52 protein-coding genes (1 of these 52 running past the window's edge) are annotated in these 55,403 nt (G+C 71.7%); 38 read left to right on the top strand and 14 right to left on the bottom strand.

What is annotated here, in order from left to right; all coding sequences use genetic code 11:
* Position 1: a 1-nt sliver of an alpha/beta hydrolase gene (locus tag KBC94_RS26915; protein ID WP_294377953.1), read on the top strand. It extends 977 nt beyond the left edge of the window; just 1 of its 978 coding nucleotides falls inside the window; its start codon lies beyond the left edge, outside the window; its stop codon straddles the left edge of the window (only 1 of its three bases is visible, at position 1).
* 24 nt (positions 2-25) lie between these two features.
* On the opposite strand, the gene KBC94_RS26910 is transcribed toward KBC94_RS26915, so the two are convergent.
* Positions 26-910, bottom strand: coding sequence for a LysR family transcriptional regulator (locus tag KBC94_RS26910; protein WP_294377951.1), 885 nt, complete (start codon positions 908-910; stop codon positions 26-28).
* A 123-nt stretch (positions 911-1,033) separates the two neighbouring features.
* Here KBC94_RS26910 and KBC94_RS26905 point away from each other — a divergent pair, with 123 nt between their 5' ends.
* The 6 genes from KBC94_RS26905 to KBC94_RS26880 all read left to right on the top strand — a co-directional run bounded on the left by KBC94_RS26905 (position 1,034) and on the right by KBC94_RS26880 (position 7,783).
* Positions 1,034-2,758 (top strand): acyl-CoA dehydrogenase family protein, encoded by a 1,725-nt coding sequence (locus tag KBC94_RS26905; RefSeq protein ID WP_294377945.1) that lies wholly within the window; start codon positions 1,034-1,036, stop codon positions 2,756-2,758.
* A 36-nt stretch (positions 2,759-2,794) separates the two neighbouring features.
* On the top strand, positions 2,795-3,781 hold the full coding sequence (locus KBC94_RS26900; RefSeq protein WP_294377942.1) for a tripartite tricarboxylate transporter substrate binding protein: 987 nt from the start codon (positions 2,795-2,797) through the stop codon (positions 3,779-3,781).
* 16 nt (positions 3,782-3,797) lie between these two features.
* Entirely contained in the window at positions 3,798-4,928 is a 1,131-nt protein-coding gene (locus tag KBC94_RS26895) for a CoA transferase (RefSeq protein ID WP_294377937.1), read from the top strand.
* Between the two features lie 132 nt (positions 4,929-5,060).
* Entirely contained in the window at positions 5,061-6,176 is a 1,116-nt protein-coding gene (locus tag KBC94_RS26890; RefSeq protein WP_294377934.1) for a DUF2855 family protein, read from the top strand.
* A 144-nt stretch (positions 6,177-6,320) separates the two neighbouring features.
* Positions 6,321-7,340, top strand: coding sequence for a serine/threonine protein kinase (locus KBC94_RS26885; RefSeq protein ID WP_294377930.1), 1,020 nt, complete (start codon positions 6,321-6,323; stop codon positions 7,338-7,340).
* Positions 7,341-7,537: 197 nt separating this feature from the next.
* Complete coding sequence (locus tag KBC94_RS26880) at positions 7,538-7,783, top strand: cysteine-rich CWC family protein (protein ID WP_294377927.1); 246 nt, start codon at positions 7,538-7,540, stop codon at positions 7,781-7,783.
* Here the strand turns inward: KBC94_RS26880 and KBC94_RS26875 are convergent.
* On the bottom strand, positions 7,764-8,390 hold the full coding sequence (locus KBC94_RS26875; protein ID WP_294377925.1) for a hypothetical protein: 627 nt from the start codon (positions 8,388-8,390) through the stop codon (positions 7,764-7,766). The genes KBC94_RS26880 and KBC94_RS26875 overlap by 20 nt on opposite strands.
* A 480-nt stretch (positions 8,391-8,870) precedes the next feature.
* Here KBC94_RS26875 and KBC94_RS26870 point away from each other — a divergent pair, with 480 nt between their 5' ends.
* From KBC94_RS26870 to KBC94_RS26830, 9 genes are all read left to right on the top strand, one after another.
* The gene (locus KBC94_RS26870; RefSeq protein ID WP_017757875.1) at positions 8,871-9,239 is read left to right on the top strand and encodes a hypothetical protein; all 369 of its coding nucleotides are present in this window, start codon (positions 8,871-8,873) and stop codon (positions 9,237-9,239) included.
* 75 nt (positions 9,240-9,314) lie between these two features.
* Positions 9,315-12,473 (top strand): hypothetical protein, encoded by a 3,159-nt coding sequence (locus tag KBC94_RS26865; RefSeq protein ID WP_294377919.1) that lies wholly within the window; start codon positions 9,315-9,317, stop codon positions 12,471-12,473.
* Positions 12,470-12,934, top strand: a complete 465-nt coding sequence (locus KBC94_RS26860) for a hypothetical protein (RefSeq protein ID WP_294377915.1) — start codon at positions 12,470-12,472, stop codon at positions 12,932-12,934. Before KBC94_RS26865 ends, KBC94_RS26860 begins: the two co-directional genes overlap by 4 nt.
* Positions 12,935-13,003: 69 nt before the next feature.
* The gene (locus KBC94_RS26855; protein WP_294377912.1) at positions 13,004-14,197 is read left to right on the top strand and encodes a hypothetical protein; all 1,194 of its coding nucleotides are present in this window, start codon (positions 13,004-13,006) and stop codon (positions 14,195-14,197) included.
* A gap of 104 nt (positions 14,198-14,301) precedes the next feature.
* Complete coding sequence (locus tag KBC94_RS26850) at positions 14,302-15,231, top strand: sel1 repeat family protein (RefSeq protein WP_294377910.1); 930 nt, start codon at positions 14,302-14,304, stop codon at positions 15,229-15,231.
* A gap of 194 nt (positions 15,232-15,425) precedes the next feature.
* A complete protein-coding gene (locus tag KBC94_RS26845) occupies positions 15,426-15,686 on the top strand; it encodes a hypothetical protein (RefSeq protein WP_294377907.1) in 261 nt (86 codons plus the stop codon).
* On the top strand, positions 15,683-16,291 hold the full coding sequence (locus KBC94_RS26840; protein WP_294377905.1) for a hypothetical protein: 609 nt from the start codon (positions 15,683-15,685) through the stop codon (positions 16,289-16,291). Before KBC94_RS26845 ends, KBC94_RS26840 begins: the two co-directional genes overlap by 4 nt.
* On the top strand, positions 16,288-17,043 hold the full coding sequence (locus KBC94_RS26835) for an OmpA family protein (protein ID WP_294377903.1): 756 nt from the start codon (positions 16,288-16,290) through the stop codon (positions 17,041-17,043). Before KBC94_RS26840 ends, KBC94_RS26835 begins: the two co-directional genes overlap by 4 nt.
* Positions 17,034-17,279, top strand: a complete 246-nt coding sequence (locus tag KBC94_RS26830) for a zinc-ribbon domain-containing protein (protein WP_294377900.1) — start codon at positions 17,034-17,036, stop codon at positions 17,277-17,279. Before KBC94_RS26835 ends, KBC94_RS26830 begins: the two co-directional genes overlap by 10 nt.
* A gap of 17 nt (positions 17,280-17,296) precedes the next feature.
* On the opposite strand, the gene KBC94_RS26825 is transcribed toward KBC94_RS26830, so the two are convergent.
* Positions 17,297-18,697, bottom strand: a complete 1,401-nt coding sequence (locus KBC94_RS26825) for a putative zinc-binding metallopeptidase (RefSeq protein WP_294377898.1) — start codon at positions 18,695-18,697, stop codon at positions 17,297-17,299.
* Positions 18,698-18,911: 214 nt separating this feature from the next.
* Here KBC94_RS26825 and KBC94_RS26820 point away from each other — a divergent pair, with 214 nt between their 5' ends.
* From KBC94_RS26820 to KBC94_RS26805, 4 genes are all read left to right on the top strand, one after another.
* Positions 18,912-20,396, top strand: a complete 1,485-nt coding sequence (locus tag KBC94_RS26820; protein ID WP_294377896.1) for a DHA2 family efflux MFS transporter permease subunit — start codon at positions 18,912-18,914, stop codon at positions 20,394-20,396.
* A gap of 105 nt (positions 20,397-20,501) precedes the next feature.
* Entirely contained in the window at positions 20,502-20,897 is a 396-nt protein-coding gene (locus KBC94_RS26815; protein ID WP_294377894.1) for a VOC family protein, read from the top strand.
* Positions 20,898-20,930: 33 nt separating this feature from the next.
* Positions 20,931-21,695 carry a class II glutamine amidotransferase gene (locus KBC94_RS26810; RefSeq protein ID WP_294377890.1) on the top strand — a complete coding sequence of 255 codons (765 nt, stop codon included), beginning with the start codon at positions 20,931-20,933 and terminating at the stop codon, positions 21,693-21,695.
* Positions 21,696-21,827: 132 nt separating this feature from the next.
* Positions 21,828-24,077 (top strand): TonB-dependent receptor, encoded by a 2,250-nt coding sequence (locus tag KBC94_RS26805; RefSeq protein WP_294377889.1) that lies wholly within the window; start codon positions 21,828-21,830, stop codon positions 24,075-24,077.
* 13 nt (positions 24,078-24,090) lie between these two features.
* On the opposite strand, the gene KBC94_RS26800 is transcribed toward KBC94_RS26805, so the two are convergent.
* The gene (locus KBC94_RS26800) at positions 24,091-25,017 is read right to left on the bottom strand and encodes a LysR substrate-binding domain-containing protein (protein WP_294377886.1); all 927 of its coding nucleotides are present in this window, start codon (positions 25,015-25,017) and stop codon (positions 24,091-24,093) included.
* Between the two features lie 231 nt (positions 25,018-25,248).
* Here KBC94_RS26800 and KBC94_RS26795 point away from each other — a divergent pair, with 231 nt between their 5' ends.
* Positions 25,249-26,106: a MaoC family dehydratase N-terminal domain-containing protein gene (locus tag KBC94_RS26795; protein WP_294377883.1), complete on the top strand. Its 858-nt coding sequence runs from the start codon at positions 25,249-25,251 to the stop codon at positions 26,104-26,106.
* Between the two features lie 70 nt (positions 26,107-26,176).
* Here the strand turns inward: KBC94_RS26795 and KBC94_RS26790 are convergent, their stop codons facing one another.
* The gene (locus tag KBC94_RS26790; RefSeq protein WP_294377881.1) at positions 26,177-27,544 is read right to left on the bottom strand and encodes an MmgE/PrpD family protein; all 1,368 of its coding nucleotides are present in this window, start codon (positions 27,542-27,544) and stop codon (positions 26,177-26,179) included.
* A gap of 14 nt (positions 27,545-27,558) precedes the next feature.
* Positions 27,559-28,725, bottom strand: a complete 1,167-nt coding sequence (locus KBC94_RS26785) for an acyl-CoA dehydrogenase family protein (RefSeq protein ID WP_294377876.1) — start codon at positions 28,723-28,725, stop codon at positions 27,559-27,561.
* Positions 28,726-28,981: 256 nt separating this feature from the next.
* On the opposite strand from KBC94_RS26785, the gene KBC94_RS26780 reads away from it, so the two are divergent.
* From KBC94_RS26780 to KBC94_RS26735, 10 genes are read left to right on the top strand one after another with little or no spacing between them, the layout of a single operon-like run.
* Positions 28,982-29,887 carry an SDR family NAD(P)-dependent oxidoreductase gene (locus KBC94_RS26780; protein WP_294378000.1) on the top strand — a complete coding sequence of 302 codons (906 nt, stop codon included), beginning with the start codon at positions 28,982-28,984 and terminating at the stop codon, positions 29,885-29,887.
* A 10-nt stretch (positions 29,888-29,897) separates the two neighbouring features.
* The gene (locus tag KBC94_RS26775) at positions 29,898-30,698 is read left to right on the top strand and encodes an enoyl-CoA hydratase/isomerase family protein (protein ID WP_294377873.1); all 801 of its coding nucleotides are present in this window, start codon (positions 29,898-29,900) and stop codon (positions 30,696-30,698) included.
* Positions 30,695-31,981 (top strand): acetyl-CoA hydrolase/transferase C-terminal domain-containing protein, encoded by a 1,287-nt coding sequence (locus tag KBC94_RS26770; RefSeq protein WP_294377870.1) that lies wholly within the window; start codon positions 30,695-30,697, stop codon positions 31,979-31,981. Before KBC94_RS26775 ends, KBC94_RS26770 begins: the two co-directional genes overlap by 4 nt.
* 32 nt (positions 31,982-32,013) lie before the next feature.
* Positions 32,014-33,222, top strand: a complete 1,209-nt coding sequence (locus KBC94_RS26765; protein ID WP_294377867.1) for an acetyl-CoA C-acetyltransferase — start codon at positions 32,014-32,016, stop codon at positions 33,220-33,222.
* Positions 33,223-33,274: 52 nt separating this feature from the next.
* The gene (locus KBC94_RS26760; RefSeq protein ID WP_294377864.1) at positions 33,275-34,267 is read left to right on the top strand and encodes a tripartite tricarboxylate transporter substrate binding protein; all 993 of its coding nucleotides are present in this window, start codon (positions 33,275-33,277) and stop codon (positions 34,265-34,267) included.
* Position 34,268: 1 nt separating this feature from the next.
* The gene (locus tag KBC94_RS26755; RefSeq protein WP_294377861.1) at positions 34,269-35,792 is read left to right on the top strand and encodes a class I adenylate-forming enzyme family protein; all 1,524 of its coding nucleotides are present in this window, start codon (positions 34,269-34,271) and stop codon (positions 35,790-35,792) included.
* A gap of 19 nt (positions 35,793-35,811) precedes the next feature.
* Complete coding sequence (locus KBC94_RS26750) at positions 35,812-36,804, top strand: tripartite tricarboxylate transporter substrate binding protein (RefSeq protein ID WP_294377859.1); 993 nt, start codon at positions 35,812-35,814, stop codon at positions 36,802-36,804.
* Positions 36,805-36,831: 27 nt separating this feature from the next.
* On the top strand, positions 36,832-37,212 hold the full coding sequence (locus KBC94_RS26745) for an OB-fold domain-containing protein (protein WP_294377998.1): 381 nt from the start codon (positions 36,832-36,834) through the stop codon (positions 37,210-37,212).
* Entirely contained in the window at positions 37,209-38,426 is a 1,218-nt protein-coding gene (locus tag KBC94_RS26740; RefSeq protein ID WP_294377856.1) for a thiolase, read from the top strand. The genes KBC94_RS26745 and KBC94_RS26740 overlap by 4 nt, the downstream gene beginning before the upstream one ends.
* 8 nt (positions 38,427-38,434) lie before the next feature.
* On the top strand, positions 38,435-39,592 hold the full coding sequence (locus tag KBC94_RS26735) for an acyl-CoA dehydrogenase family protein (protein ID WP_294377853.1): 1,158 nt from the start codon (positions 38,435-38,437) through the stop codon (positions 39,590-39,592).
* Between the two features lie 18 nt (positions 39,593-39,610).
* On the opposite strand, the gene KBC94_RS26730 is transcribed toward KBC94_RS26735, so the two are convergent.
* Entirely contained in the window at positions 39,611-40,525 is a 915-nt protein-coding gene (locus KBC94_RS26730; RefSeq protein ID WP_017757553.1) for a LysR substrate-binding domain-containing protein, read from the bottom strand.
* 147 nt (positions 40,526-40,672) lie between these two features.
* Between KBC94_RS26730 and KBC94_RS26725 the strand changes: the two genes are divergently transcribed.
* Positions 40,673-41,953, top strand: a complete 1,281-nt coding sequence (locus tag KBC94_RS26725) for a CaiB/BaiF CoA-transferase family protein (protein ID WP_294377843.1) — start codon at positions 40,673-40,675, stop codon at positions 41,951-41,953.
* A gap of 19 nt (positions 41,954-41,972) precedes the next feature.
* Here the strand turns inward: KBC94_RS26725 and gshB are convergent, their stop codons facing one another.
* Both gshB and KBC94_RS26715 read right to left on the bottom strand, forming a co-directional pair.
* A complete protein-coding gene (gene gshB / locus KBC94_RS26720) occupies positions 41,973-42,923 on the bottom strand; it encodes a glutathione synthase (protein WP_294377839.1) in 951 nt (316 codons plus the stop codon).
* A complete protein-coding gene (locus tag KBC94_RS26715) occupies positions 42,920-44,176 on the bottom strand; it encodes a benzoate/H(+) symporter BenE family transporter (protein ID WP_294377834.1) in 1,257 nt (418 codons plus the stop codon). The genes gshB and KBC94_RS26715 overlap by 4 nt, the downstream gene beginning before the upstream one ends.
* A gap of 142 nt (positions 44,177-44,318) precedes the next feature.
* On the opposite strand from KBC94_RS26715, the gene KBC94_RS26710 reads away from it, so the two are divergent.
* Both KBC94_RS26710 and KBC94_RS26705 read left to right on the top strand, forming a co-directional pair.
* Positions 44,319-44,735 (top strand): nuclear transport factor 2 family protein, encoded by a 417-nt coding sequence (locus tag KBC94_RS26710; protein ID WP_114801576.1) that lies wholly within the window; start codon positions 44,319-44,321, stop codon positions 44,733-44,735.
* Positions 44,736-44,746: 11 nt separating this feature from the next.
* On the top strand, positions 44,747-45,694 hold the full coding sequence (locus KBC94_RS26705; protein ID WP_294377830.1) for a polysaccharide deacetylase family protein: 948 nt from the start codon (positions 44,747-44,749) through the stop codon (positions 45,692-45,694).
* Positions 45,695-45,718: 24 nt separating this feature from the next.
* Here KBC94_RS26705 and KBC94_RS26700 read toward each other — a convergent pair whose 3' ends face one another.
* Positions 45,719-47,242: an amidase gene (locus KBC94_RS26700; RefSeq protein ID WP_294377827.1), complete on the bottom strand. Its 1,524-nt coding sequence runs from the start codon at positions 47,240-47,242 to the stop codon at positions 45,719-45,721.
* Positions 47,242-48,153: a tripartite tricarboxylate transporter substrate binding protein gene (locus tag KBC94_RS26695; protein WP_294377997.1), complete on the bottom strand. Its 912-nt coding sequence runs from the start codon at positions 48,151-48,153 to the stop codon at positions 47,242-47,244. Before KBC94_RS26695 ends, KBC94_RS26700 begins: the two co-directional genes overlap by 1 nt.
* Positions 48,154-48,374: 221 nt before the next feature.
* On the opposite strand from KBC94_RS26695, the gene KBC94_RS26690 reads away from it, so the two are divergent.
* From KBC94_RS26690 to KBC94_RS26680, 3 genes are all read left to right on the top strand, one after another.
* Positions 48,375-49,331, top strand: a complete 957-nt coding sequence (locus KBC94_RS26690) for a LysR family transcriptional regulator (protein WP_294377825.1) — start codon at positions 48,375-48,377, stop codon at positions 49,329-49,331.
* A 356-nt stretch (positions 49,332-49,687) separates the two neighbouring features.
* A complete protein-coding gene (locus KBC94_RS26685; protein ID WP_294377822.1) occupies positions 49,688-50,041 on the top strand; it encodes a RidA family protein in 354 nt (117 codons plus the stop codon).
* Between the two features lie 5 nt (positions 50,042-50,046).
* Positions 50,047-51,285 (top strand): FAD-dependent oxidoreductase, encoded by a 1,239-nt coding sequence (locus KBC94_RS26680; protein ID WP_294377820.1) that lies wholly within the window; start codon positions 50,047-50,049, stop codon positions 51,283-51,285.
* Between the two features lie 35 nt (positions 51,286-51,320).
* Here the strand turns inward: KBC94_RS26680 and KBC94_RS26675 are convergent, their stop codons facing one another.
* Genes KBC94_RS26675 through speD form a run of 3 tightly spaced genes read right to left on the bottom strand, consistent with a single transcriptional unit; the run spans position 51,321 to position 53,838 of the window.
* Positions 51,321-52,712 carry an aminopeptidase P N-terminal domain-containing protein gene (locus KBC94_RS26675; RefSeq protein WP_294377819.1) on the bottom strand — a complete coding sequence of 464 codons (1,392 nt, stop codon included), beginning with the start codon at positions 52,710-52,712 and terminating at the stop codon, positions 51,321-51,323.
* Entirely contained in the window at positions 52,709-53,434 is a 726-nt protein-coding gene (locus KBC94_RS26670) for a nucleotidyltransferase family protein (protein ID WP_294377816.1), read from the bottom strand. The genes KBC94_RS26675 and KBC94_RS26670 overlap by 4 nt, the downstream gene beginning before the upstream one ends.
* A gap of 14 nt (positions 53,435-53,448) precedes the next feature.
* Positions 53,449-53,838 (bottom strand): adenosylmethionine decarboxylase, encoded by a 390-nt coding sequence (gene speD / locus KBC94_RS26665; RefSeq protein WP_017759350.1) that lies wholly within the window; start codon positions 53,836-53,838, stop codon positions 53,449-53,451.
* 199 nt (positions 53,839-54,037) lie between these two features.
* On the opposite strand from speD, the gene KBC94_RS26660 reads away from it, so the two are divergent.
* On the top strand, positions 54,038-55,403 hold a 1,366-nt coding region (locus KBC94_RS26660), incomplete at its 3' end, for a transketolase (protein WP_294377814.1).

Raw genomic sequence — 55,403 nt, 5'->3', positions numbered from 1 at the left:
ATCGTCTCGGCGGTCCAGCAACCCTTCAACCCGGCGCTCCGTCCTCCATCAGCGCCAGCAGGCGCTGCGCATGCACATGCGGTGAGCCACGGCGCCAGATGGCGTGGGCCTCGGACTGGCCCGAGGCCTCGGCCAGCGGGCGGAACACCACGCCACGCAGCCCGGCGCGCTGCATGGCCGCCGGCACCAGCCCCACGCCCAGGCCTTCGGCGACCAGCGCCAGCACGGCCAGCCAGTGGCGCACCTCGTGCCGCACCTGGGGCACAAAGCCGGCGGCCACGCACAGGTCCAGGATGCGCCCGTGGTAGTCGGGCGAGGCTTCGCGCGAGAAGAGCACCAGCGTCTGCTCGCGCAGGGCCGACAGCGCCACCTCGCGCCGGCGTGCCAGCGCATGGCCGCTGGGCAGGCAGCAGACGAAGGGCTCGCGCACCAAGAGCCGCTGCGCCAGCTCGTCGGGGATGCGGCTGGTGTGGATGAAGCCCAGGTCCAGCTGGTCGTGCTGCAGGCGCGCCGTCTGCTCGGCCGAGTTGAGTTCGGTCAGGCTGAGCTTCACGCGCGGATGCGCCGCCTGGAAGCGCCGCAGCGCCTGCGGCAGCCCGCGGTAGAGCATGGCGCCGACGAAGCCCACCCGCAGCCGGCCCGCCGAGCCCTCGGCCACGTCGCGCACCTCCTGCGCGGCCTCGGCGGCCTGGGCCAGCAGCCGGGCGGCCGAGGCCTGCAGCGCCAGCCCCGCCGGGGTCAGGCGCACGGCCTTGCTGGTGCGCTCGAACAAGCGCGCGCCCAGGCGCGCCTCCAGCTGGCGGATGGCTACGGACAGTGGGGGCTGCGAGATGGCCAGCCGCTGCGCGGCACGGCCGAAGTGCAGTTCTTCGGCCAGCACGGCGAAATAGCGCAGTTGTCGCAGGTCCATCGATAGCTCCTTCGAATGGAACATGTGTCAAACGATATTAGACCTGCATGGATCGGCTCCGAACAATGTGGGGAAAGGCTGGTCGCGGTCGCCCCGCGACGGCCCCCTCAGGAGACACGCGCCATGCCCGACACCCGCCCACCCGCGGCCGCCGCCGCCATTCCCGACCGCCACGGCCAGAACCTCTACACCGCCGATGTCGAGCTGCAGCGCCTGCTGGCGCTGTACCTGCCCGCGCCCTTGCTCGCGCACCTGCAGCCGCACCTTCACCGGCTGGGCGCCCTGGCCGGTGGCCCGCTGGACACCCTGGCCGCCACCGCCGACCAGAACCCGCCCACGCTGAGCCTGCGCAGCCGCACCGGCCAGGACGAGCAGCGCATCGTCAAGCATCCGGCCTATGTGGAGATGGAACGCCTGGCGCTGGCCGAATTCGGCCTGGGCGCCATGTCGCACCGTGAGGAGACGCTGGGCTGGCGCGGCAAGATGCCGCCCGCGGTCAAGTACGCGCTGACCTTCCTCTTCGTGCAGGCCGAGTTCGGGCTGTGCTGCCCGGTCTCGATGACCGACTCGCTCACCCGCACGCTGCGCAAGTTCGGCAGCCCCGAGCTGGTGGCGCGCTTCCTGCCGCGGCTCACCTCGCTGGACTTCGACGAACTGGCCCAAGGCGCCATGTTCATGACCGAACAGGCCGCCGGCTCCGACATCGCCGCCACCGAAACGCGCGCCTGGCAGGACGAGGCCGGCCAATGGCGCTTGTCGGGCGACAAGTGGTTCTGCTCCAACCCCGACGCCGACTTCGCCATGGTGCTGGCCCGCGCCGACGGCGCGCCCGCGGGCATGAAGGGCGTCTCGCTCTTTCTGCTGCCGCGGCGGCTGCCGGACGGCGCGCTCAACCACTACCGCATCGTGCGGCTCAAGAACAAGCTGGGCACGCGCTCCATGGCCAGCGGCGAGATCCGGCTCGACGGCGCCATCGCGCACCTGGTGGGCGAGGCCGGCCGCGGCTTCGTGCAGATGGCCGACATGGTCAACAACTCGCGCCTGTCCAACGGCGTGCGCGCCGCCGGCCTGATGCGCCGCGCGGTGGCCGAGGCCGAGTTCATCGCCCGCGAGCGCCGCGCCTTCGGCCGCACGCTGGCGCAGATGCCGCTGATGCAGCGCCAGCTCGACAAGCTGCGCGTGCCGGCCGAGCAGGCCCGCACGATGGTGTTCCAGACCGCGCGCACGCTCGAGCGCTCGGACGGCGGCGATGCGCAGGCCTACGCGTTGCTGCGCATCCTCACGCCGCTCATCAAGTTCCGCGCCTGCCGCGACGCGCGCAAGGTCACCGGCGACGCCATGGAGGTGCGCGGTGGCTGCGGCTACATCGAGGAATGGAGCGATCCGCGCCTGGTGCGCGACGCGCACCTGGGCTCGATCTGGGAAGGCACGAGCAACATCGTGGCGCTGGACGTGCTGCGCGCCATCCGCCGCGAAGGCTCGCTGCCGGTGCTGCGCGCGCATGTCGCCGGATTGCTGGCCGAGGCCGGGCACGCGCTTGCGCCCGCCTTCGTGCAGGCGCTGCGCCAGGCCATGGACCGCGCCTGCGCGCTCGCCGAGACCGCCACCCAGGACGGTGGCGACGTGCTGGCACGGCAGGCGGCCTCGGCCCTCTACCACTGCACCAGTGCCACCGCCATGGCCTGGGAGTCGGTGCGCACCGGCTCGGCAGACCGGCTGCGCTGGGCGCAGCTGGCGCTGCTGCACCGCGTGCTGCCGCGCGACCCGCTGGCTGCCGATGCACTGCCTGCCCACTGGCAGACGACGCCGGCCACGGCGCCCGCCGCGGACCTGCAGATACCCGCCTGACGTGCAACCGACACCCACAACGACACGGAGACACCCATGACCGCAACCCTTGTTCGCCGCCGCCACTTCGCGCTGGCTGCCACCGCCGCCGCCTTCCTGCCACGCGCCTTCGCGCAGGCGCCCTTTCCGTCCAAGCCCGTGATGCTCGTCGTGCCTTTTCCGCCCGGCGGCCCGACCGACGCCATGGCCCGCACGCTGGCTGCCGAGATGAGCACCCGCCTGGGCCAGCCCATGGTGGTGGAGAACCGCGCCGGCGCCGGCGGCAACATCGGCGCCGAATATGTGGCGCGGGCCGAGGCCGATGGCCACACGCTGATGTTCGGCACCTCGGGCCCGCTGGCCATCAACGTGAGCCTGTACCGGAAAATCGGCTACGACCCCACCAAGAGCTTCGCGCCCGTCATCCAAGTGGGGCACCTGCCCAACATCCTGGTGGTCAACCCCGCACTGCCCGCCAAGGACGTGAAGGAGCTGGTCGCCTATGCCAAGGCCAACCCCAACAAGCTGAGCTATGCCTCGTCGGGCAACGGCGCCTCGTCGCACCTGGCGGGCGTGCTGTTCAACAGCATGGCGGGCACCGAGATCCTGCATGTGCCCTACAAGGGCACCGGTCCGGCCCTCAACGACCTGCTGGGCGGGCAGGTGAGCATGACCTTCACCGACATCCTCACCGCCCTGCCCTACATCAAGGCCGGCAAGCTGCGCGCGCTGGGTGTGGCCACGGCCAGCCGCTCGCGGGCGCTGCCCGAGGTGCCGACCATCGCCGAGCAGGGCTACAAGGGCTACGACGTCAGCGTGTTCTTCGGCATCGTGGCGCCGGCCGGCACGCCGGCCGATCGCATCGCGCTGCTCAACCGGCAGTTCGCGGAGGTGCTGGCCTCGCCCAAGGTCAAGCAGTCCTTCGACACGCAGGGCCTGGAGCCCGCGCCCGATACCTCGCCGCAGCAACTGGCCCGCTTCATCGCCACGGAGACGGCCAAGTGGAAGGGCGTGGTCGCGCAGTCCGGCGCGCAACTCGACTGAGGCATCGCGCGCTCCTATGCATCTGCCTTCCCAAGCCGGCGCGCTGGCCGGCATCCGCGTGCTCGACCTGTCGCGCATCCTGGGCGGCCCCTACTGCGGCCAGATCCTGGGCGACCATGGCGCCGATGTGCTCAAGGTCGAGCCGCCCGGCGGCGACGACACCCGCACCTGGGGCCCGCCCTTTCGCGACGGCGTGGCCTCGTACTACCACGGCCTCAACCGCAACAAGCGCATCCAGCACCTGGACCTGACCACGGCCGAGGATCGGGAGCGGATGCTGGCCCTGGTCGCCGAGGCCGACGTGCTGATCGAGAACTTCAAGACCGGCACCATGGAGCGCTGGGGCATCGGCCAGGCCGAACTGTCTCAGCGCTTTCCACGCCTGGTGTGGTGCCGCGTCACCGGCTTCGGCAGCGACGGCCCGCTGGGCGCGCTGCCCGGCTACGACGCCGCGGTGCAGGCCATGACCGGCATCATGAGCATCAACGGCGAGGCCGACGGCGGCCCGCTGCGCGTGGGCCTGCCGGTGGTGGACATGGTGACCGGCATGAATGCCGCGCTGGGCGTGCTGATGGCCTTGCAGGAGCGCGAACGCAGCGGCCGCGGCCAGTTGGTGGAGGCGGCGCTGTACGACAGCGGCCTGGCACTGCTGCACCCGCATGCGGCCAACTGGTTCATGGACGGGCGCGCGCCCAAACGCACCGGCAATGCGCATCCCAACATCTACCCCTACGACGCGCTGCGCACGGGCACCGACCCGGTGTTCGTGGCCGTGGGCAACGACCGGCAGTTCGCCGCCTTCTGCCGCGTGATCGGGATGCCCGACCTTGCCACCCACGCCGACTACGCCACCGCCGGCGCCCGCTCGGCGAACCGCGATGCGCTCAAGGCGGCGCTGGAGGCGCAGATGGCCGCCCTGGACGGCCGTGCGTTGGTCGAGGACCTGATGGCCGCCGGCGTGCCCGCCGCCCCGGTGCTGGATGTCGAAGCCGCACTTCGGCATCCGCACACGGCGCACCGCGGCATGGTGGTGGAGATGGAAGGCGGCTGGCGCGGGCTGGGCTCGCCCATCAAGCTGGACCGCACACCGGCGAGCTACCGGCATGTGCCGCTGACACCGGGCGCCCGGTTCGCACCGCGGGACTGAACCCATCGCGCCGCCACCGGCGGCGCGCACCCGCTCACCGCCGTCACCCAGGCGACGGCCTTCGCGCTAGCCCGGTCGCGGGCCGGTCGCACAGCCGCTAAGGTGCGCAGTTCATCGCCACGGACCTGCCCCATGCCCACCACCGACTTCCTCGTCCACCCCACCGACCTCGGCCAGACGCACCTGCGCGAGCGCGAGGACACCCCGCTCGAACCCGGCCAGGTGCGCCTGGGCATCGACCGCTTCGCGCTGACGGCCAACAACGTCACCTATGCCGCCTTCGGCGACGGGATGGGCTACTGGCGCTTCTTTCCCACCGGCGACGAGGCCTGGCGCTTCGTGCCGGTCTGGGGCTTTGCGCGGGTGCTGCAGTCCACGCATCCCGGCGTGGCGGTGGGCGAGCGGGTGTACGGCTTCTTTCCCACCTCATCCAAGGTCGTGCTGACGCCCGGACGGCTGTCGCCGGAGCGCTTCACCGACACGGCGGCGCACCGGGCCGAGCTGCCGGCGGTCTACAACCAGTACTTCCGCTGCGCCAGCGATCCGCTCTACACCGCCGACACGGAGGACATCCAGGCCCTGCTGCGGCCGCTGTTCATCACCTCGTGGCTGATCGACGACTTCCTGGGAGACAACGCCTTCTTCGGCGCCGCCGAGGGCGGGCGGGCCACGGTGCTGCTCTCGAGCGCATCAAGCAAGACCGCCTACGGCACCGCCTTCCAGCTTGCGCAGCGGCCCGACGTGCGCGTGGTCGGCCTCACCTCCGACGGCAACCGCGCCTTCTGCGAGGGCCTGGGCTGCTACGACGAGGTGCTGGCCTACGGCGAGCTGGACCGCATCGCCGCCGACGTGCCCTGCGTCTACGTGGACTTTGCCGGCAACGGCGAGCTGCGCCGTGCCATCCACGAACGCTTCGGGCAGCTGCGCTACAGCATGGTGATCGGCAACACGCATGTGGACCAGCGCGCGCCCGAGGGCAGTGCCAAGACGCTGCCCGGGCCCCGCGCCACCTTCTTCTTCGCGCCGACACAGATCAAGAAGCGCACCGGCGAGTGGGGGGCCGAGGCCTTCGGTCAGAAGCTGGCGCAGGGCTGGCAGGCCTTCACCGCCCGCGCCACTCGGGCCGATGCGCCCTGGCTGCGGGTCGAGCAGCACCGTGGCAGCGCGGCGCTGCAGGCGCTCTGGCCCACGGTGATGCACGGCCGCGGCGATCCGCATGCGGCGCATGTGGTGTCGCTCGCGCCCTGAGCATCACCGAACGAAGCGGGCCGCAGCCGGTCACACGCGGAGTTCGCGCCGCAAGGGCCTGGGCGGCGCGCCCACGCTGCCTGCTTCGCGGCTCGGCCGGCACAAGGCTGATGCAGCCGCTTCCACGGCGCCGACAATGCCCCGATGTCTGACATCTCGGCCGCGGCCCATCCCTACGAATCCCTCACGCCCGACGCGGTGCTCGATGCGCTGGCCAGCGTCGGCCTGTATGGCGACGGCCGGCTGCTGACGCTCAACTCCTACGAGAACCGCGTCTACCAGGTGGGCCTGGAAGACCGCTCGAACGTGGTCGTCAAGTTCTACCGGCCCGGCCGCTGGAGCGATGCGCAGATCCAGGAGGAGCACGACTTCGCCACCGAGCTGGCCGCGGACGACATTCCCGTCGTCGCGCCGCTGGCGCTGGAAGGCCGCACGCTGCATCACCACGGCGGCTTCGCCTTCGCAGTGAGTCCCTCGCGCGGCGGACGCGCGCCCGAGCTGGACGACTTCGAGGTGCTGGAATGGGTGGGCCGCTTCCTGGCGCGCATCCACGCTGTCGGCAGCAAGAAGCCCTTTGCCGAGCGTCCAGCACTCGACCTGGCGAGCTTCGGCACCGCCTCGCGCGACTGGCTGCTGGCGCACGAGATGATTCCGCTGGACGTGCAGAAGGAATGGGAAGCCGCCTGCAACGAGGCGCTGGCGATGATCGGCGCCACCGCCCTGGACACGACGAAGCCGGCGGGCGAGCTGCGCTGGCTGCGCGTGCATGGCGACTGCCACCCCGGCAACATCCTCTGGACGCCCACGGACCGGCCCGGCGGCGGCCCGCACTTCGTCGACCTGGACGATGCCCGCACCGGCCTGGCCGTGCAGGACCTGTGGATGCTGCTCTCGGGCGACCGCGCGCAGCGCACGGCGCAGCTGTCGGGCCTGCTCGACGGCTACGAGCAGATGCGCGAGTTCGACCGCCGCGAGCTGGCGCTGATCGAGCCGCTGCGCACGCTGCGCCTGCTGCACTACAGCGCCTGGCTGGCCCGCCGCTGGCAGGACCCGATCTTTCCGATCAACTTCCCCTGGTTCGGCAGCAGCGACTACTGGAAGGGCCAGATCCAGATGCTGCAGGACCAGTGCGAGGCCATGGCCGAGGAGCCGCTGTATGCGTGAAGTGAAGAAGCACCCCCCATGCCGCTTCGCGGCTCCCCCCTCACTTGCGCCTTCGGCTTGGAGGGGGGCGCACCCAGCGGCCTGGCCGAGCCAGTTCCGCGGGTGCCCTGGCGTGGCCTGCTCCGCGGCCCTTCGATCTTTGCTGTCGCACCTATGTCATCCGATGCGGGCGGCGCGCAGCGTGGTCGAGAGCTGACGTGCCGCACGCCGCGACGCCCCCCGACCTCTGCCCCTTGTGCGGCCAGCCCAATGCCTGCGGTGCCGAGGCGGCCCGTTGCAACGGCGAGCCATGCACCGACTGCTGGTGCATGACGGTGGCCATCCCGGCTGCGCTGCGGGCCCAGGTGCCGGCCGAGGCGCAGGGGCTGGCCTGCATCTGCAGGAACTGCGTGGCTCAGGCGTGCCCGGCGCCAAGCGCGACAGTCAAAGCGGCAGGCACTTGAGCTGCACGCCGGGCGCCTGCAGGCGTTCCGCATACAGGCCTTCGCGCGCGGGCGACAGCAGCGCATGCAGGCCTTCCATCAGCGGCACGGTGTCACCCGCCTTGGCCTGGCGGTAACAGCGGCCCAGGTTCTCCAGGCTGGCCTTGAGCGCCTGGCCTTGGGCGGCATCGCTGCGCGCCAGCGCGTCGGCCTGGGCGTTGAGCCAGTCCTGCTGCGCCTTGAGGCTCTGGTCGGGCAGCCTGGCGGCTTCCTCCTTGGGGATCATGGTGGCGTACAGGCGCTGCAGGCTCTGCTCACCACCCTGGGCCATGCGCAGGCTGGCGTCGTAATGCACCTCGAAGCTGCCCTGGCGCCAGATTACGCGACGTACCTTGTAGTCGAGCTGGCCTTCTGCACCGCCCAGGGTCTGGATCAGTTCGCGGGCCTTGGCGTTGTCCGGGTCCTCGCCGAAGTTCTGGCGCAGAGCCTGGGCGATGGCGGCGTCGTCGGGGTAGCGGATGTCGCCGCCGGCCGCATTGCGCTCGCATCCTTGGAGCAGCACTGCGCCGGCCAACGCGGCGGCCAGCGCCACCGGCAGGCGCCGGGGCCTCGTTCTTCTGAATTGCATCGTCTGAAGGTCAATGGAACACGGCCGCAGTGTGCGGGCCGGATCGACCGGCGCACGCCAGAGAAGGCCGACGGACGGTTACGGCCATGCCGGGTTTGTGAACGCCTGTTTCCAAACTGCGTCCAGCCTGACCTCGAATTCGTTTCAGCGGCACGACTTCGGGTTTGACAACACCCTTCAGCTTCTGTTAAGGCTCGCCACCCCTTCGCCGGCCCCGAAAACTGACCACTTTGGTGCACAACCTGACCCGGAGGGAGCTGAGGACGACCCCTCCCATGCGTCTTGGCCTACGGGGTCCAGACCGCGAAATTCTTCACACTTCGGCGCGGGATTTGGAAGCAAACGCAAAAAAATGTGAGCAACACAGCGACTTACATCTATGTCAAAGCGACATCCGGGACGCCGATAGATTGCGGTCCGTGGTCCCCAGCGGACCGCGCTTCAACCCATCTCTCATCGCATCCAACAGGAGTCCTTTCCATGAAGAAATTCGTTGCAGCCGGTGCCGTCGCCCTCATGGCCGGTCTGTGCGCCCCCGCCTTTGCGCAGAGCGGCGCCGTCACCATCCCGGGCGTGGGCAAGGCCAGCGGATCGACCGGTTCCGAGATCACCAACAGCCGCATCACCGTCAGCGGCAACAAGGCGCGCGACGTGCTGGCCGGCGGCGGCGAGGCCGGCGTGATGAAGGTCGGCGCCAACGTCAGCATGACCGGCATGGCCAACGTCAACTCCGTGAACATCACCGGCTCCAAGGTGCGCAACAGCGAGATCACGGTGAGCGGCAACGAGGCCGACACCATCAAGGCCATCGGCGGCACCGCCAACGTCAACTCCGTCAACATCAACTGAGCGGACGCCCTCGCTCGGTGTGCCGGGACGGCCGCCGGGCGGGAGGGCTGATCCGCCCGCCGTCCCGGACACCGGATGGAGACCGTGCCCGTGCCCCAGGCCCCCAGAAAGAAGAACACCGCCCTCGTCCATGCCCTCGCCCTCATGTGCGGCGGCCTGGCCGGCCTGGCGACGACCGGCGTGCAGGCGCAGGAGAGCGTGCTGCATGGCCTCGGCTGGATCACCGAGCGCCCCGGCTCCACGCTGGAAGGCGGCAGCAGCGCCCGCAACACGGGCAACCGCGCCAGCGGCGAAGTGATGGCCGGCGGTGGCAAGGCCACGGCGGGCGCCGGCATCGCCGGCTCGGCCGAGCTCATTGCCACCTCGCAGGCCAACATGATCGGCCTGTCGGCGCTCGACACACGCAATACGCAGGTGTCGGTGCTGCAGAACCAGGTCAGCGGCTTTGTGCGTGCCATCGGCGGCGCGGCCTCGGCCAACAGCGTGCTGCTCTCGGGCGGCCAGGGTCGCCGACCGCTGGCCGACAGCCGCATCCAAATCCAGAACAACCAGGCGAGCCGCATCGAGGCCCACGGCGCCAAGGCGTCGGTGGCGCTCGGTGCGGGCTCGCTGCAATTGCCCGGGCGCGCCATCGCCAACGGCCTGCTGGCCGACGAAAGCGACCTGCGCCGCCTGCGCGCAGACATGACGGGCAACCGCGCCGAAGGCGTGGCCTCGCTCGGCGGCGCGGCCATTGCCAACGGCAGCACGCTGGCGCGCACGCACGTGGACGACCTGCAGATCACCCAGACGGACAACCGCGCCCGCGACGTGCGCGCCGGTGGCGGCAGCGCCAGCGTGGGCTGGGGCGCGATCGCCTCGGCGCAACTCAGCGGCGTGGCCGCGGCCAACGCGCTGACGGCCGCCAACAGCCGCCTCGAAGGCGCGCGCGTGCTGCAGCAAGGCAACCAGGCCGAATCGATCACGGCCACCGGCGGCAGCGCCCTGGCCAACAGCCTGAACCTGGCCGACTACCAGGGCGCCGCGCTGCGTCAGTACAGCGCGCAGATCGCCAACAACCGAGCGAGCCGCGTCGATGCCGACGGCGGCAGTGGCTCGGTGCTGGGCGGCGCGCTGGCCGATGTGCAGATGGCCGCGGTGGCGCTGGCCAACAGCATCTCGGTGCAGGGCGGCAGCGTCGAAGGCAGCACCCGGCACACGGTCAGCGGCAACGTGGCCGACGGCGTGCGCGCCAATGGCGGCGCGGCCGTGGCCAACAGCGTGTGGCTGGACAAGGCCACGACGCGCTCGACCAGCGTGGTCATCCAGGACAACAAGGCCGACAACGTCGCCACCACCGGCTTCCAGGGCAGCGCGGCCGGCGGCCTGATCGCCTCGGGCGAGCAGAACGCCATGGCGCTGGTCAACAGTCTGGGCGTGCTGGGCTCCGAAGTGGACGCGGGTCGCGTCGACATCCTGGGCAACCAGGCCTCGGGCCTCACGGCACGCGGCGGCAAGCTGGTGGCCAATGCCGTGAGCCTGGAAAGGGGCGAGGGCGGCGCATCGCGCCTGTCGGCCCGCACCACGGTGCAGGACAACAGTGCCCGCCAGATCGCCACCGGCGCCGCCTCGGGCGGCGTTGCGGGCGGGCTGGCCTCGACCGACCAGAACGCACGCGCGGCCGTCAACGCCGTGGTGCTGCACCAGAACGCGCGCGCCGACGGCGGCTCCACCCTGCAGGTGACGGGCAACCGCGCGTCCAACGTGAGGGCGTCGGGCGGCACGGCGCTGGTCAACGCCCTGGGCGTGTACCGGGACTCGCAGCTCTCGGGCAGCCCGGTGACGCTGGCCGACAACCAGGCCAGCGACGTGACGGCGGGCGGCGGCTCGGGCCAGGCCATGGGCGCCGGCTCGGCGAAGAACGGCATCCTGGTCGCCAACGGCCTGTACCTCGAAGGCGAGGGCGGCGCACGGCTGGCCTCGTCGCCGCTGACGGTGCGCGGCAACACGGCCCGCCAATTGCAGGCCGATGGCGGCCGGGTGAATGCCAACGCGCTGGCCGTCAACGGCCAGGGCGACGTGCAGGCCAGCCCGGTCACGCTGACCGGCAACCAGGCCAGCGACGTGCGCAGCAGCGGCGAGCAAGGCACGCTCTTCGGCAAGGCCGTCAGCGGCGGCGTGGGCCAGGCCTATGCCAACGCGGTACAGGTGCTGGGCCAGTTGCGCGGCAGCAGCCTGGCGTTGGCCGACAACCTGGCCGGCCAGGTGCGCGGCGACCAGGCCGTGGCGCTGGCCAACAGCGTGCTGCTGGACGGGAACTCGACACTGCAAGGCAGCAGCGTCAGCCTACGGGGCAACCAGGCGCAGGGCGTGCAGGCCAAGGATGGCCATGTGGCCGCCGCCAACAGCCTGGTCAACGAAGGCCGCATCAGCGGTGCGCAGATCGGCATCGACGGCAACCGCGCCACCGTGCAGGCCGATGGCGGGGACGCCATCGCCAACACGGTGCGCAACCGCGGCAGCATGGCCGGCAGCCGCGTGACGATCAGCGGCAACCAGGGCCAGGTGGCGCGCAAGGGCACGGCCAACAGCGTGGACAACAGCGGCACGCTGGCCGGCGGACAGATCACCATCCTGGGCAACCAGGGCAGCGCGCAGGACGGCGGCACCGTCAATTCCTTCGTCAACAGCGGCCGTGCGACGGGCAATGTGCACATCGCCGGCAACACGGGCAGCGCGCGCGGCAACGGCAGCCTGGCCAACAGCGTGCGCAACACCGGCAACTTGGCCGCCAACATCACCATCCTCGGCAACCAGGGCACGGCCAGTGGCGGCGGCGTGGTCAACAGCGTGGTCAACCGCGGCAACCTGAGCGGCGCGGTGGCCATCGTGGGCAACCGCGGCACGGCGTCCAACGGCGGCACGGTCAACTCGCTGGTCAACACGGGCACCATGTCCGGCAAGGTGACCATCGCGGGCAACCAGGGCTCGGCGGGCATGGGCGGCACGGCCAACTCGGTCATCAACCGCGGCAGCATCACCGGCAGCGTGACCATCGTGGGCAACAACGCCCGGGCCGGCATGGGCACCACCACCGCCAGCGTGCGCAACTACGGCGCGCTGGCGGGCGCGGCCGGCGTGACCGGCGGCGCCCCCTGGGCGGCCAGCGTCGGCAAGACGATCACCCTGCCCTCCACCGGCGTGGTCAACCGCAGCGTGACCGTCGGCCCCGCGGTGACGGTGCTCAACATGTGATTCAACCCACTCTGGAGACCTTCTTCATCATGCACGCACGCACACCACAGTGGCCCCTTGTCGCCGCCGCCACCGCCCTTCTGTTGGCCGGCGGGGCGCAGGCCCAGCTCGTCAACTACAGCGAGCAACTGGGCAACTACAGGGACAACAAGGACGCGGGCGTGAAGCTGATCGACGGCGTCACGCCCGGCGTCACGGCCCGCGCCCGGGTGGCCAGGGCGCTCGAGCAGAACAAGGTGGTGGACCAGCAGGCGCTGGTGCAGCCCGACGGCACGCTCAAGCTGCCGGCCAACCAGACCAACCTGGTGATCCGCACCGACTACAGCAACGTCCAGCAAGGGGCCGACGGCCAGCTGCGCATCGCGAGCCCGACGATCCAGGGCAACGTGAGCGGCAACGTGACGCTGTTCGTCGACGGCAAGGGGGTGGAGAACATCACCGTGCTCAACAACGGCCGCTGACGCAGCACCACCGCCCCGGCCCGCGCGGGCCGTACACCGCGTACCGATAACAACAACGCCTCTGCTCACATGACCTTCGCACTCGCCCGCGGCGCCCGGATCAGCGCCCGCCTAGCCACCCTCGCCGCCGCCGCTGCCCTGGTAGCCGGCTGCGCCACCACGGAGAACGCCCTCAAGGACGCCGACCAGCTGCTCGCCGAGCGCGAGGCCGCCAAGTCCCTGCCTACCGCCAACCTGAGCCAGTACGCCGCCGCGCTCACGCGCTTCGGCACCATGCTCGACGTCTACAAGGACGGCGACCCGGTCGTCTACATGCAGACGCGCAACATCCTCGATGCGACCAACCTCTCCAACCCGCTGGTGGGCTCGGAGATCCCGGGCGACATCACCGAGATGGTCCGCACCGCCGTCAACCGCATCGGCGCGCGCATCGTCTACGTGCCCTACCACCCCGACTACCTGATCTCGCAGGCCCAGCTGGGCGCGCGCTTCGGCGTGACCATGCCGGACTTCCTGATCACCGGCGCGTTGACCGAATTCGACCGCGCGCTCTCGGGCGCCGGCCGCTCCAACTCGGCCAGCGTGGACTTCGGCAAGGGCAAGGGCGAGACCAACATCGGCGCCGACTTCAAGCGCACCGCCATCCTCTCGGCCCTGGCGCTGGACCTGAACCTGGTGAGCTTCAGCACCCAGCAGATGGTGCCGCGCGTGCAGGCCTCGAACGTGATCAAGGTGCTGAACTTCAGCTCGGAGGACAACGCCAGCCTGGGCTTCTACGGCGATGCCTTCGGCTTCAAGCTCGAGGGCAAGTACCTGCAGGGTCGGCACTCGGCCATCCGCACGCTGGTGGACCTCAGCGTGCTGGAGCTGATGGGCAAGGCCACCAACACGCCCTACTGGCGCTGCATTCCCGGCGGCACGCCCGACCCGGTGGTGGTGGACAACATGCGCAAGTCCTTCGAGGCGCTCACGCCGCAAGTCAAGATCGGCCTGATCCAGGTGACGCTGCGCAAGTACGGCGAGAACGTGGCCATCAACCAGCAGCTGGACGCGCCCACGCAGGAGGCGCTGCGGCGCGTGTATTCGAGCCGCTATCCACAGCTGGGCGACACGGTGGACGTGCTGAGCTGGCAGGGCTTCGAGCCGCTGTTCTTCGGCGTGCCCATGCCGTGGGACGGCCAGCTGGCCGCGCCCGCCACGGCGGTGCCGGCCGCCGGCACGGTGCCGCCCGCGGCGGCCGCGCCAGCGAGGACGGGCGCATGAGGCTGCGCCGGGCTTCTTCTTGCGGCGTTGGCCGCGGTGCCACCCCGGCGCCGGCGCCATCTGCCAGGGCGAGTGCGCTGGCGGCCCCACTGCTGCTGGCGGCCATGGCCACGACGGCCGCGCTCGGCGCGCCTGCCGTGCGCGCGCAGACCGTGATCGGCAACCCGGGCGCCAACGTGAGCAATGGCGCAGCCGTGAGCAGCGGTGCCGCAGGCGCGGTCGTCAGCGGCTCGGCGGCGGCCACGCCAGTCACGCCCGCAGGCGCCAATACGACGCCCTCTGCCGCCGCCGAGGCAGGCGCGCGTTTCGTCGAATCGTGCCAGCAGGCCATCGAGCGCGGCATGGTCAACCCTGGCTGTCAGGGCCCGCTCTACGGCAGCGAGATCTCGCGCCTCAAGGAAGACGCGCTGCGCACCCAGAACCCTGCCCTGCTCACCCTGCTGGGCGATGCCTACCAGAGCAACCGCAGCGGCATCTCCGACATCGGCCAGGCCTACCGCTGGTACCTGCTGGGCGCGGTGCGCGGCGACCCGCGGGCCATGCAGCGACTGTCCGACCTCTACCGCAACGGCCAGGGCGTGCCCAAGGACAACATCAAGGCCCTGGGCTACGCCCGCCTGGCGCAACGCCTGGCGCTGCCCGGCAGCCAGAACGCCCAGGGCGCCGCCGAGACCATCAACAGCCTGGGCCAGGAGATGGCGGCGGAGGAGACGGCGCTGGCCGACCGCTTCGCCAGTGAACTGGAAGCACAGATGCGGCAGGCGCCTGGCGCGGCTGCATCCGGCGCGCCTGCCGTGCCGGGCATGGCAGCGCCGCCGACGGCGGCGGCCCTGGGGCCGGCGGGGCCCAAGCTCTCCGGCCCGCCCGGCCTGGGCGCCCTGCGGGCCGCCGAGGCCACCGCGCAGCCGCCGTCGCCCGCGCCAGCGCCCGCCCCTGCACGTTCGCCGCTCGGCGGCTTTCCTGGACAGGAGGCGCTGCAGGCGACGCCATCGCCATCGCCATCGCCATCGCCATCGCCATCGCCATCGCGCTGAGCGTCGGGCCCCGGCCGCCCCTCCGCATCCACCGTGACGAGACCTTCGCCATGACCCAGAGACCTTCCACCCCTCCCGCAGCGCCAGCCCGCAGCCCCTTGCGAGCGCCCCGTGTCGCGGCCGCGCTCGCCGCCGGCCTGGTGGCAGGCGCCGGCTGGGCCGCTGGCCTTTCTCCCGACCGAAGCACGACCACCATGATCGAACGTCCCGGCACCGGCACCAACCGCATCGAAGTCACTGGCAACAGCGCCAGCAACGTGCAGGTGCGCTGCGCCGACGGCACCGCCACCACGGCCGGCGCCAACGTCAACAGCGTCGACATCGACAGCCGCGCCCTGCAGGGCCGCACCGTCGTCGTCACCGGCCGCAACACGCGCGACGTGAAGGCTGGCGTCGACTGCGCCCAAGGGGGTGCCGGGGCCGCAGCCAACGTCAACAGCGTCAACATCCGATGAAGCCCACGCACGCCTTCCCAATCGCCACCCTCGCGCTGGCAGCGGGGCTGCTGGCCGCCTGCTCCGACCGCGACAGCACACCGGCGGCATCCACCCCCACGCCGGCACCGGCCGCGGCGCCGATGGCAAGCCCAGCGCCCGCAGTGGCACCGACGGCGGCGCCCGCCGAGGGCAGCGCTTCCGCGCCCGCTCCGGCGCCGACCGCCGCCACCCCCACCAGCGCACGCCAGTTGCCCCTGTCCGTGCAGGGCGTGGCCAGCGCCGGCCTCACCGTTCGCGTGAAGGGCGTGGAGCTGGGGCCCGATGCGACCGTGCTGGACGTCAGCGCCTCCTTCGCCAGCCCGCTCACCAACTGGACGCAGATGGCGTCCGGCGACACCTACCTGCAGGATGAGGCCGGCAACAAGCTCATGCTCAAGCGGCCCGAGGACAACCGCTACCTCAAGATCAAGACCGGCGACACCATGGAGGGCCGACTCGTCTTCCTGGGCGCCGTGCCGGCCGATGCGCGGCAGGTCAAGCTCGTCATCAACGAAGGCAGTCCGCCGGACGACACCAACAGCCCCGGCCTGGAGATGGTGCTGCCGCTCAAGGCCGGCGGATGAAGCGCGCGGCAGCCGTGGTCGGCGCGGCCGGGCTGCTCGTCGCCTGCGCCGCGATGGCACAAGCGACCCCGGCGTCGGCCGCAGGGGGTGGCGGCTATCAGGTGCGGCGCAGCGCCCAGTCGCTGGCCGGAGAGCCCACGCGCTGGCAGCCGGCGGTGGGCGCACCCGTCAGCGAATGGCGCCCGGCCGGCACCGGCAGCAGCTGGCAGCGCGCCGCGGCCGAATCCACCTTCGGCAAGGCCGCCGCGCCCGACACCACGCTGCGTCTGGCGGAGGTGCCGCCCGCACGCCTGGCCCGCACCCGCACCTTGCTGACCGAGCTGAACGCCCGGCCGACACCGCAAAAGGCCATCGTGGTCGACCTGCCGGCGGACGTGCTCTTCGACTTCGACAAGGCCGACTTGCGGCCGGATGCCGAGCCCGCGCTGGCCCGCGCGGCCGAGCTGCTGCAGGGCTATCCCGATGCACCCGTGCGCGTGCGCGGCCACACCGATGCGCGCGGCAGCGACGCCTACAACGACGCGCTGTCGCTGCGTCGCGCGCAGCGCGTGGCCGAGCGGCTGGCCGCCGCGACGGGCACGCGAAAGCTGGAGACCGAAGGCCTGGGCCGGCGCGAGCCCATCGCCGCCAACACCCGGCCCGATGGCCGGGACGACCCCGAAGGCCGCCAGAAGAACCGGCGTGTGGAGATCGTGATCGGCCCGCGCGCGTCGAGCGGATGGACGCAGAGCAAGGAGATGCCATGGCGCTGATCGACTGCCCCGACTGCGGACGCCGCGTGTCGCCACGCGCGCCGAGCTGCCCCAACTGCGGCGCGCCGATCACCGCCAAGGGTCGTCCGGCCGATCAGCGCCTGGTGACGCCCGGCCTGCTCGGCCGCCTGGCCGCGGTGCTGGGCGCCTGGCTGGTGTTTCCGTGGGTGGCGCGGCTGCTCGCCTTTCTGGCGGGCATCGCCCTGCTGATCGTGATGTTCACGACGGCGCGCTGAGCGCACCGCCGGTTCGATCAGGCAGCGAGCGGCTGCTGCGGCAACGGCTCGTCCGCGTTCGCGGCAGGGGCTTCCGTGACCAGCGGTGCGGTGCCCTCGACCGGGACGGGCGCCTGGTCCTGCTGCGACACGGCGGGCTCGGGCGACGGATCCTGGACCGGCACCGGATCGCCGGCCGGCGGCGGCTCCTGCACCGGCGCCGGTTCGCCACTCTCGGCGCGCACCGGCGCCGGCTGGCCGCGCTGCGCGGTCACCAGCTGATGGATGAACTGCAGCTTGCCCACCCCCGCATGCGGCAGCACGAAGGGATAGAAGTCCGGCTGGCCCATGCTGCGCGACAGCTCGTTGAGCACGTTCGTCAGCCGCACCCAGCCGTTGAGGAAGTCCAGGAAGCGGTCGGCGTCCTCGTGCTCGGGCTGCCAGAGGTCCTCGCGGGTGAAGAGGTCGCTGGTGAGTTCGACGTTCACGGCGTTGACGCCGAAGCTCAGGGCGGTGTCCACCGTGTCGGCCATGTGCAGGTAGTGCGCCCAGGTCTCGGCCCAGTCCTCCCAGGGATGGGTGCTGGCGTAGCTGGTGACGTAGCGCAGCGCCCAGTCGGCCGGTGGGCCGTTCTCGTAGTGGCGCTGCAGGGCCTGGCCGTAGTCTTGCGTCTCGTCGCCGAACAGCGCGCGGAAGCCGTCCAACCAGGGCGTGGGCGCGACCAGCACGTCCCAGTAGTAGTGGCCGATCTCGTGGCGGAAGTGGCCCACCAGCGTGCGGTAGGGCTCACGCATCTCGGCGCGCGTCTTCTCGCGCTGGGCGTCGTCGCCTTCCTCGATGTTGAGGGTGATCACGCCGTCCTGATGCCCGGTGAGCACGCGCGGTGCGCCCGGCAGGTTGGAGAGGAAGTCGAAGGCCAGGCCATGGGCCGGATCGGCCAGCCGGGTGCTGATCGGCAGGCCCAGCGCCAGCAGCTGCGACATCAGGCGTCGCTTGGCCGTCTCCATCTTCAGCCACAGCTCGGGGTTCTCCGGCACCGACAGGTCGGGGATGGTGCGCGTGGCGCTGCAGGCCAGGCACAGGCCCGGCGCGAGGCCGTGGGTGTGGGCCAGGCCATGGTCACTCTCGGGATCCTCCGGCACCAGCCAGTTGCAGGCAGCGGCGGTGCTGAAGTTGGCGCAGCGGCGGTAGCGGGGGCCGTCCGGTTCGCCGAAGACGGTGAACAGCTCCGGATCGTCGGTGGGCGCGAGCGGCAGCACGCCGACCCGCGAGGTCACGTAGCCCAGCGGCGTGCCGCAGGCCAGGCACTGGCTGTTGCGCAGATAGACCGGCCGGCCGCACTGGCAGACGTAGGCGCGGCTGACGGCCGGTGCGGCCAGTTCGTCGGCCAGCGCGCCGCCGCTGTGCACCTGGGCGGAAGAACTGTCGGATATGAGCATGGGCACTCCCCTGTTGTGCATCGATAACGGGACGCGGGGACGCACGGCTTTGGGCACGTGCGCCAACGATGCGCGTGTGCTCCGCTCCGCCCCCGGATCGCGGGATTGTTCAGACGCCCCCTGGCCCCGCTCGGCGGGCGAAGCCCCGTATGCTTGTAGGACCGGACGGCCCACCCGATCCGGCGGGGGCGCCGCTCCCGACGGCCCCTGCTCCATGACCGCCCCCACGCCCTCTCCCGCCTCCGCCCCGCCCGCCCATTCGCCGCTGCGCCAGCGCTACGGGCCGCGCTACCGCTGGCTGCTGCTGCTGTCGGTGATGGTGGGGACGATGGCATCGATCATGTCCTCCACCGTGGTCAACGTGGCCATCCCGGACCTGAGCCGGCACTTCGGCCTGGGGCAGGAGCGGGCGCAATGGGTCAGCTCCGGCTTCATGGTGGCGATGACCGCCTCCATGCTGACCACGCCGTGGCTGCTGGCGCGCTTCGGCTACCGGCGCACCTATGTCGGCACCATGGTGCTGCTGCTGGCCGGCGGGCTGCTGGGCGGGCTGGCGGACCTGTTCCCGCTGGTGCTGGCCGCGCGCGTCATGGAAGGCCTGGCGGCCGGCGTGGTGCAGCCCATCCCGGCCATCATCATCCTGCGCGCCTTCGAGCCGCACGAGCAGGGCCGCGCCAGCGGCTTCTTCGGCATGGGCGTGGTGCTGGCGCCGGCCGTGGGCCCCAGCATCGGTGGTGTGCTGGTGGATCTGGCGGGCTGGCGCTCGATCTTCTTCATGGTGGTGCCCTTCTGCCTGGCGGCCTTCTGGCTGGCCTGGAAGTTCGTGCCGCCCACCGCGCCCGGCGGCGCCCAGGCCGGCCGCAGCCATGCGCTGGACTGGCGCGGCCTGCTGATCGGCACCGCGGGCACGCTGTGCCTGCTCAACGGCCTGGTCGAACTGCGCGGCGATGCGCCCGGCCAGGCCGCGCTGCTGCTGGCGCTGGCCGCCGCCGCCCTGGCCACCTTCGTGTGGTGGGAGCGGCGCCTGGCCGCGCGCGGCGACGAGCCGCTGATGGACATGCGCCTCTTCACCCACCGCCAGTTCGCCATGGGCACGGTGGTCGCCTTCATCTACGGCACGGCGCTGTTCGGCTCGACCTACCTGCTGCCGGTGTTCATGCAGGTGGCGCTGCACCTGTCGGCCTCGCACGTGGGCACCATCATGCTGCCGGCCGGCATCGTGCTGGCCTTCACCATCGCCGGCGTGGGCCGGCTGGCCGATCGGCACCCCACCTGGCTGCTGGTGAGCACCGGCCTCTTGCTGCTGACCGTCAGCTTCGCGCTGATGCCCACGCTGTCGCTGGCCGGGCCGCTGTGGCTGCTGACGCTGTATGCCGTGATCGGGCGCATCGGGCTGGGCTTCATCCTGCCCTCGCTCAACATCGGCTCGATGCGGCCGCTGCCCAAGGCCATGATCCCGCAGGGTGCGAGTGCCATCAGCTTCCTGCGGCAGCTGGGCGGCTCGGCGGGCGTGAGCCTGTGCGCCGTGGTGCTCGAATGGCGGCTGGCGGTGCATGGCGATTCGCTGGCGCAGTTGCAGAGCAGCCCGGCGCGGCTGGCGGCCTTCGACGAGGTGTTCCTCATCCTGGCCGGGCTGTGCGGCCTGGCGCTGCTGGCGGCGCTGCAGCTGCGGGAGCGGCACCACCGCGGCTCGCTCTGACCGCAGTGTGCGCGACAGCCGCGACGCGACGGCTCGGGTCTAATCGGGGCCGCTTTTTTCAACCCGGGCCCCAGCCGCCCGACAACAACGAAGGAGATCCCGCAGATGCTCAACCATGTGATGGTCGGTAGCCAGGACATCGAACGCGCCAAGCGCTTCTACGACGCCGTGCTCGGCGTGCTGGGCGCGCCCGAAGGCATGCGCAACACCGGCCCGGGCGGCCACCAGCGCGTGTTCTGGCGCCACGACGGCAACACCTTCGGCATCACCGAGCCGATCAACGGCGAGGCACCCACCGTCTCCAACGGCGCGACCATCGGCTTCAAGTGCACGTCGCCCGAGCAGTTGCAGCAGTTCCACGACGTGGCCGTGGCGCATGGCGGCACCGCCATCGAGGACGCCCCGGGCCCCCGCGGCGACGGCACCATGCACCTCGCCTATGTGCGCGACCCGGACGGCCACAAGCTCTGCGGGCTGTACCGCGCCAGCCGCAAGGCCTGAATCTCCCTTTGCAACGACCGCCCCGCCGCCGCCATGTGCCAGCTCCTCGGAATGAACTGCAACGTGCCCACCGACGTGCAGTTCAGCTTCACCGGCTTCGCCCAGCGCGGCGGCCGCACCGACCACCATGCGGACGGCTGGGGCATCGCCTTCTTCGAGGACCGCGGGCTGCGCCACTTCGTGGACCACCTGCCGGCCTGCGACTCGCCGGTGGCGGAGCTGATCCGCCGCTACCCCATCAAGAGCCGCAACGTCATCGCGCACATCCGCAAGGCGACGCAGGGCGCGGTCAACCTGCAGAACTGCCATCCCTTCGTGCGCGAGCTGTGGGGCCGCTACTGGGTGTTCGCCCACAACGGCGACCTGAAGGACTTCCGCCCGCGGCTGCACGGCAACTTCCATCCCGTGGGCGGCACCGACAGCGAGCATGCCTTCTGCTGGCTGATGCAGGAGCTGGCCAAGTCGCATGCAGACGTACCGAGCGTGGACGAGCTGACGCTCACGCTGCGCGAACTGGCGCCGCGCATCGCGAAGCACGGCACCTTCAACTTCCTGCTCTCCAACGGGCAGGCGCTGTGGGCACATGCGTCCACCAATCTCTGGTCCATCGAGCGGCAGCATCCCTTCACCCTCGCGCAGCTGGCCGACGAGGACTTGTCGATGGACTTCGCCCAGCACACCACGCCGGACGACCGCGTGGCCGTGGTGGTGACGGCGCCGCTGACGACCAACGAAGCCTGGATCCCGTTCGCCCCCGGGGAGCTGCGCGTTTTCGAGAACGGCAGACGCAGGGGCTGACACCCCCGAGCCCCTTCGCGGCTCCCCCGGAGAGATGGCCACGCTGCAACGGCGGGCTTGCGCCCGCACCGCCTTGCGTTGACGATGCGTTAACTAATAATAACAATTCGCATTCTCTCAAGACCCATCTCCATGACCCGACTCTTCACGCCGGGGCCGTTGGCCCTGGCCGCCGGCCTGACCCTGCAGGCGCTGGCCGCCTCGGCCCAGACCGCGCCCGCCGCGACGACCGCACCGACCACAGCCGGCACGCTGTCCACCGTCACCGTCGAGGCCAGCGCCGACGCCTCGGCCGAAGGATTGACCAAGCCCTATGCCGGCGGCCAGGTCGCCCGCGGCGGACGCGTGGGCCTGCTCGGCAACGTCGACCTGATGGCCACGCCTTTCGCCACCACCGCCTACACGCAGGAACTGATCCAGAACCAGCAGGCCCGCAGCGTGGCGGACGTGCTGCAGAACGACCCCTCGGTGCGGGTGGCGCGCGGCTTCGGCAACTTCCAGGAGTCGTACTTCATGCGCGGCTTCATCGTGAACTCGGACGACATCGCCTACAACGGCCTGTACGGCCTGCTGCCGCGGCAGTACATCGCCTCGGAGCTGTTCGAGCGCGTGGAGGTGCTGCGCGGCGCCAGCGCCTTCCTCAACGGCGCCACGCCCTCGGGCGGCGGCATCGGCGGCAACATCAACCTGCTGCCCAAGCGCGCCGGCAACGAGCCGCTGACGCAGCTGACCGTGGGCGGCGCCAGCGGCTCGCAGGGCTATGCCGCGGCCGACATCGCGCGGCGCTTCGGGCCGGACCAGAGCCTGGGCGTGCGCGTGAACGCCGCCCACCGCGACGGCGGCACCGGCGTCGACGGCGAGTCGGTCAAGCTGAGTGCACTGTCGGTGGGCCTGGACTGGCGCGGCCGCGATGCCCGCGTGTCGGCCGACATCGGCCACCAGGAGCACCGGCTCGACGCGGCCCGGCCCAACGTGACGCTGGGCAGCGCGGTCACCGTGGTGCCGCGCGCCCCCGACGGCCGCAGCAACTACGCGCAGCCCTGGACCTATTCGATGGAGCGCGACACCTTCGGCTCCCTGCGCGGCGAGTACGACATCACGCCCGACATCACCGCCTGGGCCGCCGCCGGCGCCCGCCGCAGCGCCGAAAGCAACGCGCTGGCCAATCCGACGGTCAACAACGCCTTCACCGGCGCCAGCACGGCCACGCGCTTCGACAACACCCGCGAGGACGACGTGAAGACCGCCGAGCTGGGCCTGCGCGGCAAGCTGCGCACGGGCAGCGTGGGCCATGAATGGGTGCTGGGCTACTCCTGGTACGACCTGCAGAAGAAGAACGCCTATGCCATGGGCCTGGCGGCGGGCTCCTCGGTCGCCAGCAGCATCTACACGCCGGTCGCCCGCTTTGCGCCGGGCCTGAGCTACCTGGGCAACGACCTCACCAGCCCCGCGCTCAACGGCACCACCACGCTCAGGAGCTGGGCGCTGGGCGACACGCTGTCCTTCCTGGACGACCGCCTGCGCGTGACGCTGGGCGCGCGCTACCAGACCCTCGAATCGACCAGCATCCCTTACGTGGTCGCCAATGCCGGCCGCTTCGTGGCGGGCAGCACCAGCATCAGCAGCTACGACCAGAGCCGCACCAGCCCGGTGGCGGGCGTCGTCTTCCGGCTGCAGGACAACCTGTCGATCTACGCCAACTACATCGAAGGCCTGGCGCAGGGCGACACGGCGCCGACCGCCACCAACGGCGTGCTGGTGGTCAACGGCGGCCAGGCGCTGGCCCCGTATGTCTCCAAGCAGAAGGAAGTGGGCCTCAAGTACGACGGTGGCCGCATCGGCGCCACCGTGGCCGTCTTCAGCACCGAGAAGCCGCGCGCCTACCTGGACACGGCGACCGGCATCTTCTCGGCCCGCGGCGAGGACCGCCACCAGGGCGTGGAGCTCAACACCTTCGGCGAGATCACCCGCGGCCTGCGCGTGCTGGGCGGCGTGACCTGGCTGGACGCCGAGCAGAAGAACACCGGCAGCGCCGCCACCGACGGCAAGCGCGTGATCGGCGTGGCGCGCGCCCAGGGCAGCCTCGGCCTGGAATGGGACGTGCCCGGCGTGCCGGGCCTGGCCCTCACCGGCCGCGTCGTGCGCAACGGCAGCAGCTATGCCGACGCCGCCAACACCCTGCGCGTACCCGGCTGGACGCGCCTGGACGTCGGCGCACGCTACCTCACCGAAGTGGCGGGCAAGCCCGTCACCTTCCGCGCCCGCATCGACAACGCCACGGACCGCAACTACTGGGCCTCAGTGGGCGGCTATCCAGGCTACGGCTACCTGGTGCAGGGCGCACCGCGCACCTTCAACGTGAGCGCCACGGTGGACTTCTGAGCAGCGCGCGGGTTCAGGGCCCGATCCAAGTCGCTGGCCAGGCTGAAGAGCGCGCCATGTCCCGCAGCACGTCCACCACCAGCGCATCGACCGCGGCGCAGGCCACGGTCTGCGGGCGCGCCGTGCCCAGGACGCGCACCACGCGGCGGCGCATGGTGGGGCTGTCGATGGCGATGGTGCGCAGGCGGCCCGCCGCCACCTCTTCGGCCACGGCGCCGGCCGCCAGGATGGTGCTGCCGATGCCCTCCTCCACCGCGCGCTTGACGCTGCCCAGCGACTCGATCTCGGCCACCACGTCCAGCTGCACGCCTGCGGGCGCGCAGGCCTCGTCGATCAGCCGGCGCAGGCCATGCTCGCGGCCCGGCAGCACCAGCGGCCAGCGCGCCAAAGAGGCCAGGCCGATGCGCCGGGGCACCCGGCCCTGCACGGCACTGGTCACCAGCACCAGGCGGTCGTCCAGCAGGGGCTGCTTGGCCAGGCCGGGCTCCGGGGCATCGCCGTAGAGCAGCGCCAGGTCCAGCCGGCCCGACAGCAGCCATTCGCGCACGAAGCCGCTGTAGCCCTCCACCAGCTTGAGCCGCACCTGCGGCAGGCGCTCGCGGCAGGCGCGCAGGAGGGGCAGCGTGGCCACCAGCGCGACGGTGGTGGGCAGCCCGATGGCCACCTCGCCCTGCGGCGCGTCCAGCGCCTCGCGCACCGCCAGGCGCGCCCGCTCGGCATCGGCCAGCACCACCTTGGCGTGTTCGAGGAACACGCTGCCCGCGGGCGTGAGCGCCATGCCGCGGCTGGAGCGCACGAAGAGCGGCGCCGCCAGCTCGGCCTCCAGGGCCGCAATCTGCTGGCCCAGCGCAGGCTGCGCCAGATGCACCTGGGCCGAGGCCTTGAGCAGGCTGCCTGCCTCGCTCACGGCAACGAACAGGCGCAGTTGGCGAAGCTCCATGTGGGGAAGTCCTGGGGTTCAGGGAGGAAGAGGCCGGCCTGCATGGCCACTGCCGGCACGATGGGAAGGCCCTGGGGGCCTGCATGGGCAGATGCTCCGCACGGCACAGCCTATCGCTAGCCGGATGGCATCTAGCCGATAGCCGGAATCAGTATTTCACAGCTAGCCCGCGGCTGACCAGAATCTGGCGTTTCGCCAGCGCCTCGACGCCGGCCCCACGGAGACACCGGCATGCCCCAGCCCCTCGACATCGACCACCTGCGCCAATGGATCGGCCGCACCGAGCAGCTGCACGACCAGGTCACGGCCGCGCCGCTGCGCGCGCTCACCGCCACGCTGGACCGCGACGACGCGCCCCAGGCGCCCGGCGCGCCGATACCGCCGCTGTGGCACTGGCTGTACTTCCTGCCCGCGGCGCCGCAGTCCGAGCTGGGCCCCGACGGCCATCCGCAGCGGGGGGGCTTCCTGCCGCCGGTACCGCTGCCGCGGCGCATGTGGGCGGGCAGCCAGCTCAGCTTCCACCGGCCGCTGCGCGTGGGGCAGGCCCTCATGCGCAGCTCGCGCATCGCCGACGTGCGCCTGAAGGAGGGCCGCACCGGACCGCTGGTGTTCGTCAACGTCGACCACCGCGTCGAGGTCGATGGCGAACTTGCCATCGAGGAGCGCCACGACATCGTCTACCGCGACATGCCGGCACCGGGCGAAGTCCCGCCGCCTCCCGTGGCGGCCACGGCCGAGGCCGCCTGGGTGCGCCGCATCGCGCCGGACGACGTGCTGCTGTTCCGCTACTCGGCCCTGACCTTCAACGGCCACCGCATCCACTACGACCGGCGCTACGTCACCGAGGTGGAGGGCTATCCCGGCCTGGTGGTACATGGCCCGTTGATCGCCACGCTGCTGCTGGACCTGCTGCGCCGCCACCGGCCCGAGGCCACGGTGCGGCAGTTCAGCTTCCGTGCGATGAAGCCCACCTTCGACATCGCCAGCTTCGAGGTCTGCGGTGCGCCGCAGGCGGACGGCACGGTGCACCTGTGGGCGCGCGACGCCGAGGGCCACCTGACGATGGACGCCCACGCCACCCTGGGCTGACGCGAGGCGCGGGCGATCGCGCCCGCGCCGCGGGCCGGCGCCTAGCGCCCCCGACAGGCGCAAGCCAGGCTCAGCCCAGCAGCCAGCCCACGCGCGGCTGCTGTTCGATGCCCCACAGGCGCTCGACCGCCGCGGCCGCCGCATCCGCCGGCAGGGCCGGGCTGCCATAGGCGGCCAGGCGCAGGGCCTTGGCCGTGATCTCCGAGCGCGACAGGGTGTTGCCCGGATCGCCCTTGGGCTCGTCCACGCGGCCCTGCAGCACGCGGCCGTCGGTGGTGTGCAGCGTCACCTTGCCGATCCAGCGGCGCGGGTAGGCGGCGTCCACCTCCGCGTCCAGCACCATCGTCACGCGCTCGCGCAGGGCCACCGTCGCGGGGGCCAGGAACTCAGCGTCGAACTCGCCCAGGCCCGCATGGCCGAAGCGCGCCACCAGGGCCAGCACGGTGCCCATGGAGAACTTGCTCTGGTGCACCGTGACGGGCGACACCACCGGCCCCAGTACGTCCAGCGCGCCCTGGTGCACATGGCAGGTCACCTCAGCGATGTCCTGCGCCTGCAGGTTGTGCGCCTGCATCAGCTGCAGCAGCGCATCGGCGGCGGGATGCGTGTGGCGGCAGGAGGCATGCCACTTGAACGAGGTCTCGGCCGTGGCCCAGCGCGTGCTCAGGCCATCGACCAGCCGCGCCGGATCGGCGTCGGTGGACATGCCGGCCGCCAGGCCGCGCGCGCCGGTGAAGATGTCCGCGGCACCGGTGAAGCCGTCCTGCGCCAGGCAGGCCGCCATCAACCCCGCCGCGGCGGCATGGGCCGTGTGCAACTGCTTGCTGTCGGCGCCCGTGGCCAGGAACTCCCAGAGCCCCGCCGACTGCGTGCCGGCCGAGCCGAAGGCATGCTGCATCTGCAGCGGCGTGAGCCGCAGCAGCCGCCCCAATGCCGCGGCGGCGGCCAGCGTGCCGGCCGTGGCCGTGGTGTGGAACACGCGGTAGTGGCTGCGGCCCAGGAACTCGCCCACGCGGATGCCCACCTCGTAGCCGGCCACGCAGGCGGCCAGGAAATCGCTGCCGCTCGCGCCGCGCTGCTGCGCCACGGCCAGTGCGGGCGCGAAGACCACCGCCGCCGGATGGAACACGGAGCCGTTGTGCACATCGTCCTGCTCGGCCACATGCGAGGCCGCCGCGTTGGCCATCGCGGCGGCCATGGGTGCGCTGCCGCGGCCGTGGCCCAGCACCTCGCAGGGGCCGGCTTCCGGCCCCTGCGCCAGTGCGAAGCCGGCGATGCTGCGCACCGGCCGCGCCCCCTGGCCGGCCAGCACCGAGCCGAACCAGTCCACCAGCAGATCCTCGGTGCGGCGGCGCACCGGCACGGGCACGTCCTGCCAGTCGAGCGTGGCGGCGAAGACGGCCAGCGGGTGGGCGGCGGCGGGGGTTTCGTTCTTCATGGCGGGGGGTGGTCTCAAAACGACCGAGGCAGGCCGAGCACATGCTCGGCCACATACGAATAGATCAGGTTGGTGGAAATGGGTGCCACTTGGTAGAGCCGCGTCTCGCGGAACTTGCGCTCCACGTCGTATTCGCAGGCGAAGCCGAAGCCGCCGTGGAACTGCAGGCAGGCATTGGCGGCCTCCCAGCTGGCCTTGGCCGCCAGGTACTTGGCCATGTTGGCCTGCGCGCCCATGGGCTGATGCGCGTCGAACAGCTCGCAGGCCTTCCAGCGCATCAGGTTGGCGGCCTCGACCTCGATGAAGGCATCGGCGATGGGGAACTGCACGCCCTGGTTCTGGCCGATGGGCCGGCCGAAGACCTGCCGCTCGCGCACGTAGTGCGTCACGCGGTCGATGAACCAGTAGCCGTCGCCGATGCATTCGGCGGCGATCAGCGTGCGTTCGGCGTTCAGCCCGTCGAGGATGTACTTGAAGCCCAGGCCTTCCTGGCCGATGAGGTTCTCCTCGGGGATCTCCAGGTTCTCGAAGAACAGCTCGTTGGTCTCGTGGTTGACCATGTTGGCGATGGGCCGCACGGTCAGGCCGCGCTGCTGCGCCTCCTTCAGGTCGACCATGAAGATCGACATGCCCTCGGACTTCTTCGTCACCTCGGCCAGCGGCGTGGTGCGCGCGAGCAGGATCATCCAGTCGGAATGCTGGACGCGGCTGATCCACACCTTCTGGCCGTTGACCACGTAGCGGCCGTCCTTCTTGACGGCGGTGGTCTTGATCTTCGTGGTGTCGGTGCCGGTGGTGGGCTCGGTCACGCCCATCGACTGCAAGCGCCATTCGCCGCTGGCGATGCGCGGCAGGAAGCGCTGCTTCTGGGCCTCGGAGCCGTGGCGCAGCAGCGTGCCCATGTTGTACATCTGGCCGTGGCAGGCGCCGGCGTTGCCGCCGCAGCGGTTGATCTCCTCCATCACCACGCTGGCCTCGGTGAGGCCGAGGCCCGAGCCACCGTATTCCTGCGGGATCAGCGCCGCCAGCCAGCCGGCGCGGGTGAGCGCATCGACGAAGGCCTCGGGGTAGGCGCGCTGCGCGTCCACCTCGCGGAAGTAGGCGTCGGGGAATCCGGCGCACAGCGCGCGCACGGCATCGCGGATGTCGTGGTGGTTGTCGGACAGCGTCTTGTCGATCATGGCGTGGCGGCGGCCGGGGCCGCGAAGAGGCTCTTCTTCATGGCCGCGATGGTCGGCGGGCACAGCCACCGCGGCAAGCCGGCTTTGTGGAAGCGGGGCTTTCGCATCGATGAAGACGCCCCTTCCACGCACACGAAGGCGTGCCCTTCCATGCAGCCGAAGCCCGGCCTTCGCAATGGCGAATGGTGCGGCGCCCCCGATGCGGCGAAGCTCCTGCCATCAGAACCGACAAGGACGAGACATGGCCGGACAGAAGATGGTGCAGGACAAGGTGGTGGTGGTCACGGGCGCAGGCGGCGGCATCGGCCGCGACATGGCCCTGGCGCTGGCGGCCGAGGGGGCGCGCGTGGTGGTCAACGACATCGGCACCTCCACCACCGGCGAAGGCACCGACGCCGGCCCGGCCCAGCGCGTGGTGGACGAGATCCGCGCCGCCGGCGGCCAGGCCGCGGCCAGCACCGACAGCGTGTCGGAGGCGGCCAGTGCGGGCCGCATCGTGCAGTGCGCGCTGGACCACTTCGGGCGCATCGACGGCGTGGTCAACAACGCGGGCATCCTGCGCGACCGCTTCTTCCACAAGATGAGCGTGGACGAATGGGACGCGGTGATCCGCGTGCACCTGTACGGCAGCTTCCACATGAGCCGCGCCGCGGCCAACCACTTCAAGGAGCAGGAGAGCGGCGCCTTCGTGCACATGACCTCCACCTCCGGCCTCATCGGCAACTTCGGCCAGGCCAACTACAGCGCGGCCAAGCTGGGGCTGGTGGCGCTGTCGAAGAGCATTGCGCTGGACATGCAGAAGTTCAACGTGCGCTCCAACTGCATCTCGCCCTTCGCCTGGAGCCGCATGATCGGCTCCATTCCCACCGACACGCCGGAGCAGCAGGCCCGCGTCGAGAAGCTGCGCCAGATGACGCCCGGCAAGATCGCGCCGCTGGCCGTCTACCTGCTGTCGGATGCGGCCGCCGGGGTCAATGCGCAGGTCTTCGCGGTGCGCAACAACGAGATCTTCGTCATGAGCCAGCCGCGGCCGCTGCGCTCGGTGCACCGCAGCGAGGGCTGGTCGCCGCAGTTCATCGCCGAGCACGCCATGCCCGCGCTCAAGGCCGCCTTCGTGCCGATGGACCGCTCGGCCGACGTGTTCAGCTGGGACCCGGTCTGACGCACCCGCCATGTCCGACGACAGCCCCATCCTCGCCGACGTGCAGGACGGCGTGGGCACCCTCACGCTCAACCGTCCCGAGACGCGCAACGCCCTGAGCCAGGCCATGCGCCCGGCGCTGGCCGCGGCCATCGCCCGCATGCGCGACGACGCGCAGGTGCACACCGTGATCCTGCAGGGCGCTGGCGGCGCCTTCTGCTCCGGTGGCGACATCGGCCAGATGCTGGACCCGGCCCAGGCCGGCCTGCCCTGGCGCGAGCGCATGCGCCAGCTGCACCAGTGGTTCCCGGCGCTGGAGAACCTGGAGAAGCCGGTCATCGCCGCGGTGGACGGCCCCGCCTTCGGTGCCGGCCTGAGCCTGGCGCTGGCGGCCGACTTCGTGCTGGCCACGCGCCGCGCCAGCTTCTGCGCCGTGTTCGGCCGCATCGGCCTGGTGCCCGACCTGGGCGCCATGCACCTGCTGCCGCGCATCGTGGGCCGGCAGAAGGCCAAGGAGCTGGTCTTCACCGCCCGCAGCTTCGGTGCCGAGGAGGCGCAGTCGCTGGGCATCGTCTACCAGGTGGTCGAGGACGCCGAGGCGCTGCAGGCCGCGGCCCTGGGCCTGGCCCGGCGCTTCGGCCAGGCCTCCACCGCCGCCATCGGCATGGCCAAGACCATCATGAACCGCGCCTTCGAGCAGGACGCCGCCGCCCTGGCCGAGATGGAGGCCTATGCACAGACGATGTGTCGCGGCTCGGCCTACCACCAGGACGCGGTGCAGCGCTTCCGCGACAAGCAGCCGCTGCGCTTCGACTGGAACCGCGACGCATGACGACGACGGCAGCGCTCGCGCAGCGGTTGCAGTCGCTGGTGCGCCCCGGCGACACGCTCTGGTGGGGCCAGGCCACCGCCGAGCCGCTGACGCTGACCCGCGCGCTGGTGACCCATCGCCGTGCGCTGGCGGCCGGCGGGCGGCTGCGGGTGTTCGTGGGCATCGCCGCGTCGGACACGCTGCAGCCTGCGCAGGCCGACGTGCTGGACTTCTTCGGCTATGCGGCCGGCGGCGCCCACCGCACCCTGGCCCAGGCCGGCGTGCTGGACATCCTGCCCTGCCATTACTCGCAGCTGCCGGCGCTGCTCGCGGACGGCCGGCTGGCCGCGGACGTGGTGCTGCTGCAGCTGCCGCCGCCCGACGCCCAGGGCCGCTTCAGCCTGGGCCTGGCCTGCGAATACCTGCCCGCCGCCATCGCCCGCGCGCGCGTGCTGATCGGCGAGGTCAACCCCGACGTGCCCTGGACGGCCGGCGGCCCGCTGCTGCAGCGGGCGGACTTCGACCTGCTCGTGGAGGCCACCGAGCCGCCGCCCGACCTGCAGCGCAGCGCGCCCAGCCCGGCCGAGCAGGCCATCGCCACGCACATCGCCGGCCTGGTGGAGGACGGTGCCACGCTGCAGCTGGGCGTGGGCAACCTGCCCGAGGCGGTACTGGCCGCGCTGCACGGCCACCGCGACCTGGGCCTGCACAGCGGCGTGGCCGGCGACGGCGTGGCCGCGCTGGCCGAGGCCGGCGTGCTCACGCATGCCCGCAAGACACGCGATGCCGGCACGGGCATCGCCGGCGTCCTCATGGGCACGGCCGCGCTGCGGCGCTGGGCCCATCGCAACCCGGCCCTGCAGTTGCGCGACACCGGCTACACGCACGATGCGCAGGTGCTGGCGGACAGCCATCGCCTGGCCGCCATCAACAGCGCCATCGAGGTCGACCTCACCGGCCAGGTCAATGCCGAGGTCGCCGGCGGCGTGTACGTGGGCGCGGTGGGCGGCGCGGCCGACTTCCTGCGCGGCGCCGCACGCAGCCGCGGCGGGCTGCCCATCGTGGCGCTGCCTGCCACGCACCAGGGCCGCAGCCGCATCGTGGCCCGCCTGTCCGGACCCGTGAGCACGGCCCGCAGCGATGCCGGCCTCATCGTCACCGAGCACGGCGTGGCCGACCTGCGCGGCCAGCCGCTGTCGCGCCGCGTGCAGCGCCTGATCGACATCGCCGCGCCCGCGCATCGCGACGCCCTGGCCGACGAGGCGCATGCGCTGCTGCGCCAGTGCGGCGCGGCCTTCCATTGACCGTCTTTCCCTTCATCGCCCCAGGAGTCCCCATGCGCCGAGCCGCCATCGTCACCCCCCTGCGTACGCCCGTCGGCGCCTTCGGCGGCAGCCTGCGGCCCGTGCCCGTCGAGGAACTCGCCGCCACCGTGGTGCGTGCCGTCGTCGACCGCAGCGGCGTCGACCCGGCCCGCATCGACGACGTGGTGTTCGCCCAGTCCTATGCCAACAGCGAGGTGCCCTGCGTGGGCCGCTGGGCCGCGCTGCAGGCCGGCCTGCCGGTGGAGGTGCCCGGCATGCAGCTGGACCGGCGCTGCGGCGGCGGCCTGCAGGCCGTGGTGACGGCCGCCATGATGGTGCAGAGCGGCGCGGCCGACGTGGTGCTGGCGGGTGGCGTGGAGAGCATGAGCAACATCGAGTACTACAGCACCGACATGCGCTGGGGTGCGCGCGCGGGCAACGTGCGCTTCTACGACCGGCTGGAACGCGGGCGCGAGCGCTCGCAGCCGGTCGAGCGCTTCGGCCGCATCTCCGGAATGATCGAGACGGCCGAGAACCTGGCGCGCGACTACGGCATCGCCCGCGAAGCCGCCGATGCCTTCGCCGCGCGCAGCCATGCCCGCGCCGCCTCCGCATGGGAAGCCGGCCGCTTCGACGCCGAGGTGGTGCCGGTGACGGTGCCGCAGCGCAAGGGCGAGGCCCTGCGCTTCGCGCGCGACGAAGGCATCCGCCCCGACACCACCGCCCAGAGCCTCGCGCGGCTGCGGCCGCTGATGGCCGAGGGCAGCGTCACCGCCGGCAACGCCAGCCAGCAGAACGATGCCGCCGCGGCCTGCCTGGTGGTGGCCGAGGACAAGCTGGCCGCGCTGGGCCTCACGCCCATGGGCACGCTCGTGGGCTGGGCCGCGGCCGGCTGCGAGCCCTCGCACATGGGCATCGGCCCGGTGCCCGCCACCAAGAAGCTGCTCCAGCGCCTGGGCCTCACGCTGGACCAGATGGACCTGGTCGAACTCAACGAGGCCTTCGCCTGCCAGGTGCTGGCCGTGCTGCAGGGCTGGGACTGGCAGGACCGGGACGCCATCGACCACAAGCTCAACGTCAACGGCTCGGGCATCTCGCTGGGCCATCCCATCGGCGCGACGGGCGTGCGCATCCTGGCCACGCTGATGCACGAGCTGCAGCGCCGCCAGGGCCGCTATGCGCTGGAGACGATGTGCATCGGCGGCGGCCAGGGCATCGCGGCCGTGTTCGAGCGCGCCTGAGCACCGGCCTGCCGCCGGCCACCCGTTCATTCGACAACAAGGAGACAACCCCATGGCCCGCCCCCGCCCCCCTCTTGCCCGGCGCCCGCTGCTGCAGGCCGCTCTGGCCCTTGCGGCCGCCCTCGCGCTGCCGCCTGCCCTGGCGCAGGACAACCAGACGGTGCGCCTCGTCGTCGGCTACGCGGCCGGCGGCCCGGTGGACCAGGGCGCGCGCCTGGTGGCCGTCGCGCTCTCGCGCGAGCTGGGCGCGCCGGTGGTGGTGGAGAACAAGCCCGGCGCCAATGCCACCCTGGCCGGCGGCGAGGTGGTGCGTGCCAAGCCCGACGGCCTGACGCTCTTCTTCGCGGCCAGCCCCACCATCACCATCAGCCCCAACGTGATGGCGCGCATGCCCTTCGATCCGGCCCGCGACCTGACGCCGGTGGCGCCGGTGCTGAGCTACTACAACGTGCTGGTGGCCAACAACGACGAGCCCTTCAGGGCCACGCGCGACCTGGTGACCCATGCCAAGGCGCACCCGGGCAAGCTGAGCTACGGATCGGCCGGCGTGGGCGGCTCCAACCACCTGGGCGTGCTGCTGTTCGCCAGGCGCAGCGGCATCGCGCTCAATCACATTCCCTACAAGGGCAATGCGCCGGCCATGACCGACCTGATCGGCGGCCAGATCGACATGATGATGGACATCATCAGCACCGCCGGCACCTACATCGCGGCGGGCAAGGTGCGGCCCATCGCCGTGACCTCGCCGCAGCGCAATGCCACGCTGCCGGACGTGCCCACGCTGGCCGAGTCGGGCATCGCCGGGCTGGAGGGCTTCGACGTGGGCGGCTGGTACGGCATCTACGGCCCGAAGGACCTGCCCGCGGCCAAGGTGGACAGCCTCAACCGCGCCATCACCGCCACGCTGGCGCAGCCGGCCCTGGCCCGGCGCCTGAAGGAGCTGGGCTACGACGAATGGACCGGCTCGCCGCAGAAGCTGGCCGAACGCGCCGCGCAGGAGCGGGCGATGTGGTCCACCGTGACCCAGGGCATCGTGGTGGATTGACATGCCCACACGCCTGCACCATACCCTGGACCGCTGGCTGGCCGATGCGCCGCAGCGGCCCTTCATCCACCTGCCCGATGGGCGCAGCCTGAGCTTTGCCGAGCTGGGCGCGCTGACCGACGTGGCCGAGGCCGAGCTGCGCGCGCTGGACGTGCGGCCCGGCGACCGCGTGATGGTCGTGGCCGAGAACTGCCCCGAGCATGCGGCGCTGATCCTGGCCTGCAGCCGGGTCGGTGCCTGGTCCTGCGGCGTCAACGCCCGCATGGCACCGGCCGAGGTGGAAGGCTTCGACGCCACCGCGGATGCCCGGGTGGTGTACTTCACGAGCCAGGCCAGCGACAGCGCCGCCGCCCATGCCACGCGGATGGGCGCCGTGCCGTCGGCGCTGCCCGGCCTGCATCGCAGTGCCGTGCGCCCCGCCGCCCGGCCGCAGCCCGACCCGACGCCGGGCGAGCGCGGCGCGGTGGCCGCGCTGATCTTCACCTCGGGCACCACCGGCCGGCCCAAGGCCGTGATGCTCACCCACGACGCCCTGCTGCACTTCGCGCGCGTGTCGGGTGCCTCGCGCCGGCTCGGGCCAGAGGACCGCAGCTACGCCTTCGTGCCGATGACGCACATCTTCGGGCTGGGCACGGTGCTGATCAGTTCGTTGCTGGCCGGCGCGCAGCTGGTGATGCGGCCGCAGTTCGAGCCGCAGGACCTGCTGCATGCGCTGGCCCATGAAGGCGTCTCGCAGCTGCAGGGCCCGCCGGCGCTGTTCTCGCGCCTGCTGGCCCACTTGGAGCACGAGGGCATCGCCCGGCCCGCGGCGCCGCAGCTTCGCTACCTCTACACCGGCGCCGGCCCGCTGGACCTGGCGCTCAAGCGGCGCGTGGAAGCCGCCTTCGGCCAGGTGCTGCACCACGGCTACGGCCTGTCCGAATACGCGGGCTCGGTGCACATCACCCGGCTGGGCGAGCCGCGCGACGACACCAGCGCCGGCTACCGCGTGGCCGAGGCCGAGCTGCAGGTGGTGGAGCCCGCGACGGGCCGGCCGCTGCCCGCGGGCGAGCGCGGCGAACTGTGGATCCGCGGCCGCGGCCTGATGCCCGGCTACTTCCGCGACGTCGAGGCCACCGCGGCCGCCATGCGCCCGGGCGGCTGGTATGCCAGCGGCGACCTGGGCGAGCTGGCGGCGGACGGCGCGCTCTTCGTGGTCGGCCGGCTGAAGGAAATGATCATCCGCTCGGGCTTCAACGTGTACCCGGCGGAGGTGGAGCTGGCGCTGAACACCCATCCCGCCGTGCAGCGCTCGGCCGTGGTCGGCTGCCCCGAGGACGACGGCAACGAGGCCATCGTGGCCTATGTCGAGTTGCGCCGCGGCGCGCTGCTCGACGCCGCGGCGCTGCAGGCCCACCTGCGCCCGCTGCTGGCGCCCTACAAGCGCCCGGCGCGCATCGTGGCGCTGGACGAGCTGCCCACCAACACCAACGGCAAGGTCCTGCGGCGCGTGCTGCGCGAATGGGCCGAAGCGCCGACGCCCTGAACAGGAAGGAGACACCGCCATGCCCATCGCCCCCGTCGATTCCACCCGCCGCCGCCTGTTGGCCGGTGGCCTGCTCAGCGCCGCCGCCTGGCCGCTCGGTGCCCTGGCGGCCGAGCCCTGGCCCAGCCGCCCGGTGCGCTTCATCGTGCCCTTTCCGCCCGGCGGGCCGGTGGACACCACGGCGCGCATCGCCAGCCAGCGGCTGTCGGAGATCTGGAAGACGCCCACCCTCATCGACAACCGCGCCGGTGCCGGCGGCACCGTGGGCGCCGCGGTGGCGGCCAAGGAGGCGCCCGACGGCTACAGCCTGTTCGTGGGCGCCATCCACCATTCGGTCAATCCTTCGCTCATGGGCAAGCTGCCCTACGACATCGAGAAGGACTTCGCGCCGGTGAGCTTCGCGGCGGTGTTCCCGGTGTTCGTGGTCGCGAATGCCGCGGTGCCCGCCAACACCATCGCCGAGCTGATCGCGCTGGCGAAGAAGCCGGGCAGCCAGCTGAGCTTCGGCTCCTCCGGCAACGGCGGCGGCACGCACCTGGCGGGCGAGCTGTTCAACATGGAGGCCGGCACCAAGCTGCTGCATGTGCCCTACAAGGGCAGCGCGCCGGCCATGAACGACCTGCTGGGCGGGCAGGTGCAGCTGATGTTCAGCGACGCACCCACGGCGCTGCCGCACATCCGCTCCGGCCGCATCAAGGTGCTGGGGGTGGCCAGCCCGCAGCGCTCGGCCATGCTGCCGTCGGTGCCCACGGTGGCCGAGTCCGGGCTGCCGGGCTACGAGGCCTATTCCTGGGCGGCGCTGTTCGCGCCGGCGCGCACGCCGCAGCCGGTGCTGGAGCGCATCAACGCCGACTTCAACACCGCCTTCAACGACCCGGCCGTGCGCCAGCGGCTGCTGGAGGCCGGCGCCGAGGCCGACCCCGGCACGCAGGAGGCGCTGCGCCAGCGGCTGCACAGCGAGATGGCCAAGTGGGCCAAGGTCATCAAGACGGCCGGCATCACGGTGTCCTGACCCATGTCCAGCACACCCTCTCCCACCATGCACGTCGGCGCGGGCGCCCACTACCAGGCAGAGCTGGATGCCGGCCGCTTCTGCCTGCAGCATTGCCCGCAGTGCGGCCGCCATGTCTTCACGCCGCGCGAACTCTGCCCCCACTGCGGCGCCGCCCCGCTGCGCTGGGTGCGGGCGCGCGGCACCGGCCAGGTCCATTCGGCCAGCACGGTCCACCGCAAGGCCGAGGACGGCGGACCCTACAACGTGTCGCTGATCGACCTCGACGAGGGCGTGCGCATGATGAGCCGCGTGGAAGGCATCGCGCCCGAGGCCGTTCGCATCGGCCAGCGCGTGAAGGCGCGCGTCGTCCAGCGCGAGGGCCGCGGGCTGGTGCTCTTCCATCCCGAGGAAGGCGGTGCGGCATGACCACGGCCGGACAGATCCCCCGCTCCGCGCTGGATGCCGGCGCCGTCAACCGCGGCCTGCGGGGCCGCGTCGCCATCGCCGGTGCCGCCACCTACGGCTGCGGCGAATCGCCGGGCATGGACGACATGACGCTGCTGGTGCGCGCCGCCCATGCGGCGGTGGCCGATGCGGGCCTGACGATGCAGGACATCGACGGCATCGCCACCTGCAGCGTGTCGGCCAGCATGTGGGCCATGCCGGTGGTGGAGCACCTGGGCCTCAACCCCAGCTACGTGGACGGCACCATGCTGGGCGGCAGCAGCTTCATCGCCCACCTGCTGCCGGCCATCCGTGCGCTGGAGGCGGGCCAGTGCAAGGCGGTGCTGGTGTGCTACGGCAGCGCGCAACGGTCGGCCAGCTTCGGCCGGCGGGAGATGCAGGCCGCGCGGCGCTTCCTCGATCCGCAGCCCTTCGAGTTTCCCTACGAGCCGGTGCTGCCCGTGACCGCCTATGCGCTGGCCGCGGCACGCCATATGCACGAGTTCGGCACCACGCGGACCCAGCTGGCCGAGGTGGCCGTAGCCGCACGCGCCTGGGCCCAGCGCAATCCCGAGGCCTTCAGGCGCGATCCGCTCACGGTGGACGATGTGCTCGCGGCCCGGCCCATCGCCAGCCCGCTGGGCGTGCTCGACTGCTGCCTGGTGACCGACGGGGCCGGTGCCCTGGTGCTGGTGCGTGCCGACCGGGCGCGCGACCTGCCGCAGCCACCGGTGCATGTGCTGGGCACGGCCACAGCGATGTGGCACCGCCAGATCTCGTGCATGCCGGTGCTCACCACCACCGCGGCCGCCCAGTCCGGTGCGCAGGCCTTCGCCATGGCGGGCCTGCGCCCGGCCGACATGGACATGGCCCAGCTCTACGACGCCTTCACCATCAACACGCTGCTGTTCCTGGAGGACCTGGGCTTCTGCGCCAAGGGCGAGGGCGGCCCCTTCGTGGAAGGCGGCGCCATCGCCCCGGGCGGGCGGCTGGCCGTCAACACCAACGGCGGCGGACTGTCCTGCGTGCACCCGGGCATGTACGGCATCTTCGCCCTGATCGAGGCCGTGCGGCAGTTGCGCGGCCAAGCCGGCCAGCGCCAGCTGGCGACGCACCGCACGGCCGTGGTCCACGGCAACGGCGGCACGCTCTCCAGCCAATCCACCGCCGTGCTGGGCACGGCCGACGCCCTCTAAGGAGACCCATGATCCGCGATCCCCAGATCCTCGGTGCGCTGCTCGACAGCGTGAACCGCTTCGTGCGCGAGCGCCTCGTGCCCGCAGAAGACGCCGTGGAGCGCACCGACCAGGTGCCCGCCGACATCGTGCAGGACATGCGCGCGCTGGGCCTGTTCGGCCTGTCGATCCCCGAGCAGCATGGCGGCCTGGGCCTCACCATGGAAGAAGAGGCGCGGGTGCTCTTCGCGCTGTGCCAGACCTCGCCCGCCTTCCGCTCGGTGATCGGTACCAACGTGGGCATCGGCTCGCAGGGCATCCTGATCGACGGCACGCCCGAGCAGCAGCGCGACTGGCTGCCCCGGCTGGCCAGCGGCGAGCTGATCGCGTCCTTCGCGCTCACCGAGCCCGAGGCCGGCTCGGACGCCGCCTCGCTGCGCACCACGGCCCTGCGCGACGGCGACCACTACGTGGTCAACGGCAGCAAGCGCTACATCACCAATGCGCCGCATGCGGGCATGTTCACGCTCATGGCGCGCACCGATCCGCAGGACAAGGGCGCGGGCGGCATCTCGGCCTTCATCGTCGACGCGCGCACGCCGGGCATCCGCTTCGGCAAGCCCGACCGCAAGATGGGCCAGCGCGGCGCCCACACCTGCGACGTGATCTTCGACGACGTGCGGGTGCCGGCCGCCAACCTCATCGGCGGGCGCGAGGGCCAGGGCTTCCGCACCGCGATGAAGGTGCTGGAGAAGGGCCGCATCCACATCGCGGCCGTCGCGGTGGGCCTGGCACGGCGCATCCTGCGCGACGCGCTGGCCTATGCGATGGACCGCCGCCAGTTCGGCCAGCCGGTGGCCGACTTCCAGCTGGTGCAGGCCATGCTGGCCGACAGCCAGGCCGAGCTGTTCGCCGCCGAATCGATGACGCTGGAGGCCGCGCGCCGCCGCGACGACGGCCGGTCGGTGGCCATCGAGGCCTCGAGCGCCAAGATGTTCGCCACCGAGGCCTGCGGCCGGATCGCCGATCGCGCGGTGCAGATCCTGGGCGGCGCCGGCTACATGGCCGAGTACGGCATCGAGCGCTTCTACCGCGACGTGCGGCTGCTGCGCCTGTACGAGGGCACCACGCAGATCCAGCAGATCATCATCGCGCGGGCCATGGCGCGCGACGGGCGCGTGGCCTGAGTCTGTCGACGGGCGGGGTCAGTCCGGGTCGAGCCGGCCCTGCGCATCGGCCACCAGCAGCGCCACCAGCTCCTGCGCGAAGGCCGGCAGCGTCTCGCGCCGGCGCATGCAGATCTGCATCTCGCGCACCGACCACGCGTCCGACAGCGGCACGATGCCGATGGCCATGGCCTGCGCATGGCGGCTGGCGGCCGATTCGGGCAGCACGCCGACGCCTACGCCGGAGGCGATCATGCGGCAGGCGGTCTCGAAGTTGCCCACCTGGATGCGCTGCTTGATGGGCTTGTGCAGCTGGTCGCTGGCCTGACGCAGGAAGGCATGGATGGCGCTGGACTCGTGCAGGCCCACGTAGTCGAAGGCCAGCGTGTCGGCGAAGTCGATCTGCGCCTCGGCCTGCAGCGCATGGCCCTGCGGCACCACCAGCACCAGCCGGTCGCGGCGGTAGGGCAGCGTCTCCAGGTCCTCGGTGCGCACGAGGCCGGCCACGATGCCGATGTCGGTCTGGCCGTCCATCACCGCGCGCACGATGTCGTGCGACAGGCGCTCGCGCAGGTCGATGTTGACGTCCGGGTTGCGCCGCAGGAAGTGCCGCAGCACCGGCGGCAGGAATTCGCTGAGCGAGGTGGTGTTGGCGAACACCCGCACATGGCCCTTGATGCCGCGCACGTACTCCTGCATGTCGCCGCGCAGGTGCTCGATCTGGCCCAGCACGGCGCGCGCATGCGTCACCAGCGCCTGGCCGGGCGGCGTGAGCGTCACGCCCTGGTTGGTGCGGAAGAGCAGCTTGGTGCCGATGCCCTCCTCCAGGTTCTTGATGCGGGTGCTGGCCGCGGGCAGCGAGATGAAGGACAGCTCCGCGCCGCGCGTCATGCTGTTGGCGTCGGCGATGTGCACCATCAGGCGCAGGTCCACCAGGTCGAAATGCATGGCCATGGGCGGGCATTCTAGGAAGGGGCTTTCGACGCGAAGGCCCTGCCCGCCTCGGTGGAAGCCCGCCTTCCACAAATGAAAAGCGCAGCGCCCGCCGCCGCCCGTAGCATGGGCCGGCGGCCTGCTCTGCGCCGTGGAGACAAGCCTGCGATGACCGTTGCCCCGACGCCTGCCCCCGAAGCGCCTGCCGGCGCGCTTTCGCACCTGCGGGTGCTCGATCTCTCGCGCGTGCTGGCCGGGCCCTGGTGCACGCAGAACCTGGCCGACCTGGGCGCCGACGTCATCAAGATCGAGAAGCCCGGTGAAGGCGACGACACCCGCCGCTGGGGCCCGCCCTTCTTCGCGGACGAAAACGGCCAGCCCACCGACCAGGCCTGCTACTTCGCCGCCTGCAACCGCAACAAGCGCTCGGTCACGGTGGACATGGCCACCGCCGAGGGCCAGCAACTGATCCGCGCGCTGGCGGCGCAGAGCGACGTGGTGGTGGAGAACTTCAAGACCGGCGGCCTGGCGCGCTACGGGCTCGACTACGCCAGCCTGTCGGCGCTGAACCCGCGGCTGATCTACTGCTCGGTCACCGGCTTCGGCCACACCGGCCCCTATGCGCCGCGCGCGGGCTACGACCTGCTGGTGCAGGCCATGAGTGGCCTGATGAGCGTGACCGGCCGCCCCGACGACGAGCCCGGCGGCGGCCCGCTGCGGGTGGGCGTGGCGGTGATCGACCTGTTCACCGGCATGTACGCCACCACGGCCATCCTGGGTGCGCTGGAGGCGCGCCACCGCACCGGCCGCGGCCAGCACATCGACATGGCGCTGATGGACGTGGCCATGGCCGTGCTGGCCAACCAGGGCGCGGGCTACCTCAACAGCGGCCAGGTGCCGGGCCGCCTGGGCAACAGCCATCCGAGCGTGGTGCCCTACCAGGACTTTCCGACCGCCGACGGCCGCATGCTGCTGGCCATCGGCAACGACGGGCAGTTCGCCCGCTTCTGCGCCGCCGCCGGCACCGCCTGGGCGCAGGAGCCGCGCTTCGCCACCAACGCGGCACGCGTGGTGCACCGTGCGGCGCTGATCCCGATGATGGACGCCGTGACGCGCCAGCGCCCGACGGCCGAATGGATCGTGCTGCTGGAGGACAAGGCCGTGCCCTGCGGCGCCATCAACGACATCGGCCAGGCCTTCGACGATGCGCAGGTGCAGGCTCGCGGCCTTGCGGTGACGCAGCGCCGCTATGCCGACGGCGAGCGCCCGGCCGGCGAAAAGGTGGACCGCGTGGTCACGGCCGCCAGCCCGCTGCGCCTGTCGGAGACCCCGCCCACCCTGCGCCATGCGCCACCGGCGCTGGGCCAGCACACCGACGCGGTGCTGGCGGAACGGCTGGGCCTGGGCGCCGACGACATCGCCGGCCTGCGCGCCCGCGGCGTGCTCTGAGCCGCAGGCGCAGGGCCGCTCAGGCGGCCTTGACCTGCGCCTCCAGCGCATCGACGAACAGCGCCGGCACGTCGCAGCCGGTCTGGTCGTGGATTTCCTGGAAGCAGGTCGGGCTGGTGACGTTGATCTCGGTGAGCGAGCCGCCGATCACGTCCAGGCCGATCAGCAGCAGGCCGCGCGCGAAGAGCTTGGGGCCGATGGCCTCGGCGATGCGGCGGTCGTCGGCCGACAGCGGCTGGGCCACGCCCTTGCCGCCGGCTGCCAGGTTGCCACGCACCTCGGTGCCTTGGGGGATGCGCGCCAGGCAGTAGGGCACCGGCTGGCCGGCGATCACCAGCACGCGCTTGTCGCCCTGGCTGATCTCGGGCACGAAGCGCTGGACCATGATCGTCTCGGCGCCGCCCTTGTTGAGCGTCTCGATGATGGAGCCCAGGTTCAACGCGTCCTGCTTGACGCGGAAGATGCCCATGCCGCCCATGCCGTCCAGCGGCTTGAGGATGATGTCGCCATGCTCGGCATGGAAGGCGCGCACCGCCGCGTCGCTGCGCGTGACCAGCGTGGGCGCGGTGAATTCCGGAAACTCCATGATCGCCAGCTTTTCCGGGTGGTCGCGCAGCGCCCGCGGCTTGTTGACCACGCGCGCGCCCTCGCGCTCGGCCTGCTCCAGCAGGTGGGTGGCGTAGATGTACTCGGCGTCGAAGGGCGGGTCCTTGCGCATGAGCACGGCGTCGAAGTCCTTCAGGGCCACGCGCTCGCGCAGGTCCACGGTGTACCAGTCGTCGGCATCGCCGGTCAGGGTGATGCGCAGCACCTCGGCCTCGACCACGCCGCCGGAGCGCCAGCCCAGGTCCTGCGGCAGGCAGGCGGCGATGCGGTGGCCGCGCCGCTGGGCCTCGCGCATCATCGAGAAGGTGGTGTCCTTGTAGGTCTTGAACAGGTCGAGCGGATCGGCGACGAAGAGGAAGTTCATGATGGCTTGTGCGTGTTGTCGTGGCTGCCCTGGCGGGCGTCCAGCCTGATCTTGCAGGCAGGTGCGATGTCCTTGCCGGCGGCGGTCTTTGGCCGGCCGGCCTGCTGCACCAGCAGCGCGGCCGCGCCGGCCACCACGCCCCAGAAGGCCGAGCCGATGCCGAAGAGGGTCACGCCCGAGAGCGTGACCAGGAAGGTGATGAGCGCCGCCTCGCGATGCGCCTCGTCGCGCAGGGCCGTGGCCAGGCCGCCGCCGATGGTCGACAGCAGCGCCAGTCCGGCGATGGCCGCCACCAGCTCCCTCGGAAAGGCCGTGAGCAGCCCCGCCACCGCCGCGCCGAAGCAGCCGATCAGCACATAGATGAGGCCGCAGCACACGGCGGCGGTGTAGCGCTGGTGCGAGTCCTCGTGCGCCTCGCGGCCCATGCAGATGGCGGCGGTGATGGCGCTCAGATTGAGCGCATAGCCGCCGAAGGGCGCCAGCAGCAGCGTGGCCACACCGGTCAGCGTGATGAGCTTGCTGATCGGCATGTCGTAGCCCGCGGCGCGGATGGCGGCCACGCCCGGCAGGTTCTGCGAGGCCATGGTCACGACGAAGAGCGGCAGCGCCAGGCTGACGGCCGCCTGCCACGTGAACTGCGGCATCGTGAACACCGGCATGGCTAGCGAGAAATGCACCGTGCTCCAGGCCAGCTGGCCGCGCACGGCCGCATAGGCGATGGCCACCGCCAGCGTCAGCGGCACGGCGTAACGCGGCAGCCAGCGCTTGCCCGCCAGGTAGGTCGCCAGCATCAGCAGCACCAGCGGCAGCGCCGTCTGCGCCGCCGTGAAGGCCGAGAGGCCGAAGCGCGCCAGCACGCCCGCCAGCAGGGCCGAGGCGATGGCCATGGGGATGCGGTTCATCACCCGCTCGAACCAGCCGGTGGCGCCGGCCAGCGTGATGAGCGCCGCGCAGACGATGAAGGCGCCCACGGCCTCGCCCATCGAATAGCCCGCGCCGGCGGTGGCCAGCACGGCGGCGCCGGGCGTGCTCCAGGCCACCATCACGGGCTTGCGCAGCCACAGCGATGGGATGGCGGTAGCCAGGCCCATGCCGAGGCCCAGCGCCCACATCCAGGAGGCGATCTGGGCGGAATCGGCGCCGAATGCCTGCGCGGCCTGGAACACGATGGCCACCGAACTGGTGAAGCCCACCAGCACGGCGACGAAGCCGGCGGTGAAGGCGGGCAGGTTGACATCCCGGAAGAAACGCATAGCCGGCGATTGTGCCGGGCGGGCATGTCGGCCGCCGGGGGCTCGACCGAGGGCGCCGACGCGGGGACACTGACCCAGCCGCACCCCCCGGGCACGTGGCTTGCACGCGCCCGCCCCTTTCGCCCAAGCCCCCAAAGCATCGATGACGACCACCGCCCAACCCACCACCCCCGCCGAGATCGTGGACGAGTTCCTGCGCCTCGTGATGATTCCCGACCCGGCATCGGCCTCGCGCTACACCGCGCCCGACATCCGCATCCGCTTCACCGGCAACCGGCCGATGACGGCGCCGGGCGACACCTCGGCCTTCAACGCCAAACGCTACGCCTGGGTCAAGAAGAAAATCGAGCGCACCGAGACCGTGGCCGGCGGCAGCGAGGACGAGACCGTGGTCTACAGCCTGGGCACGCTCTACGGCGCCTGGCCCGACGGCACGCCCTTCGAGGGCAACCGCTACGTGGACCGGTATGTGGTGCGCCGCGGCTTGATCGTGCAGATGGACGTGTGGAACGACAGCGCCGAATGGCTGCTGGTGCGCGCCGGCCTGGCCACGCTGTGAACCAGCAGCCGATGAGCACGCCGCACGACCCCGGCCGCACCCGCTGGCCCGAGCGCCTGCCGGGGCATGACCGCTTCGACTACCGGCCCATCACCCGCCGCCACGACTACGCCTGGCCCAATGGCGCGCGGCTGGCGGTGTACCTGGGCTTCAACATCGAGCACTTCGCCTTCGGCGATGGCCTGGGTGCCTGCATCGGCCCGGCCTCGCCGCACCCGGATGTGCTCAACCACGGTTGGCGCGAATACGGCAACCGCGTGGGCGCCTGGCGCTGTCTGGAACTCTTCGACCAGCTGGGGCTGCCCACCGGCACGCTGATCAACACCGCCCTGTACGACCACTGCCCCGAACTCGTGCAGGCCTTCGCGGCCCGCGGCGACGAGCTGATCGGCCACGGCCACAGCAACGCCGAGCGCCAGGGCCAGCTGTCGGAGGACGAGGAACGCGCCCTGCTGCAGCGCTGCCGCGACCGCATCGAGCGCGAGAGCGGCCAGGCGCCGGCCGGATGGCTGTCGCCGTGGATCTCCGAGAGCCACCTCACGCCCGACCTGCTGGCCGAGACCGGCTACGGCTACACGCTCAACTGGTGCCACGACGACCAACCGATGCGCATGCGCACCCGCGGCGGCGGGCGGCTGTGGGCGGTGCCCTATCCGCAGGAGCTCAACGACATCCCCATGATCGTGGCGCGCCAGATGGACTCGCGCGCCTTCTGCGACATGGTGGTGGACAACTTCGAGGAGATGCTGATGCAGTCGCAGGCCCAGCCGCTGGTGATGGGGCTGGCGCTGCATCCCTACATCGTGGGCCAGCCGTACCGGCTGCGGCACCTGCGCGAGGTGCTGGGCCACCTGGCCCGGGCACGCGACGAGGGCCGTGTGTGGTTCACCACGCCCGGGGCCATCGCGCGGCACATGGAGGCGGTGGCGGCCGAGGCGCCGGCGGGGGCCTTCGACTGAAGGCCCCACCGCGCGCCCAGGCGGTCACACGACCGAGGCGGCGCCCGCCTCGGTGGGCCGGCTGGCCCGGGGATCGTCCGGCGCGGCGGTGACGATGCTCTTCAGCGGCGGATCGGCCGGCCGCAGCTTCGCGATGTCCGGCCGGGGCCGCGCCAGCGTCGGCGACAGGGCAAACGCCTGCTCCATGGCCAGCGAGGCCGACAGCAGCGGCAGGTCGCCGCGGAAGGTGCCCGTCACCTGCAGGCCGAAGGGCATGCCGCGCTCGTCCGTCCCGCAGGGCAGGCTGATGGACGGATGCGTGGTGAGCGTGACCACATAGGTCAGCGCCAGCCAGCGGTAGTAGTTCTCCTGCGGGCGGCCGTCCACCTCCGCGGCGTACGGCAGCGTCCACGGGAAGGGCGAGACCGGCGTGGTGGGCGACATGACCAGGTCGTAGCCCTCGAACACCTTCTGGAAGCGGCCGATGATGCGCGTCTGCTCGGTCTGCGCCCAGGCGCTGTCGAGCAGGCTCATGCGCACGCCCATCTCGTAGTTGGCACGCGGGTTGGGCCCCAGGCTTTCGGGGTTGCGCTCGTAGGTCTCGCGCATGCCGGCCACGAAGGCCTCGGCGCGCAGCACGTCGAAGCAGCGGTGCACCTCGCCCAGCGCGAACGGCACCTCGTCGCAGGTGGCGAACAGGTGGCGCATGGCGGCCATCTTCTCGCGGAAGGCGCGGCGCACCACCGGGTCGACGTCGCAGCAGCCGAAGTCCTCAGTCCAGGCCACGCGCAGTCGCGACAGGTCGGCCGTGCGCGGCGCCAGGAAGGCCATGGCGTCGAGCGGATGACTGAGCGGATCGCCCGCATGCGGGCCCGCGGTGGCCGCCAGTTGCAGGCAGGCATCGGCCACGCTGCGGCCCATGGGCCCGACCACCGAGATGGGCGACCAGCCCATCGGCTTGCGCACGCTGGGCACCACGCCGGGCGAGGGGCGCAGGCCCACCACGCCGCATTTGGCGGCCGGGATGCGCAGCGAGCCGCCGGTGTCCGAGCCGGTGCACACCGGCAGCATGTCCAGCGCCAGCGCCGCGGCCGAGCCGCCGGAGGAACCGCCGGCATTGAGGTTGGGATCGAAGGGGTTGCCCGTGGCGCCCCACACCGGGTTGCGGCTGTTGGCGCCTGCGCCCATCTCGGGCACGTTGGTCTTGCCGGCCACGATGGCGCCGGCCGCGCGCAGGCGCCGCACCAGCTCGATGTCCTGCGCCGGCACATGGTTGCGCAGGCTGGGCGTACCCGAGGTGGAGAGCAGGCCGGCCGTGGGCTCCAGGTCCTTCACACCCAGCGGCAGGCCGTGCAGCAGGCCCAGGGGCTCGCCGCGCATCACGGCCTGCTCGGCGGCGCGAGCCTCGCCCTGCGCCCGCTCGAAGCAGGTGGCGGTGACGGCATTGACGAAGGGGTTGACCTGCTCGATGCGCGCGATGCACGCCTCCAGCAGCTCGACGGGCGAGAGCTGGCGCGCACCGATCAGGCGGCGCTGCTCGACGGCGGAGAGTTCGACGAGTTCGGCCATCAATCTGCCTTGATGTTGGCGCGTTGCGCGACCGCGCGCATGAGGGGCAGCTCGTTCTCGATCTGCTTCGCGGACGCGGCCTGGCCGGCGAAAGCGGGCTCCGCGCCCTGGGCCGCGAGCGCGGCCTTGGCATCGGGCGAGGCGACGATCTGCGCGATGGCCTTCTCCAGCCGCTCGCGCACCGGCGCGGGCGTGCCCTTGGGCGCGACCAGCATGATCCAGGTGTCGACGTCGATGTCCGGGTAGCCCGCCTCGGCGAAGGTGGGCACGTTCGGCAGCTGCGACGAGCGCTTGGCCGTGGTCACGGCGATGGCCTTGACCTTGCCGCCCTTGAGCTGCGGAATGGCGGCGGTGACGGTGTCCACCGAGAAGGGCACCTGGCCGCCGATCAGGTCGGTCATGGCCGGGGCGCTGCCCTTGTAGGGCACATGCAGCATCTTGGCGCCGACGGCGCCCAGGATGATCTCGCCCGCGAAGTGCGAGGTGGTGCCGGCGCCGAAGGAGGCGTACGAATACTTCTCGGGCGAGGCCTTGGCGGCGGCGACGAATTCCTTCACCGTGTTGATCGGCACGTCCTTGTTGGCCAGCAGCACCAGCGGGATGCGCGCCACGATGGCGATGGGGTCGTAGCTCTTGACCGGGTCGTAGGGCAGGTTGCTGCGGATGGCCGGGTTGGCCGTGAAGGTGGAGGGCGAGCCCAGCAGCAGCGTGTAACCGTCCGCGGGCGCCTTCGCGACGTAGCCGGCGGCGATGGCCGTGCCGGCGCCCGGGCGGTTGTCCACCACCACCGGCTGGCCCAGGGCGGTCGAGATCCGCTGGCCCATCAGCCGGCCGATGACGTCGGCGCTGCCGCCGGGCGGGAAGGGGATCACCAGCGTGATCGGACGGCTGGGATAGTCCGGCTGCGCCATGGCAGGAAGCGCGCCGGCGCTGGCGGCCAGCGCGAGCAGGCCGCACACGGCGGCGCGGCGCGACACCGGGGCAGGACGGAAAGCGGAGATGGACGCGAAGGTCATGGCGACAGGCCTTTCGGAAGACGATGGCCGCATGCTAGAAATGCATCTCCTGTGCAGCAAGCACAAGGCTCTTAAAGCTTCGTTGCCGGTTCGGCAATCTTTCGGCACCGCATCCGATGGCCTCATCCACTCCTCCGTCCACGCCTGCCGCCAAGCCCGCGCGGCGCGATCCCAACCAGCGCGTGCTGCAGGAAGTGGCCCTGCGCTATTTCCTGGAGGTGGCGCGCGCCGGCTCGGTCACCGAGGCCGCGGCCCGACTGGACGTGGCGCCCTCGGCCGTCAGCCGGCAGATCGGCCGGCTGGAGCGCGAGCTGGACACCCTGCTGTTCGAGCGTCGCGCCCGCGGCATGACGCTCAATTCCGCCGGCGAACTGCTGGCCGCCCATGCGCGTCGCGCCTGGCTGGACATCGAGCGCGTGACCGACGACATCCTGGCCCTACGCGGCCTGCGCCAGGGCGAGGTGCGCATCGTGGCGACCGAGGGCTTCGCCTACGAGTTCCTGCCCGCGGTGGTGGCGGACTTCCAGGCGCGCTGCCCGGGCATCCGCTTCCAGCTGGACATGGCGGTGCAGCGCGAGGTGGCGCGCCGCGTGCGCGAGGGGCTGGTGGACCTGGGCGTGACGGTGAGCCTCAGCTCGGAGAGCGGCCTGCAGGTGGCCTTCCGCCATCCATCGCCGGTGATGGCGGTGGTGGCGCCCGCCCATCCGCTGGCCGATCGCCGGCAGGTGTCGCTGGCGCAGCTGCTGGCCTGGCCGCTGGCGCTGCCGGCCGGCACCTCCACGCTGCGGCAGTTGCTGGACATCAGCAGCAGCCGGCAGGGCCTGGTCCTGCAGCCGGTGATCACCAGCGACCACCTCTATCCGCTGATCCAGTACGTCAGCCACACCCAGGCCGTCACCTTCTGCGGCGAACTGGCGCTGCGCCAGCAACTGCACAACCGTACCGTGGTGGCCATCCCCCTGCGCGACCGCGAGATGAACGAGCGCCACTTCGAGGTGCAGACCATGGCCGGCCGGCACCTGCCCGATGCGGCGCGGGCCTTCATCGACCACCTGCGCAAGGCATTGGAATGACACCCTCCATGCCGCTTCGCGGCTCCGGGCGGCCGCCAGAGGCGGCTGCTCTTCGGGCACGCCCAAGCCTGCATTGGCAGGCTCGGAGCCGCGGACCTCAGCCCCTCTCTGGCGCCTTCGGCTTGGAGGGGGGGCGCACCCAGAGGCCCGGCAAAGCCGGTTCCTCGGGTGCCCTGGCGGACAGTTCCGCCCCACGCGGCCACTCGGGCTCGGAGCGTGAACGCATTGCCCAATCGGCAATACGATCTTGCGAAGCACACATTGGTCGGCAATGCAGCCGGCGGAATAATCGCCTTCGGCGCTGGATGGCGCCGCTTCCCCACCTTCAGGGCCGGCGCTCGGCGCCGGCACCCCTCATGACTCAGACCTCCGCCCTGCCCTTCTCCAAGGTCCGCACCGTCGGCCCGCTCGTCTTCCTTTCCGGTGAACTGGGCATCGCCGCCGATGGCTCGGTGCCGGCCGGCATCGAGGCCCAGACCCGCCTGTGCCTGGAGCGCATCGCGGCCACGCTCGCCGGCCAGGGCCTGGCGTTGTCGGACGTGGTCAGCGTGACGGCCTACCTGGTCGATGCGGCCGACTTCGCCGCCTTCAACGGCGTCTACGCCGCCGCCTTCGCCGAGCCGCGGCCGGTGCGCACCACCGTGCGCACGGACCTGATGCTGCCGGGCGCGCTGGTGGAACTGACCGTCATCGCCCACCAGAAGGCCTGAGGCGCATGGGCCGCGAGATCCTCGTCCTCGGCGCCGGCATGGTCGGCACCTGCACCGCCCTCCATCTGGCGATGCGCGGCCATTCGGTCGCCCTGGTCGACCGCGGCCTGCCGGGGCGCGAGACCTCGTACGGCAACGCAGGCATCATCCAGCGCGAGGCCGTGTCGCCCTATGCCTTTCCGCGCAGCCTGGCCAAGCTGGCCGGCGTGGCGCTCAAGCGCGGGGCCGACGTCAACTGGCATCTTGGCGCACTGCCGGCGGTGGCAGCCGGGCTGTCGCGCTACTGGCGCAACTCGGCGCCCGAGCGCTATGCGCCCATCGCCGCGGCCTATGCGCGCCTGATCGAACATTCGACGAGCGAGCATGCCCCGCTGATCGCAGCCGCCGGCGCCGACGACCTGGTGCAGCGCGACGGCTACCTGCACGTGTTCCGCGACGCGGCCAGCTTTGCGCAGGCGCGCCGCGATGCCGAGGCCACCGCGGCCCGGCACGGCCTGCGGGTGCGCGCCCTCGACGGCGCCGCCCTGGGCGCCGAAGAACCCGCCCTCACGCAGCCCCTGCCCGGCGCGCTGCATTGGCAGGACCCGTGGTGCGTGAGCGACCCGGGCGAGCTGGTGGCCCGCTATGCCGCGCATTTCCAGCAGCTCGGCGGCGTGCTGGTGCAGGGCGACGCCGCCACGCTGACGGCGACCGCCCAGGGCTGGCGCGTGCAGACCACGCGCGGGCCGGTGGAGGCGCAGGACGCCGTGGTCGCCCTGGGCCCCTGGGCCGACCGGCTGCTCAAGCCCCTGGGCTACCGGCTGCCGCTCTTCGTCAAGCGCGGCTACCACCGGCACTACACCGGTGGCCCCACACTGCGCCGACCGGTGTACGACCTGGACCGCGGCCTGGTGATCGCGCCGATGCGGCGCGGCGCCCGCATCACGACCGGCGCCGAATTCGCCCGCCAGGATGCCGCGCCCACGCCCTGGCAGCTCACGCGCGCCGAGACCTATGCCCGCGAACTGCTCGACCTGCCGCATCCGGTGGAAGGCGAGCCCTGGCTGGGCGCACGGCCCTGCACCGCCGACATGCTGCCGGTGATCGGCGCCGCCCCGCGTCACCGCGGCCTGTGGTTCAACTTCGGCCATGCGCACCAAGGCTTCACGCTGGGCCCGGCCTGCGGCCGCTTGCTGGCCGAACTCATCGACGGCGGGCCGACGATGGTGGACGCGGCGCCCTACTCGGCGCGGCGTTTCGGCTGAACGTCGGGCGGGCTGGGCGGCAGGATGCCGCCCGATCAGCCGCGCATCAGCGCTTCGATCTCGTCGCCGTCCACCGGCACGCCGCGCGTGATCAGCTCGCAGCCCGTGGCGGTGACGATGGCGTCGTCCTCGATGCGGATGCCGATGTCGTGGAACTGCGCGGGCACGTCGTCGCCAGCGCGCACGTAGATGCCCGGCTCGATGGTCAGCACCATGCCGGGCTGGAGGATGCGGCTGGGGCGGTTCTTGATCACCTCGCCCGAGAGCGGGTCGCGGCGCTCGCTGATCTCGCCCACCTGCGTGGGCTCGACATAGCTGCCGCAGTCGTGCACGTCCATGCCCAGCCAGTGGCCGGTGCGGTGCATGTAGTAACGGAAGTAGGCCCGCTGCTCGATCACGTCGTCCACGCTGCCGACCTTGTTGGCGTCGAGCAGGCCCAGGTCGAGCATGCCCTGCGACAGCACGCGCACCGTGGCCTCGTGCGGGTCGTTGAAGCGGTTGCCGGCCTTGGTGGCGGCCACCGCGGCATCCTGGCTGGCGAGCACCAGGTCGTAGAGCGCGCGCTGCGGACCGGTGAACTTGCCATCGGCCGGGAAGGTGCGGGTGATGTCGCTGGCGTAGCTGTCGAGCTCGCAGCCGGCATCGATCAGCACCAGCTCGCCGGCGCGCACGGGCGCCACGTCGGCGCGGTAGTGCAGCACGCAGGCATTGGCGCCGGCCGCCACGATGGAGCCGTAGGCCGGGAACTGGGAACCGCCCAGGCGGAATTCGTGCAGCAGCTCGGCGTCGAGGTGGTACTCGCGCACGTCGCGGCCCTCGCGCAGCATGCGGGCGCTCAGCTGCATGGCACGGATGTGGGCGCGGGCGCTGATGTCGGCGGCCCGGCGCATCACGTCCTGCTCATGCGCGTCCTTGACCAGGCGCATCTCGTCCAGCGGGCCGCACAGGTCGCGCTGCTGCTCGGGGCACAGGGCGCCGAAGCGCACGCGGGCGCGCACCTTCTGCAGCCAGCCGTCGACGCGCCCTTCCAGGCCGGGATGGGTGGCGAAGGGGTACCAGACGGTGGCGCGGTTCTCGAGCAGCTTCGGCAGGCGGCTGTCGAGTTCGGCAACCGAGAAGGCTTCATCGACGCCCAGGCGCTCGGGCGCAGCCTCGGGGCCGAGGCGGTAACCGTCCCAGATCTCGCGCTCCAGGTCCTTGGGCTGGCAGAACAGCGTGCTGCGGCCCGCGGCGTCGACCACCAGCCAGGCGTTGGGCTCGGTGAAGCCGGTCAGGTAATGGAAGTAGCTGTCGTGCCGGTAGGGGAAGTCGCTGTCGCGATTGCGCTGGCGTTCCGGCGCGGTGGGGATGAGGGCGATGCCATCGGCACCGAGCTGGGCGGCAAGGCGGGCCCGGCGCCCGGCGTAGAGGGAGGGACTGGCGTTCATGGCGACGAGTTGAGTTGGGCGAGGCGCTCGGGGGTGCCGACGTCGGTCCAGCGGCCGGTGTGCAGCTGGGCACTGACGCGGCCATTGTCCATGGCGCGCCGAAGCAGCGGCGCCAGCGCGGCCTTCACGCCCGCCGGGTTGCCGGGCGGGATGTCGCAGTACGGCGGCGCGAAGAGTTCGCGCCGGTACAGGCCGATGGTGGAGAAGGTGTAGCGCGGCGCCGGGTCGTCGGCCGGCAGATTCAGCGCGGAGCCGTCCTGGCCGATGCCGAAGTCGCCGCGCGGGTTGTGCGGCGGATTGGGCACCAGCCACAGGTGGGCCAGCCGGCCGCTCTCGGCGAAGGTCTGCACCTGGGCCTGCGTGAAATGGATGTCGGGCGCGTACACATCGCCGGCCAGGCACCAGAAGAGCTCGGCGTCCAGCAGCGGCAGGGCGCGGGCGATGCCGCCGGCCGTCTCCAGCGCCGCGCCGAAATCACGGCCTTCGTGCGAATAGGCGATCTGCGAGCCCAGGCCCCCGGCCCATTGCGGCGCGGTGCCGAAACGCTGTTCGATCTGCTCGCCCAGCCAGGCCGTGTTGACCACCAGCCGGGTGAAGCCGCCGCGCGCGAGCGCCTCCATGGGCCATTGCATCAGCGGCTTGCCCCGGACATCGAGCAGCGGCTTGGGCTGCCGGTCCGTCAGCGGGCGCATGCGCTCGCCGCGGCCCGCGGCGAGGACCATGGCCGGCGTCACCGTCACACCAGGTGGCGGGACACGCTGCCTCGGTGCAGGACGTTGCGTTCGACGTGCCGCGGCGAGAACAGGACGATCAGCGCCTCCTGCAAAGCCTTCGCGGCGTCGGAATGGTCGCCGCCGAAGTTGCAGACGTACACATCGAGCGTCACGCTGCCTTGCTCGGGCCAGGTGTGGATGCACACATGGGATTCCGCGAGCAGCAGCGCCGCCGTGACGCCGCCGCGCCCGGCAGGGGTGGAGGGAAAGTGATGAGCCAGCTGCCCCACCGCCTTCAATTTGGCGACGGCAACGGCGCGCGTCAGACACTCGAGGAGGATGGTGCCGTCCGTCAGCCAGAAGTCATCGCACTGGCAATCGTGAAGGTCGGCAGTAAGGTGCAGGCCGTGCATGCGTGGACTCTAGCAGTCCCGTGCGGGGCACGGGGAGGGTGTACGACTGATTTATTCGCAAATTGGACACGATTGTGTCCTGCCTTGTACCAAGGCTGACAGCGCTTGACCTGTGTGAAGCGTCCCGGCGAGGGGCCCGGGCGCCCCTCGCTAAAATCGCGGGTTCTCCCCTCCTACACCTCCCCGAAAGCCTTTTCTCATGGCCAACCAAGCCCTGATGGCCAACGCGATCCGCGCGTTGGCGATGGACGCCGTCCAGCAAGCCAACTCCGGGCATCCCGGCGCCCCGATGGGCATGGCCGACATGGCGGCGGCGCTCTGGGGCGAGCACCTCAAGCACAACCCGGCCAATCCGCACTGGGCCGACCGCGACCGCTTCGTGCTCTCCAACGGCCATGCCTCGATGCTGATCTATGCCCTGCTGCACCTGACGGGCTACGACCTCCCCATCGAGGAACTGAAGAACTTCCGCCAGCTGCACAGCCGCACCGCCGGCCACCCCGAGGTGGGCATCACCCCCGGCGTGGAAACCACGACCGGCCCGCTGGGCCAGGGCATCACCAATGCCGTGGGCTTCGCGCTGGCCGAGAAGCTGCTGGCCGCCGAATTCAACCGCGACGGCCATGCCATCGTCGACCACCACACCTACGTCTTTCTGGGCGACGGCTGCCTGATGGAAGGCATCAGCCACGAGGCCGTCGCCCTGGCCGGCGCCTGGAAGCTCGGCAAGCTGATCGCCCTGTACGACGACAACGGCATCAGCATCGATGGCAAGGTCGCGCCCTGGTTCATCGACGACACGCCCAAGCGCTTCGAGGCCTGCGGCTGGAACGTCATCGGCCCGGTGGACGGCCATGACGCGGCCGCCGTCTCCGCCGCCGTCGCCCAGGCCAAGATGGGCGAAGGCAGCAAGCCCACGCTGGTGGTCTGCAAGACGCAGATCGGCAAGGGCAGCCCCAACCGCGCCGGCACCGCCAAGGCCCACGGCGAGCCGCTGGGCGCCGACGAGATCGGCCTGACCCGCTCGGCCCTGGGCTGGGAGCACGCCCCCTTCGAGCTGCCCGAGGCCGTCTACCAGGACTGGGACGCCAAGGCCAAGGGTGCGGCCGCCGAAGCCGCCTGGAACGAGAAGTTCGCCGCCTACACGCAGGCCTTCCCCGACCTGGCCGCCGCCTTCGAGCGCCGCATGAAGGGCGAACTGCCCGCCGCCTTCGACCAGGTGGTGGTCGACGCCGTGCTGGCCGCCCACACCAAGGCCGAAACCGTGGCCAGCCGCAAGGCCAGCCAGCTGGCGCTGGAGACGCTGACGGTGCAGCTGCCCGAACTGCTCGGCGGCAGCGCCGACCTCACGGGCTCCAACCTGACCAAGACCGCCGCCACGCCCGACCTGCGCTTCGCCGCCGACGGCGCCGTGGTGCGCACCGAAGACGGCCGCATCGGCCGCCACATCAACTACGGCGTGCGCGAATTCGGCATGGCCGCCATCATGAACGGCGTGGCGCTGCACGGCGGCTTCATCCCCTACGGCGGCACCTTCCTGACCTTCAGCGACTACAGCCGCAACG

Source organism: Pseudacidovorax sp. (assembly GCF_017991995.1).
Lineage (GTDB): Bacteria > Pseudomonadota > Gammaproteobacteria > Burkholderiales > Burkholderiaceae_C > Xenophilus.
Note: the sequence above shows the minus strand (reverse complement) of the source record. Positions and strands in the feature narration are given on the sequence as shown.

What these genes read in the sequence shown, in the direction of transcription:
- KBC94_RS26910 (WP_294377951.1), bottom strand. Translation starts at nt 910, where the DNA reads ATGGACCTGCGACAACTGCGCTATTTCGCCGTGCTGGCCGAAGAACTG.
- KBC94_RS26905 (WP_294377945.1), top strand. Translation starts at nt 1,034, where the DNA reads ATGCCCGACACCCGCCCACCCGCGGCCGCCGCCGCCATTCCCGACCGC.
- KBC94_RS26900 (WP_294377942.1), top strand. Translation starts at nt 2,795, where the DNA reads ATGACCGCAACCCTTGTTCGCCGCCGCCACTTCGCGCTGGCTGCCACC.
- KBC94_RS26895 (WP_294377937.1), top strand. Translation starts at nt 3,798, where the DNA reads ATGCATCTGCCTTCCCAAGCCGGCGCGCTGGCCGGCATCCGCGTGCTC.
- KBC94_RS26890 (WP_294377934.1), top strand. Translation starts at nt 5,061, where the DNA reads ATGCCCACCACCGACTTCCTCGTCCACCCCACCGACCTCGGCCAGACG.
- KBC94_RS26885 (WP_294377930.1), top strand. Translation starts at nt 6,321, where the DNA reads ATGTCTGACATCTCGGCCGCGGCCCATCCCTACGAATCCCTCACGCCC.
- KBC94_RS26875 (WP_294377925.1), bottom strand. Translation starts at nt 8,390, where the DNA reads ATGCAATTCAGAAGAACGAGGCCCCGGCGCCTGCCGGTGGCGCTGGCC.
- KBC94_RS26870 (WP_017757875.1), top strand. Translation starts at nt 8,871, where the DNA reads ATGAAGAAATTCGTTGCAGCCGGTGCCGTCGCCCTCATGGCCGGTCTG.
- KBC94_RS26865 (WP_294377919.1), top strand. Translation starts at nt 9,315, where the DNA reads ATGGAGACCGTGCCCGTGCCCCAGGCCCCCAGAAAGAAGAACACCGCC.
- KBC94_RS26855 (WP_294377912.1), top strand. Translation starts at nt 13,004, where the DNA reads ATGACCTTCGCACTCGCCCGCGGCGCCCGGATCAGCGCCCGCCTAGCC.
- KBC94_RS26850 (WP_294377910.1), top strand. Translation starts at nt 14,302, where the DNA reads ATGGCCACGACGGCCGCGCTCGGCGCGCCTGCCGTGCGCGCGCAGACC.
- KBC94_RS26845 (WP_294377907.1), top strand. Translation starts at nt 15,426, where the DNA reads ATGATCGAACGTCCCGGCACCGGCACCAACCGCATCGAAGTCACTGGC.
- KBC94_RS26840 (WP_294377905.1), top strand. Translation starts at nt 15,683, where the DNA reads ATGAAGCCCACGCACGCCTTCCCAATCGCCACCCTCGCGCTGGCAGCG.
- KBC94_RS26835 (WP_294377903.1), top strand. Translation starts at nt 16,288, where the DNA reads ATGAAGCGCGCGGCAGCCGTGGTCGGCGCGGCCGGGCTGCTCGTCGCC.
- KBC94_RS26830 (WP_294377900.1), top strand. Translation starts at nt 17,034, where the DNA reads ATGGCGCTGATCGACTGCCCCGACTGCGGACGCCGCGTGTCGCCACGC.
- KBC94_RS26825 (WP_294377898.1), bottom strand. Translation starts at nt 18,697, where the DNA reads ATGCTCATATCCGACAGTTCTTCCGCCCAGGTGCACAGCGGCGGCGCG.
- KBC94_RS26820 (WP_294377896.1), top strand. Translation starts at nt 18,912, where the DNA reads ATGACCGCCCCCACGCCCTCTCCCGCCTCCGCCCCGCCCGCCCATTCG.
- KBC94_RS26815 (WP_294377894.1), top strand. Translation starts at nt 20,502, where the DNA reads ATGCTCAACCATGTGATGGTCGGTAGCCAGGACATCGAACGCGCCAAG.
- KBC94_RS26810 (WP_294377890.1), top strand. Translation starts at nt 20,931, where the DNA reads ATGTGCCAGCTCCTCGGAATGAACTGCAACGTGCCCACCGACGTGCAG.
- KBC94_RS26805 (WP_294377889.1), top strand. Translation starts at nt 21,828, where the DNA reads ATGACCCGACTCTTCACGCCGGGGCCGTTGGCCCTGGCCGCCGGCCTG.
- KBC94_RS26800 (WP_294377886.1), bottom strand. Translation starts at nt 25,017, where the DNA reads ATGGAGCTTCGCCAACTGCGCCTGTTCGTTGCCGTGAGCGAGGCAGGC.
- KBC94_RS26795 (WP_294377883.1), top strand. Translation starts at nt 25,249, where the DNA reads ATGCCCCAGCCCCTCGACATCGACCACCTGCGCCAATGGATCGGCCGC.
- KBC94_RS26790 (WP_294377881.1), bottom strand. Translation starts at nt 27,544, where the DNA reads ATGAAGAACGAAACCCCCGCCGCCGCCCACCCGCTGGCCGTCTTCGCC.
- KBC94_RS26785 (WP_294377876.1), bottom strand. Translation starts at nt 28,725, where the DNA reads ATGATCGACAAGACGCTGTCCGACAACCACCACGACATCCGCGATGCC.
- KBC94_RS26780 (WP_294378000.1), top strand. Translation starts at nt 28,982, where the DNA reads ATGGTGCAGGACAAGGTGGTGGTGGTCACGGGCGCAGGCGGCGGCATC.
- KBC94_RS26775 (WP_294377873.1), top strand. Translation starts at nt 29,898, where the DNA reads ATGTCCGACGACAGCCCCATCCTCGCCGACGTGCAGGACGGCGTGGGC.
- KBC94_RS26770 (WP_294377870.1), top strand. Translation starts at nt 30,695, where the DNA reads ATGACGACGACGGCAGCGCTCGCGCAGCGGTTGCAGTCGCTGGTGCGC.
- KBC94_RS26765 (WP_294377867.1), top strand. Translation starts at nt 32,014, where the DNA reads ATGCGCCGAGCCGCCATCGTCACCCCCCTGCGTACGCCCGTCGGCGCC.
- KBC94_RS26760 (WP_294377864.1), top strand. Translation starts at nt 33,275, where the DNA reads ATGGCCCGCCCCCGCCCCCCTCTTGCCCGGCGCCCGCTGCTGCAGGCC.
- KBC94_RS26755 (WP_294377861.1), top strand. Translation starts at nt 34,269, where the DNA reads ATGCCCACACGCCTGCACCATACCCTGGACCGCTGGCTGGCCGATGCG.
- KBC94_RS26750 (WP_294377859.1), top strand. Translation starts at nt 35,812, where the DNA reads ATGCCCATCGCCCCCGTCGATTCCACCCGCCGCCGCCTGTTGGCCGGT.
- KBC94_RS26745 (WP_294377998.1), top strand. Translation starts at nt 36,832, where the DNA reads ATGCACGTCGGCGCGGGCGCCCACTACCAGGCAGAGCTGGATGCCGGC.
- KBC94_RS26740 (WP_294377856.1), top strand. Translation starts at nt 37,209, where the DNA reads ATGACCACGGCCGGACAGATCCCCCGCTCCGCGCTGGATGCCGGCGCC.
- KBC94_RS26735 (WP_294377853.1), top strand. Translation starts at nt 38,435, where the DNA reads ATGATCCGCGATCCCCAGATCCTCGGTGCGCTGCTCGACAGCGTGAAC.
- KBC94_RS26730 (WP_017757553.1), bottom strand. Translation starts at nt 40,525, where the DNA reads ATGGCCATGCATTTCGACCTGGTGGACCTGCGCCTGATGGTGCACATC.
- KBC94_RS26725 (WP_294377843.1), top strand. Translation starts at nt 40,673, where the DNA reads ATGACCGTTGCCCCGACGCCTGCCCCCGAAGCGCCTGCCGGCGCGCTT.
- gshB (WP_294377839.1), bottom strand. Translation starts at nt 42,923, where the DNA reads ATGAACTTCCTCTTCGTCGCCGATCCGCTCGACCTGTTCAAGACCTAC.
- KBC94_RS26715 (WP_294377834.1), bottom strand. Translation starts at nt 44,176, where the DNA reads ATGCGTTTCTTCCGGGATGTCAACCTGCCCGCCTTCACCGCCGGCTTC.
- KBC94_RS26710 (WP_114801576.1), top strand. Translation starts at nt 44,319, where the DNA reads ATGACGACCACCGCCCAACCCACCACCCCCGCCGAGATCGTGGACGAG.
- KBC94_RS26705 (WP_294377830.1), top strand. Translation starts at nt 44,747, where the DNA reads ATGAGCACGCCGCACGACCCCGGCCGCACCCGCTGGCCCGAGCGCCTG.
- KBC94_RS26700 (WP_294377827.1), bottom strand. Translation starts at nt 47,242, where the DNA reads ATGGCCGAACTCGTCGAACTCTCCGCCGTCGAGCAGCGCCGCCTGATC.
- KBC94_RS26695 (WP_294377997.1), bottom strand. Translation starts at nt 48,153, where the DNA reads ATGGCGCAGCCGGACTATCCCAGCCGTCCGATCACGCTGGTGATCCCC.
- KBC94_RS26690 (WP_294377825.1), top strand. Translation starts at nt 48,375, where the DNA reads ATGGCCTCATCCACTCCTCCGTCCACGCCTGCCGCCAAGCCCGCGCGG.
- KBC94_RS26685 (WP_294377822.1), top strand. Translation starts at nt 49,688, where the DNA reads ATGACTCAGACCTCCGCCCTGCCCTTCTCCAAGGTCCGCACCGTCGGC.
- KBC94_RS26680 (WP_294377820.1), top strand. Translation starts at nt 50,047, where the DNA reads ATGGGCCGCGAGATCCTCGTCCTCGGCGCCGGCATGGTCGGCACCTGC.
- KBC94_RS26675 (WP_294377819.1), bottom strand. Translation starts at nt 52,712, where the DNA reads ATGAACGCCAGTCCCTCCCTCTACGCCGGGCGCCGGGCCCGCCTTGCC.
- KBC94_RS26670 (WP_294377816.1), bottom strand. Translation starts at nt 53,434, where the DNA reads ATGGTCCTCGCCGCGGGCCGCGGCGAGCGCATGCGCCCGCTGACGGAC.
- speD (WP_017759350.1), bottom strand. Translation starts at nt 53,838, where the DNA reads ATGCACGGCCTGCACCTTACTGCCGACCTTCACGATTGCCAGTGCGAT.